Below are 57,671 nucleotides of genomic sequence, written 5' to 3' on the forward strand. Positions count from 1 at the left end.
GTTTGCCCGGGTCGAGGCCGAAAGGTATCGCAGGACTTGGAATAAGAGAATGGACGTGCAGTGGGTGTGGTGTCACCCACGATCGCGATATCAACGCGGCACGTAACATTCTCGCGGCCGGGCATGGCCGTCTAGCAGTAGGAATCCCCGTCCTTTAGGTCGGGGAGGATGTCAACAGCACTCGATAACGTCACCCTACCTTGCCAATTTTCTCAACAGCGTAAACAACAAGCAATTATGCGTCACGGCTCAATACAGAGTGCAGCACAAGCTTTGCTTGAGAGCTTAGGCTTAGCCGGCCCGCTGCACGAACAACTTGCTGGAAAGCTTTCTATTGGCCAACAGCCGCGTGTTGCTGCGGCACGCGCTTTGATTGGTCAACCTAAGCTGGTGATCGCTGATGAACCCACCTCTGCTTTAGATACTGACAGCCGTGCAGCCTTTTTACATTTACTTTTTACAGAGTGCCAAGCAGCAGGTGCCAGTCTATTATTTGTGAGCCACGATCAATCTTTATCCCATTTTTTTGATCTGAGTTTGGACCTGAACCATATCAACCGTGCCGCCTCTGCACTGGAGATCTACAGTGCATTTATTTCGTATTACTTTACGCAGTTTAGCCAATCGACGCTTTACTGCACTACTGACTGTTTTCACCATTGCCCTATCTATTACTTTATTACTAGCAGTAGAACGAGTACGCACAGAAACACGCGCTAGTTTTGCGAGCACCATCAGCTCCACTGATTTAATCGTTGGTGCCCGCTCCGGCTCAGTCAACTTATTGCTGTATTCAGTATTTCGTATTGGCAATGCCACCAACAATATTCACTGAAATAGCTTTAAGCAGTTCGCTGCACATCCACAAGTCAAATGGGCCATTCCTCTATCATTGGGCGACTCTCATCAAGGCTATAAAGTACTAGGGACCTCTGAAGATTATTTCAAACATTATCAATATGGTCGAAAACAACATTTACAATTGCGTACAGGCCGTTTTTCAATGAATCATCACCTTTTGAAGTGGTGCTCAGTGCAGAAATTGCGGAGACGCTCAATTATCAGCTCGGACAAGCAATAGTTTTAGCTCACGGCACAGCTAAAGTCAGCTTGCTGCACCATGATGACAGACCGTTCACCATTACAGGTATACTCGAGCGTACAGGCACACCAGTCGATCGCACCTTACATATCTCTTTGGTTGGCATGAAAGCCCTTCATATTGACTGGCAACAAGGCATTCCGACATACGGCAATACAACAATCAGTTCCAAACCAACACAAGAGCTGGACCTGGAACCTGAAGCCATTACCGCTATGCTGTTAGGCTTAAATAGCAAAATAGCAACCTTTGCCCTACAAAGAGAAATCAACCAATGGCGCGGCGAGCCATTATTGGCTATTTTACCCGGCGTAGCATTGCAAGAACTATGGAGCTTAATGGGTACTGCTGAGCAGGCTTTGTTTGTTATTTCATTATTTGTAGTGCTAACTGGACTCATAGGTATGCTGACAGCAATTTTAACGAGCCTTAACGAACGACGCCGTGAAATGGCTATTTTGCGTGCTGTTGGCGCACGCCCTTGGCATATTGCTGGTCTGCTCATCGTTGAGGCTTTTAGCTTAGCATGTGCTGGCCTACTGCTTGGTTTGACCTTCCTTTATTTAGGTATTGCATTAACTCAAGCACCACTACAAAGTCATTACGGCCTTTACCTGCCCTTATCAGCGCCATCTGCTTATGAATGGCAACTGTTGCTTGCTGTGTTAGGTACAGCTCTACTCATCGGCGCCATACCTGCTTGGCGCGCCTACCACCAGTCTTTAAGTGATGGACTAAGTATCCGCTTATAGTCAAATGAACTACCCACCACTTTAGAAGTGGGGGGTTCCTAGGGAATGCACGGACCTGGTGGGCTGCGCTGCACTACAGCAGAGATTATGCAAATTGCCTCGGCTAACCCCCTCGCACCGAGGGTTTCTGTAATTGATAGCCAGTAGCGTAACCCCTTTCTTAAGGATGTTGATACTGGCGTTGTAATCACGATCTAGAACACGATTGCAGCTTGAGCACTGCCATTGCCGCATGGCAATAGTGAATTCACCCTCACCAAACGCGTGATCGCAGCCTGAACAAGTTTTAGAAGATGGCAACCACCGATCTATCTTGGCTACCAGAATACTCGTACTCCTATCTCTTGTACTCAGTCACAGTGCATTATTCAACATTCAACCCTATTGATGACGAACTTAAGCCCCTGTGCATTAATCAGCACAAAACTCGTAAGCAATACATAAGCCCATCGAATAACTTGCGACCTAACACATAAACAAATATATTTAGTGCTTTACACAGTGTGCAAACCCTATAATGCACGCTCGCAGGAGAGAGAGTAGATACCCCCATACTCCGCCGAAGGCGCAAACTCCCATAAACGCTCAGGCCCATGTACTGCGAACCAACTTAGATCCGCCAACTGGAGAGCGATTGCATAAGGCAATCCACCGAAGGGGCAAGCAGCAACAACGCTGCATAAACTCTCAGGTACACAGGACAGAGGGAGAGGCGTTACTGTCAACAGGAGTCCTGTGTGCTGACCTCTATCTTTGTTATTGCTATTACCGCTGAAGCCATGTCCGGAGCCCTAGCTGCTGGCCGACGTAATATGGACTTATTTGGCGTTGCTCTGATCGCATTTATTACAGCCCTAGGCGGTGGTACTGTGCGCGACATGTTGCTGGGTAATTACCCCGTTACTTGGACACAACACCCATCCTATATCTACCTGACCATAGGTGCGGGGCTTTTAACCATCCTCATCGCCCGATTTATGCAGCGGCTCAACCGAATCTTCCTTATTTTAGACGCTATGGGGTTAGTGGCATTCACTATCATCGGCTGCAATGTCGCCTTAAAACTGGGCTATGAAACACCTGTCGTCATTATGGCAGGCATCACAACCGGTATTTTTGGAGGGATCTTACGCGATATCATGTGCAATCGTACTCCACAAGTACTGCGTCATGAGTTATACGCAAGCGTTTCATTTTTAGTAGCAATTTTATACTTGGTGTTACGCGTTTTAGGCGTGTCAGACGAGATCAACACACTAATCTGTTTCTGTTTTGGCCTCACCTTACGCTTGGCGGCTATTCACTGGAAACTCTCTTTACCTGTATTTTCCTATTCTCCAGGCCGTTGGGGTGACTAAACTGCAATAAAAAAGAGGGTTCAAAATGAACCCTCTTTTAATAAGTTCAATACGCCTATGTACTGACCTAAGTTCCTATCACCCCACCATCCGTACGTGAGATCACCATAACACTCGAGCGTGGCACAGTGTGATCACCTAGGGGAAAGCTCGAAGGTGCTCCTTTTTCACCTGGGTGTTGTACGCCAACAAATAAGGTTTTCTGATCCGGAGTAAAAGCCAAACCGGTAATTTCACAGGCCACCGGCCCTGTTAAGAAACGCCTTACTTCACCTGTTTTTGGATCCGCGCAGAGCATTTGGTTATTGCCCTGTCCAACAAAATCACCTTGGTTCGAATAATTACCATCCGTTTGAATCCAGAGACGTCCAGCTTGGTCAAAACCAATACCATCAGGGCTGTTAAACATATTATCGGCAGTAATATTGCTAGAGCCGGCATAAGGTGTTCCTCCGTAGAGATTCGGATTTCCCGCCATCAAAAAGAGATCCCACTGAAAGTCTTTCGCTGTATGCTCGCCTGCCGTTGGTACCCAACGGACAATTTGTCCATAGTGATTTTCCGCGCGTGGGTTCGGCCCACCAACCGGCTGACTGTCTGCCACACCACGGTTTTTATTATTGGTTAAAGTACAAAACACCATAGGCTCATGGGGATGCACAGCCACCCACTCAGGTCGATCCATGGTGGTTGCGCCCACAAAAGTGGCTGCTTGACGTGCATGAATTAAAATATCAGCCTGGTTGGCAAAACCATTCTCTGCAGTTAAACCATTTTGCCCATGACACAAACTGAGCCACTCACCGCTACCGTCTTCATTAAACTTAGCTACAAAAAGCTCACCCTCATCTAATAAATTACGGTTGGCATCCTGATTTGTTGGGTTGTACGTATCTCGGCTTACAAAGCGGTAAATATGTTCACCGCGTTCGTCATCACCAAGATACACCACCACGCGGCCATCTTGAGCAATAACCAGCTCTGCATTTTCATGCTTAAAACGACCTAAAGCAGTGCGCTTAACCGGCAACGCCGACGGGTCGCGTGGATCAATCTCCACCACCCAACCAAAACGATGCGGTTCATTAGGCTCTTTAGATAAATCAAAACGCTGATCAAACTTATACCAACTGTAACCTGCATCCTTGCGACCAATACCGTAGCGTGCAAACTCTGAGCTGATCTCTAAGTCTGCATCGGTACCAAAATAACCATTGAAATTTTCTTCACAGGTTAAATAAGTACCCCACGGCGTCATACCATTGGCACAGTTATTAAAAGTACCTAAAGCCACCTCCCCTTTTGGGTCTGCTTTAGTTTTTAATAGCTTGTGGCCCTGCGCTGGGCCACTGATACGCATAGGTGTATTAGCATCAATACGGCGATTAAAGCGACCATTAATATCAAAACGCCAACCTTTTTCTTGCTGCGTTAAGGTCAGAATCGATACACCATGTGCGGCTTGAGCATACTCCACATCAGCAGCGCTCATATTTTTGCCTTGATGCTCAAACATCAGTTCATAGTTGGTGTATTCGTTGTTCACAGCCAAAATAGCAGTTTGCTCATCCACCGGAAACAGGCTCATACCATCATTATTATCACCAAACTGGCGTTTTTGTTGAGCAGCTGTATTGTCACTCAGCCGATTAGAAAAGGCTGCTACATCGGCAAATAAAGGGTCACCCCAAGAAATCAAACGCTCCACTTGATAGCCTTCAGGCACCACTAGAGTATCTGCTGTGCTCGCCGGTACCGCTTTAAAACCCAACAATGGACTGCCTGATGGCGCTAAAGCGGCTGCAAGCGAACGACTCATCGGCGATAGCGTAAAGAAAGCGGCAGCACCTAAGACGGCACCTGCGCCTAAAAAACGGCGGCGAGATAAACCACCTTGCTCAATCATTTGAGTAAATTCTGGTGTTTCATGGCGCGGGTGATTTAATTCATCTTGTTGCTCAAACTGACTCATTGCCAACCCCCATCGACTGAAGTAATTAGGATGACCTCAGCTTAGGTTGGCTAGATGTAAAGCAAGTAACAAAACCATGACAGATCTGTGACACAGAGTAACGCATCAACTCAGAGCATATTCATTGGCTCACTCGTTATTAAAAAACCAATAAAAAACCCGCAACGCTTGCCGTTACGGGTTTTATGTCAAACACCCAAGCAAATTAAGCTTTGCTACGACCTTGACGTTTACGCTCGTTCTCACTTAAGAATTTCTTACGGAGACGAATCGATTTTGGTGTTACTTCAACCAGTTCATCATCTTCAATAAACTCAAGTGCCTGCTCAAGAGTAAAAATAATAGGCGGAACTAAAGCTGTAGTTTCTTCTTTACCGGAAACGCGCATATTATCCAACTTCTTAGCTTTAGTTGGGTTGATCGTTAGATCGTTATCACGGCTATGGATACCTGCCAACTGACCTTCATAAACCTCTTCACCTGGGCTTAAGAATAACTTGCCACGTTCTTGCAAGGTTTCCAGTGAGTAGCTCAATGCTTTACCTGTGGCCATAGACACTAATACACCATTCTGACGGCTGGTGACTTCACCACTCTTAATTGGACCGTAATGACTGAACATACCGGTCAAAATACCCGTACCAGATGTCATGGTCATAAACTGATTACGGAAACCAATTAAGCCACGTGAAGGGACAGTGTACTCAAGACGGATACGACCTTTACCGTCTGGCACCATATCAGTTAGCTCACCTTTACGTAGACCAAACTGTTCCATAATGGAGCCTTGATGCTGCTCCTCAATGTCTAGAATGACATTTTCGTATGGCTCTTGCTTTTCACCATCAACCTCTCTGATGACCACTTCAGGACGTGAAATAGCTAATTCAAAACCTTCACGACGCATGGTTTCAATCAGGACAGACAAGTGCAACTCACCACGACCCGATACTTTAAATTTATCAGCATCATCACCTTGCTCAACACGCAAAGCAACGTTGTGTAGCAGCTCTTTCTCCAAACGCTCTTTTAAGTTACGACTGGTAACGAACTTACCTTCTTTGCCGGCAAAAGGAGAGTCGTTAACTTGAAAAGTCATACTTACAGTAGGCTCATCAACACTCAGTGGTGGCAATGCTTCAACGTGGTTCTGATCACACAAAGTGTCAGAGATAAACAGTGGCTCAAAACCACTGACACACACGATGTCACCTGCTTGTGCTTCTTGAACTTCCACACGCTGTAAACCATGGTGACCCATGATTTTTTGCAAACGACCATTACGACGCTTACCTTCAGCATCAATCGAAGTCACTGGCATATTCGCTTTTAAACGACCGCGGGTAATACGACCAATCCCGATCACACCGAGAAAGTTATTGTAATCCAAAGCAGAAATTTGCATCTGGAACGGACCATCAAGATCAACTTTCGGCGGCTCTACATAATCAACAATGGCCTGGAACAAGACATCCATGTTGTCCGTCATTTCCGCTGGATCTAAGCCCGACACACCATTTAATGCACTGGCATAAACAATTGGAAAATCCAGTTGATCCTCAGTTGCACCTAAGTTATCGAACAGATCGAACACCTGATCTACAACCCAGTCTGGACGTGCGCCAGGGCGGTCAACTTTATTAATCACCACAATAGGATTCAAGCCAGACTGGAAAGCTTTCTGGGTTACAAAACGCGTCTGTGGCATGGGGCCATCAATGGAATCTACCACCAATAGTACACAGTCAACCATACTCATCACACGCTCAACTTCACCACCAAAATCAGCGTGACCAGGGGTGTCTACGATATTAATGTTGTAGTCATTCCACTTAATGGCGGTATTTTTCGCCAAAATAGTAATACCGCGCTCTTTTTCCTGATCATTGGAATCCATGACACGATCAGAATCCAACTCTTTGCGGTCTAGAGTTCCAGAAGCACGCAACAGGGCGTCAACCAAGGTTGTTTTACCGTGGTCAACGTGGGCGATAATGGCAATATTACGTAAATTTTCAATCACAAGCTTTTCTCAAAATAAAATATGTAGGCTGCACGCAAAACGTAGCAGTTCGAATCAGTGTAGGAAGAATTTATAGATCCGGCGGGCGCAGCTGATGCGGCATAGCCACACAACTCCACAAACAGATCGATAAAATGTGTCTAATCATGCGTGACTGCTTGCACGCGTCGGCTGCCCTAAACGTGGGCGATAAACACGCACATTTGCATAACCTTCATGCAGCAAATGATAAGCATGCAACTTACTCATTACACCCTGATCGCAATAGAGTAAATATTGTCGACTCGGGTCAAAATCTTTAAAACGAGCATTAATAGCATAAAAAGGCACCGTCATTTGCTCAATACCTTCTACAGCAAGCGGCTGCTCTTCCACCTCATCAGGGTGGCGTATATCAACCACAATATGCCCTGGCAAGGCTTCATGAACCTCTTCGACATGAATATCTTTGCCTAGCTCGTCTAGCACCTGATCCATAGTGACTCGCGTCGCGCTATCCACAGCACGCTGTAAAATACTAGGGTCTAAACGGCTTTCTTCATGTTCAACACGACCAAGTTTGGCTCGCGTGCGTGGGTTCACTGAAATAACACCACAATACTCAGGCATATTTTCAGCAAACTCTGCAGTGCCAATTTCAACCGCGGTACTGATAATATCTTGTTTATGCTCGGTAATGAGAGGACGAACCACCAACTTATCGGTTGCTTTGTCAATCACCGCTAGATTAGTCAGTGTCTGACTGGCCACTTGCGAGATTGCTTCACCTGTTACCAAAGTGTCAATTTCTAAGTCATTAGCAATTTGTTCGGCGGCTTTAAACATCATGCGCTTAAGCACAACGCCCATATGCCCGTTATCAACATTCTCTAAAATATCACCCAACACTTCTTCAAAAGGCACACTGACAAACAGCACTCGGTGTGAACTACCATATTTTTCCCATAAGTAATGGGCAACTTCCTTGACACCCAGCTCGTGCGCATGACCACCTAAATTAAAGAAACAAAAATGTGTGAGTAAGCCGCGGCGCATCATTTTATAAGCAGCTACTGTGGAGTCAAAACCACCAGACATTAAGACCAATGCTTGCTCGACACTACCTAGCGGATAACCACCAATACCTTGATGGCGCTCATATTCAAGCAAAAGACGCTTATGACGTACTTCACAGCGCACCTCAACTTCAGGGTTACGCAAGTTAATACCAGCAGCACCACATTGCTGACGCAGTTGGCTTCCCACATAACGCTCGACTTCAACTGAAGAGAAAGGATGCTTACCGGTTCGCTTACAACGCACTGAAAACGTGCGGCCTTTAAGCAAGTCACAATAGTGATCTTTACACCGCTGAGCGATGTCATCTAAATCGCCTAAAGGGTATTCCAACACTTGGAAAAAATGTGCAATACCCGGCGTGCAGCGCAGCCGCGCATACAATTCTTGCAACAGCGCAGGGTCTTGGACGTTGGTCACTAACTCGAGGTTATCCCACTCACCGGTGACCTTCACCTCGGGATCAATATCACGCAGAACTGTACGGATGTTTTTACTTAACTGACGTAAAAACTGCTTGCGCACTGGGCGGCTTTTAATGGTGATTTCAGCAAAAGATTTTAAAATTAATTTCATGGTGCAAACAGGTCGCTAAGAAGGGTTACCAAAGCAACCGCAAAAATGGGCACAAATAATAGCAGCTTTTTTCAAAAAAAGCTTAAAAAACGCACAGAGCAGCATGAGACTGATCACACCGCTCTGTCTATTTAAGTGATGCAGCACTTAACAGCTGTAGTACAGCTCATACTCAAGTGGATGTACAAAAGTACGTACGCGCAACTCTTCATCTGCTTTTAAGGCAATAAAAGCATCTATAAACTCATTGCTGAATACTCCACCGCGCAATAAGAACTCACGATCTTCATTCAGTGCATCCAAAGCTTCTTTTAAACTGCCGCTGACTTGCGGAATTTCTTTAGACTCTTCGGGTGGTAAATCGTAAAGGTTTTTATCCGCAGGATCACCTGGGTGAATACGATTTTGAATACCATCTAAACCAGCCATTAACAATGCAGCAAAAGCCAGATACGGATTGGCAGATGGATCAGGGAAACGTGCTTCAATACGTCGGGCCTTAGGACTCGATACATAAGGTATACGGATAGAGGCAGAGCGGTTACGCGCTGAGTAGGCCAGCATCACTGGCGCCTCAAAGCCAGGTACCAAACGCTTATAGGAGTTGGTAGACGGATTAGTTAAAGCATTGAGTGCTTTGCCATGCTTAATAATACCCCCAACAAAATACAAAGCATTATCAGATAAGCCAGCATATCCTTCCCCAGCAAAGGTATTCTGTCCCTCTGATGTGATCGACATATGCACATGCATACCCGACCCATTGTCACCGTATAGCGGTTTTGGCATAAAAGTCGCGGTACGGCCATAAGCGTCAGCAACGTTATGCACCACATATTTCAGCGCTTGCACTTCGTCGGCTTTGGCCACCAAAGTGTTAAATTTCACACCAATTTCGTTCTGCCCCGCAGTAGCAACTTCGTGATGATGAACCTCGACAAGTTGACCCATTTCTTCCAATGCATTACACATTGCGGTACGGATTTCATGATCATAATCATTAGGCGGAGTCGGCATATAACCACTTTGCACACCAACACGGTGACCTTTATTGCCTCCGTCAATATCAGCATCACTGTTCCAAGCGGCTTGCTCAGAATAGATTTTAAACATAGAGCCGGACATATCAGACTTAAACTTGACCTGATCAAAGATAAAAAACTCCGGTTCAGGCCCAACAAAAACTGTATCACCAATGCCTGTAGACTTTAGGTACTCCTCAGCACGAGCAGCGATGGCACGTGGATCACGGTCATACCCCTGCATGGTGGAGGGCTCAATCACATCACATACCAAAATCAAGGTTGGCTCTTGGGTGAAAGGATCCATTACTGCGGTGCTGTCATCGGGCAACAAAATCATGTCCGAAGCTTCAATGCCTTTCCAACCCGCCATGGAAGAGCCGTCAAACATCTTTCCTTGCTCGAAGAAGTCATCATCAGCATCACGTGCTGGCATAGTGATATGGTGCTGTTGCCCACCGATATCAGTAAAACGCAAGTCAATCCACTTGGCGTTATGGGTTTTAATTAATTCGAGCGACTTCGACATTATGGTCTCCAGGACTTTATAAACAAGATGCCCCCTGCAACAGGTGGTTCTGGGCAATGCACTCACCACATCATTTGTCCCGTCAAGACAAGTAGCGTGTCAAAAAACGAAGGTGAGGCACTTAAATATTATTTCAGCTGTTATTTTGACTGCTGCCCGACGGCAGCGCCAGTATTTAATGCATTCTATTGCAATAAAAATACAAAATACCTCGCTCACTACCAATAAATTCTAAAGTGGCAAAGTATAACGTACTCATAGTGTACGCGGCCCAACGCCACAATTCAGTTTTTAATAGCAGCTTGAAGTAGATCCTAACACCCTCAGTCCTAGCCTGCACTTCCCTAACATTCCCACGTAAAGCACGTCTAGACAAAAAGCCTATTTAAAGCTTTACTGCTTCATGACAAGGAGAAAACCATGCGAAGCAAATGGGTATTGATGTTATTAGGTGTACTGCCGCATGTGAGTGCACAGATTTATCACTACATTGATGAACAGGGTATAGCTGTTTTCAGCGACCAGCCCATTACATCAATAGCACACCCTATATCACAACAACCCATCAATCGTATACCGGCCTTCACCCCGCAACAAATACACGCCTCTCAACCTCTAGAACCGACAAGCACAACCTCTAGCGCATACCAAACATTACATATAGCGGGACTTCCTACGGATCACGCCCTGCGCGCCAATGCAGGGCGTTTTAGCATTACCATTGAGATCCAACCAGAATTAGCGCCAGATCACCGCCTACAATTACTGATCAATGACCAACCCTACACAACAGCCAATCGTTCATTGCTACAGAATTTGAACAACCTCCCTAGAGGCAAGCACCGCATTGCAGTACAGGTACTCAATATGAACGGAGAGGTTTTACAACGTAGCACTGAATTTGTGTTTCACCTGCAGCGCTTTCATATCAACCAACCCCACTCTAAAAACTCACTGAGCAAGCAGCACAAACCCCACCATAATTAACCTTACCACCGCCACTTATTTTAACATTCACCGTCTCTAAAACTCGCCACTCTTTACGCTTGTACCTAGATGACAACAATATCGACTAAGGCCACAGCCCTATCTTGTTATTTAAGGTTATTCTTTATACCGCTAGCCTGTTCATTCACACCCTACTGAACTACTTACCGACCCCATTCTTACTGCAGTAAAACACGAAGTTTTCGCATTTCTGGTAAAGTCCACAATATTTATTGATGAGTCTCCCATGCACGACCAACATTTTGATGATCTTGCCATCCGATTTGCCAAAAAAATCTATGGCAGCAATAAAGGCACTATACGCTTAGCCGTACTGCAAGCCGACCTTACGGAGGTACTTCCGCAGCGCCCACTACAAGTGTTAGATATCGGCGCTGGCTTAGGTCATATGTCACTTTGGCTAGCTCAACAAGGCCATCACGTCACCTTGGTTGAACCCGCCTTATCCATGCTAGAAACAGCCCAGAACAGTTTTGCTAATGCGCAGTGCCAAGCCACTTTTATCCAAGCTGACTGGCAAACCTTTACGCAACAAAACCAACAGCAATATGACTTGGTACTATGTCATGCAGTGCTAGAGTGGCTAGCAGAAACCAAAACAATTTTATCCGCTCTGCAGCAACTCACAGCAGCGGATGGATGGCTCTCTCTAGCTTTCTATAATAAAGACGGACTGATTTTACAGAATCTGATTAAAGGTAACTTACGCAAACTGAACCAGCAGCGTTTTACTGGCGACGCAGGTGGTTTAACCCCTCAACAACCCTTAGACCCTCGTGAGTTGGCAGACCAGGTTGAACCCCTCTGGTATATTCGACAACGCAGTGGGATACGCGTATTTCATGATTATATGCCACCTCAATTTCGCCAAAAAATTGCACCAGAGGAGTTGGTCAACACCGAACTCAACTACCGCCGCCACCCTGCCTTATCCGGACTCGGTCGTTATCTGCATTGGCTTTGCCAGCCTCGTACGAGCACAGTAGACTAAAACTAAATCAGTTCTTTAGGATGCATCTTAATGCTTCGTTATCTACTACTGAGTATCACACCATTTATGCTAATAAGCTGCCAAGCGAGTAACCCCTATCAAGCAGACGGCAAACCTTTGCCACCTGCACCTCCAGAAGCAGCTCAGCATTTCGATCGCAGCTCCTACCCAGCACAGCTTGGCACACAAGACTATAATTACTGGTGCTGGCAACACCTCGATGCCAACCAAAGCAATCCTGTTTATCCACCGGATAGCGCACAAGGTATAGTGGCCGAGCAACTAGAGCAATACGGCTTACGAGCGGCAACCTACCTGCAACAATGTGAGCTTAAAATTCTCTTCAGCAGTCAGCATGGGCAGCGCACCAATTATAACTATTATGACCGTCCTTACCCTTCCGTGAGCCTAGGCTATGGCTACGGCAGATTTAACACTTACCACGACCATTACAGGCATTCGGGCATAGGCATCAACTTTCCTATTACACCTCGTGCTTACACTGAGAACTACCAACAACTCACACTGTCTTTTATTGACGCTAAAACTGGCCAGCAAATCTGGCAAGGGCGCAGCACAGTAAGCCACCAGAACAACAGCACCAACTCTATTCCAAACTTACGCGAAGCAATTAGGGTAATGCTCGACAACTATCACCGTTAAGCTGTCTACAGCAGGCTCTACAAGTGCGGACGCTAAGCGTTCGCCAACAAACTATTTCACCACCAACACATCACAAGGTGGATGGCCTAAAAAGTGTTGCGCTAAACTACCTAACAAGGCGTCTGCTAAAACACCCCGCCCATGCTTCCCTATAGCCAATAATTGTGGTTGAAACTCGACAATCATTTGCGCAAGGCAATTATGCAGTTCACCCTGTCGCAACTCATGACTGATTTGTGGTCCAGTGATCGGCATTTTAGCTCGTTCATCGGCGACCAACTGATCAAATAATGATGTCTGCCACTCCAACTCAGAATCACTGTCAGCGCCATGCACTTCTGCCATTTCGAGTACATGTAAAGCATGTATTTGTGCACTGCTGGGTAATATTTTATAAGCATGATGTAATGCGTTGCAGGCACATAAAGAAAAATCCAGTGGCACTAAGGCTCGCTCATAGCTAGAGCAGTCGCTTTCCACTGCCAAAAGCACAGGCACAATACTGCGCTGCAAAACACGTTCTAAAGTGGTACCAGAAAAATATTCAGGGGAGTCTTGATGGTGATCGCCCATCACTAAGAAATCAACACTGTGAGCTTTTTGCGCAGCCACTATTACTTGCGCTGGACGCCCCATTTTAATGAGCACTTGAGCATCAGCAGCACCGTATTCCTTTAGCTGTTGATTAATCAATTTATCAGCTGCCAACATTTGCTTTTCAAGCACGTTCATAGGCAAGTGATCTTCTAAAACATTGATCACACTTAAACGTGTCTGATGTTGCTCAGCCAATTGTATACCCCGCTGCAAAGCAAGCTTGGCATTCTCGCTGAGATCGTGGGCAACCATGATATGTTGCATAGATGTGCATTCCTTTTCAAAACGAGATGATAACGAGATGATAAAGCGCGCAAACGGCACACTCGCTTGCGCGCCCCCATAATTAACGCGCAGCGTCTAACGCTTGAGTTAAGTCCGCTAAAATATCATCAATGTGCTCGATACCAATCGATAAACGTATCAAGTCTGCACTTACACCTGCCTTAACCATTTCCTCATCATTTAGCTGACGATGGGTAGTACTCGCTGGATGACACGCTAATGATTTAGCATCACCGATGTTCACTAAACGATAGAACAACTGTAGTGCGTCAATGAATTTAGCACCTGCTGCTTCGCCACCCTTAATCCCGAAACACAAAATACCAGATGCCTTACCACCCATATATTTTTGCGCTAAAGCATGATCAGGATGGCTAGGTAATCCTGCATAGCTGACCCAAGCTACCTGCTCATGCGCCTCTAAAAACTCAGCCACTTTCTGAGCATTTTCACAGTGCCGCTCCATACGTAACGCTAATGTTTCAATACCCTGCATAATTAAGAAAGCATTAAAAGGTGATAAAGCTGCTCCCATATTGCGCAGTGGCACTACTCGGCAACGTGCAATAAAAGCAGCAGGGCCAAAGTCATCGGTATATACCGCACCATGGTAAGACACATCAGGCGTACTCAGCAGTGGAAAACGCTCTTTGTGCTCAGCCCACGGGAACTTACCAGAGTCAATAATAGCACCAGCTATGGTAGTACCATGCCCGCCCATATATTTAGTCAGTGACTGAATCACAATATCAGCACCGTGCTCGATAGGACGCCATAAAGCAGGTGAAGCGACGGTATTATCCACAATCAAGGGCACACCATGGCGATGAGCCAAGTCGGCCAACGCTTGCATATCAACAATATTGCCCGCTGGATTACCAATACTTTCACAGAAAACCGCTTTAGTTTTCTCGTCAATCATAGCTTCCAACGCTGCTAGATCATCATGCGGGGCAAAACGCACTTCCAAACCTTGGCGCGGCAAAGTATGCGCAAAAAGGTTATAAGTACCTCCATACAGTTTAGCCACAGAAACGATATTATCGCCGGCTTCTGCAATGGTTTGAATGGCCGCAGTAATGGCCGCCATGCCTGACGCCATCGCCAGCGCAGCAATACCACCTTCAAGGGCTGCGACACGCTGCTCAAGAATATCGTTGGTTGGGTTAGTAATACGGGTATAAATATTACCAGGCACCTTTAGATTAAACAGATCAGCACCGTGCTGAGTGTCATCAAAGGTGTAGGAGGTTGTCTGATAAATTGGTACTGCAGCCGCTTTAGTGGTTGGGTCTGATTTATAGCCAACATGAAGCGCTATCGTTTCTGGTTTCATTATTTCTACTCAAGGATATTAAAAATGTGGTGCAAAGCATGGCCCAGCCTAATGGTTAGGGTCAAGCAGAGCCCTTGGATGTCTTCCTCTTTAAGATACGGGCACAATACCACCTATGACAATACACATTTAGGTTGTACAAATGACTTGGCGCTACATTCTCAAACAACTGGCATTTCCACCTAGTTGCTTTTTACTCCTACTCATCTTGAGCCTATTGATCCGTAAACGCTGGCCTAAACTGGCTATCACCAGCTGTCTAATGAGCATCATCGGGCTTTACATTATGAGCCTGCCCATTACTGTTGAATATGCTGCTCGGGTTTTGGAAACGGAAACAGCACTCGACCCCGTGCATTGGCCCTCTTTAAGTCAGCATGCAGATGCTATCGTTGTTCTCGGTGGTGGTCGCGAAACCAATGATCCAGCTTGGCAGAATGATCAACCTTCTTTGATGGCTATGCAGCGCATACGCTACGCCGCACGCATTGCTAAAGCCTCACAGCTTCCTCTGTTAACCAGTGGCGGTCTCCATTACGGCCAACCACCCAGTGAGGCGCAAATCATGGCCGATATTTTTACCCAAGACTTTGCGCTCACCACACGTTGGCTCGAAGGCGAGAGCCGTACCACTTGGGAAAATGCTAGGTTCAGCGCAGCTATGCTGCAAGCAGAAGGTGTTCACCGTATTGTTTTAGTCACTCAAGCATGGCATATGCCACGCTCCCGTTGGAGTTACGAACAGTTTGGCTTTGAAGTCATCAGTGCACCGGTAGGTTTTTTAAGTGGTCCAAACCGTCGCCCACTCAACGGTTGGATACCTGAAAGTAAAGCCCTTTGGCACAATACAGCCCTACTGAATGAAGCCATTGGCGCGCTGCTTTACCGGCTGCACTATAGCCCTCTCTTATAATCTGAAAACCCATCGCCTTATACGATTTAACCTACTTTCATTGATCTAGATCAACCAAATGTACTTTTTAGACAAACAACGTAGTAGTAAATAAATCTCTCCCTGCTAGCATCAAAGTAACGCGCATATTAAGATTGATGCGTCAAAAGTTAGCGATACATTTCCTGCCTTCTGTGTACTTTACAGTTGGCCAAACTTTCCAGCCGATCTGCAGTTTGAATGATCAGCCGCGCTTTCACTATAAAGCCAGCCAATACAGTCAGCTGCAGCATGAAAGGAGATGATCACGATGGATATGAACCGTCGAGAATTCTTTAAGGTTTGCGGCGTAGGATTAGCCACCTCAAGCCTTGCCGCACTCGGAATGGCACCGCAGCCAGCGTTTGCTGACTCCGTTCGCCAATTCAAACTCACTAATACCAAAGAAACACGTAACACTTGCCCTTACTGCTCAGTTGGTTGCGGTCTTGTGATGTACAGTCGCGGTAGCGGCGGACGTAACGTCAGTCAAGAAATTTTCCATATTGAAGGTGACCCAGACCACCCTGTCAACCGCGGCTCACTGTGTCCTAAAGGCGCAGGCCTCATTGACTTTATTCGCAGTCCTAACCGCTTACATTACCCGCAAGTACGAGAAGCAGGCAGCAATGAGTGGAAACGCATTAGCTGGGACGAGGCTTTAACACGTATCGCCCGCCTGATGAAAGACGACCGTGATGCCAACTTCATTGAAAAAAATGAAGCTGGACAAACGGTTAACCGCTGGCTCAGTACGGGCTTTCTTGCAGCCTCTGCGGCCTCAAGCGAAGCTGGTTATATGACCCATAAAGTCGTGCGCTCATTAGGTATTCTTGGTTTCGATAATCAGGCTCGCGTTTGACACGGTCCGACGGTGGTAGGTCTTGCCCCGACGTTTGGCCGTGGTGCCATGACAAACCATTGGAATGACATTAAGAACGCCAACCTTGTACTGGTCATGGGCGGTAATGCTGCTGAGGCTCACCCCGTTGGTTTTAAATGGGTTACCGAGGCCAAAGCACACAACCAGGCTAAGTTGGTCGTTGTTGACCCGCGATTCACCCGTACGGCTGCGGTAGCAGATTTGTACGCGCCGATTCGTACAGGTTCAGATATTGCTTTCCTTGGTGGTTTGATCAATTACTTAATCGAAACTGATCAAATTCAACATGAGTACGTACGCAACTATACGGACATGACCTTTATCGTCAAAGAAGGCTACGGCTTTGAAGATGGTCTGTTCAATGGTTATGACGCTGAATCACGTAGTTATCCAAATAAAAGCGATTGGGATTATGAGCTTGATGCTAACGGTCACGCTAAAGTTGACCCAAGCATGAGTCACCCACGCTGCGTGTATCAGTTATTGAAAAAGCATTACAGCCGCTATACCCCAGAACTGGTCAGCCAGATTTGTGGCACACCACTTAAACGTATGATGGAAGTGTGGGATACCATTGCTGAGACAGCAGCACCTGGCAAAACCATGACCATCTTGTACGCTCTAGGCTGGACACAACACTCCATTGGCTCACAAATTATTCGCGCGGGAGCCATGGTGCAATTGTTGTTAGGTAATATTGGTATGCTCGGTGGTGGTGTTAACGCCCTACGCGGTCACTCCAACATTCAAGGCTTAACAGACTTAGGTTTGCTCTCGAACCTGTTACCAGGTTATCTCACCTTACCGCGTGATAATGAGCAAGACTACGACGCATATATTGCCAAGCGTGCACAACAACCTTTACGCCCAGGACAAATGTCCTACTGGCAGCATTACGGTCGTTTCCATGTCAGCCTCATGAAAGCATGGTATGGCGACGCAGCTACTAAAGAAAACAACTGGGGTTATGACTGGCTTCCAAAGTTGGACGAGCCCATGTACGACGTGCTCAAATACTTTGACATGATGTACGAAGGCAAGGTGAACGGCTACTTCTGCCAAGGCTTTAACCCTATCGCGGCTTTCCCAAATAAAGCCAAAGTGGGTGCTGCTTTAGCTCGTCTGAAATACCTAGTAATCATGGATCCACTGGTCACTGAAACCTCAGAGTTTTGGAAACACGTAGACGACTACAACAACGTCGACACTGCTAGCATTCAAACCACAGTATTCCGCCTTCCTACTACTTGTTTTGCCGAGGAAAATGGTTCATTGGTGAACAGTAGTCGTTGGCTACAGTGGCACTGGAAAGGTGGTGACGCTCCTGCGGAAGCACGCCCTGATGTCTTTATTATGGGTAACTTATTCCATCACTTACGTGACCTGTATAAAAAAGAAGGTGGTGCCTTCCCTGATCCAATTTTAAATTTAAATTGGTCATATCAGCGTCCTGATGAGCCTTCACCGGAAGAAATCGCTCGCGAATTCAATGGTAAAGCACTGGCTGACCTAAAAGACCCAAATACAGGAGAGACCTTCCTACGTGCTGGTCAGCAACTATCTGGTTTCAACCAAATGCGTGACGATGGCAGTACCGCAAGCGGTTGCTGGCTCTTCTGTGGCTCTTGGACGGAAAACGGCAACCAAATGGCACGCCGCGACAACTCAGATCCATACGATATGGGACAAACCTTAGGCTGGGCATGGTCATGGCCTGCAAACCGCCGAATTCTATACAACCGAGCATCTGCAGACCCGTCCGGCAAGCCATGGAATGACAAGGACAAGCGTCTGGTTTGGTGGGATGGTAAAAAATGGACAGGAACAGATGTGCCTGATTTTGCAGCTGGCTCAGACCCAGCAGACAAAATGAACCCATTTATCATGAACCCTGAAGGTGTAGCGCGCTTCTTCGCTCGTGGCAACATGGCTGAAGGACCGTTCCCAGAGCACTACGAACCCTTTGAAACACCAATCGGACGTAACCCTCTGCACCCGAAGTTTCCGAACGCAACCAGTAACCCGGCGGCGCGTGTATTCCGTAATGACATGGAAATTTTCGGTACTGCCGACGAATTCCCATATGCGGCCACTACCTACCGTTTAACTGAGCACTTCCACTACTGGACTAAACATTGTCGACTCAACTCGATCATGCAACCACAGCAGTTCGTTGAACTCGGTGAGGTCATGTGTAAGGAGTTAGGTATTAAAGCTGGCGATCGGGTACGCGTGTCATCCAACCGTGGCTTTATTGAAGCAGTAGCTGTAGTCACTAAGCGGATCAGGCCTTTACAGGTGGACGGCAAGACAGTGCACCACGTAGGCATCCCGCTGCACTGGGGCTTCGTAGGCGTAGCTAAAAATGGTTATATCACCAACACACTGACCCCTTTCGTCGGTGATGGTAATACCCATACGCCTGAATACAAGTCCTTCCTTGTTAACGTGGAGAGGGTGTAATTATGGCCAGCACACAAGACATCATCGCACGTTCTGCCACTACCACAACGAGCTCTTCGATCCGCCAAGTTGACGAGGTTGCTAAGCTCATCGACACCACGCTTTGCATAGGTTGCAAAGCGTGCCAAGTGGCCTGCTCCGAATGGAACGACCTCCGTGATGAAGTAGGTAGTAACGTTGGGGTATACGATAACCCCAACGATTTAACTGCTGACTCTTGGACAGTCATGCGTTTCGAGGAGCACCAAACCACAGAAGACGATCTAGAGTGGCTGATACGTAAAGATGGCTGTATGCACTGTGAAGACCCGGGCTGTCTAAAAGCATGCCCGAGCCCGGGCGCCATCATTAAACATGCCAACGGTATTGTCGATTTTAACCAAGACAAATGCATTGGCTGCGGCTATTGCATTACAGGTTGTCCGTTCGATGTACCACGCATCTCTGAAAAGGATAAAAAAGCTTATAAATGCACACTGTGCTCTGACCGTGTGGCAGTAGGACTTGAGCCAGCGTGTGTCAAGACCTGCCCAACCGGCGCTATTGTCTTTGGTACCAAGGAAGACATGAAAGAGCATGCCAACTGGCGCATCGCGGATCTTAACCGTCGCGGCTATGAAAATGCTGGCTTATACGACCCTCTTGGAGTCGGCGGTACCCACGTCATGTACGTGCTACACCATGCTGACAAACCAGAAATGTATAGCGGTCTTCCTAAGAACCCAACAATCAGCCCCTTTGTGGGTGCTTGGAAAGGTGTCACCAAACCTTTGGCTATGCTAGCTATGGCTGCTACTGCTATGGCTGGGTTCTTCCATTATATACGTATCGGGCCTAATCGCGTCGAAGACGACACGCATACCCAAGGTACGTCAGCACAGGTCCAGCACTTCGATCCAAGCGAAAGCCGTGACCCAAGCCAGGGAGAGTGATATGAACAGTGACAAGAACCAATACCTGCAAAGGTACAATGCGAATGAGCGCACCAATCACTGGGCGGTCGCTCTATTATTCATTCTGGCGGGACTGTCAGGCCTAGCGTTGTTTCACCCAGCATTGTTCTGGTTAAGCAACCTCTTTGGCGGCGGTACCTGGACGCGCATTCTCCACCCTTTCATCGGGGTGGCGATGTTTATCCTATTTGCGGTGCTGGCATTACGCTTTGTTGGACGCAACCGCTTTAAGGCGCACGACCGTGAGTGGCTGTCTAAATGGCGCAAAGTCATCAACAATCAGGAAGATGACGTACCTGCGGTAGGCAAATATAATGGTGGGCAAAAAGTCCTATTCTGGGTTTTGATCATCAGCATGATCATGTTGTTGCTTAGCGGAATAGTGATTTGGCGCGAATACTTTAGCGGATTTTTCGCAATTGACATCATTCGTTTGGCTAGCTTGCTCCACGCATTTTTTGCCTTTGTGCTAATATCTAGCATTATCGTCCACGTCTATGCAGCGATCTGGGTTAAAGGCTCAATTGGTGCGATGACCTCTGGCAAAGTCAGTCAGAGTTGGGCACGCAAACATCACCGCTTATGGTATGACGAAATGCGTAAAAAAGAGCGCTAAATCTACTCAGTCAGCTCCACAAACATAGGGGGCTGACTGATATGATTACGTTGTATAAACACACCCAGGCAGTGCTTTTGCGCTGCCTATTTATTTATACAGTTTCCCATCACTTCAGGCTCCAAAGCCTCATACAACAAGGAATCAGCCCATGTCCTCTAACATTCTCGAACCCGGGGAAATCGAAAATGCGGCCATGACGCCGCCCTTTGTACAGCTCCCCCCTCTAGATATGTTCAGCAAACGCGCTGCACGACTCGAAACACTAGCAAAAGGTCACCCAATGGCTGCTTATTTGCAATTATTGGCTAAGATCTGCCACGCACAACAAAGTGTCCTCGATGCCCCACCAAGTCAACCTGAGCTAGATGCTCACACCTTGGCGGGCGCGTTACAACATGATATGCTGCCATTAGCAGTAGACACCCTGCTCCACAATACTGGCTGGCAAGTGCAGTTAGATGCTTTGCTCAACACATTTATTAAGCAAAATAACGATCTACCTGAAGCAGTTCAACAGGCACTGCAACGTCTACAACTCGCTGATATAAAACAACGTAACATCTGGGCCACTGCTTTATTAAGCGGACGCTTTAGCGCTGTGCCTGGGGCTCTCACCCCTTTCCTTGGTGCCGCGCTACAGTTGGCCTGGCGCTACTGGCTTAAAAGCATTAATGCCGAAGACATTCGTGAGCGCGAAGATCAAACTGAATGTCCATGTTGTGGTTCTTTACCTGTAACTGGCGTAATCCGTCACCGCCGTCCGATTGACGGTGTACGCTACTTGCTCTGTTCACTTTGCGCTACCGAATGGCATTATGTGCGTTTAAAATGCAGCCACTGCCTCAACACTCGTGCCTTAGATTACTTGCATTTCGATGACAGCCCTCATGGCGTTAAAGCTGAAGTCTGCCCTGAGTGCAATACTTACCTAAAACAACTGTACCTCGAAATCGCCCCAAGCGGCGAAGCCTTGAGCGCAGACTTAGCGAGCCTTGATTTAGATCTAGCCTTAACAGAAAAAAACCTACAACGTCGTGCCCCAAACTTGCTACTCGCACCCGGTCATGAGGGAGAAACCAACTAATGAACGCCCCGCAAGCGCAGCGACCTCCAGCAGTCGACCAACTGCTCAAACTGAACGCTATAGCTACATTACAAGAACGCTATGGCCGTTCAGTGCTACGCCAAATAGTCCGTGATTATTTGGCAGAGCTCGGAGAAAGCTATCGTCGGGGCAATCTTCAACCTGAGGCTTTGGCTGAAGACACATTAGTCGCAGCAATCACAACACGCCTTGAACAGCACCAAACTCCTTATGTGCGCCGTATGTTCAACCTTACTGGAACAGTACTGCATACCAATTTAGGCCGTGCTTTACTGCCTCCTGAAGCCATTGATGCCATGACCTTAGCAGCCCGTCACCCAATCAACTTAGAATTCGATCTAAGTACTGGCCAACGAGGTGATCGCGACAACTTAATTGAAAGTTTAATCTGCGAGCTAACCGGCGCCGAAGCGGCCACAGTGGTCAATAATAATGCTGCAGCCGTTCTCCTGAGCCTCAGCGCATTAGGTGCTGGTCACGAAGCTGTTATTTCTCGCGGCGAGTTAATTGAAATTGGTGGTTCTTTCCGGATTCCGGACATCATGGCGCAGGCCGGCGTACTTCTGCATGAAGTAGGCACCACCAATCGCACCCACCCTCAGGATTATGAAGCTGCTATTAACGAAAATACGGGGCTGATTTTGAGAGTCCACCCCAGCAATTATACGATTAAAGGCTTTACTGCTAGTGTAGACACGAAACGCTTAGCGGCTATTGCTCATACACATAATATTCCGCTATTAGAGGACCTAGGCAGCGGTAGCCTCGTTGATCTCTCGCAATGGGATCTCCCTCGCGAACCCTTGGTGCAGGAATCTCTCACAGCGGGCGCGGATATAGTGACCTTCAGCGGTGATAAGTTACTCGGTGGTCCTCAAGCAGGCATTATCGTTGGTCGCCGCGACTTGATCCAACGCATTAAAGCCCACCCTCTCAAACGCGCACTCAGAGTGGATAAAATCACTTTAGCTGCATTAGAAGCAGTGCTACGCCTTTACCAAGACCCGGATCGTTTAGCTCAACGCTTAACCAGTTTGCAATTATTAACACGCCCCGCATCTGAGATTACAGACCAAGCGCAACGTTTAGCACCTATGCTTGCCGAGCAGCTTGGTGCTCTCTGGCAGGTTGACGTCTTACCTACTCACGGCATGATTGGCAGTGGCGCCCAGCCCGTCGCTCGCTTACACAGCGCAGCTTTATGTTTACGTCCACAAGGTGCACGAAAACAACGTAGCCGTGCCCTTAATGCCCTGATGGCTGCATTACGTGCTCTGCCTATTCCAGTCGTTGGCCGGCTTGATGATGATGCTCTCTGGCTTGATTTACGCCAGCTCAATGACGAAGCTGCATTTATTGCACAGCTGTCTGCTTTGCAGGTGCAACCGATATGATCATTGCCACAGCAGGTCATATTGATCACGGCAAAACCACCTTACTAGAGGCACTCACTGGGCAAGGTGGCGATCAACGTCGTGAAGAAAAAGAACGCGGCATCACCATTGATCTGGGTTACCGCTATGCAAATTTAGGTGGCGAAGCAACACTAGGGTTTATTGACGTCCCAGGGCACGAACGTTTTATCCATAATATGCTGGCAGGTGCTGGCGGTGTTGATCTAGCCCTCTTAGTGGTAGCAGCTGATGACGGTGTCATGCCGCAAACCCGAGAACATCTGGCCATTTTAGAGCTACTTGGCATACCACAATTATGGATCGCTCTGACCAAGTGCGATCGCGTTGAACGACAAACTCAACAATCCGCTGCAGCTGAGATCGAATCTCTCCTCGCATCAGGCCCTTATGCTGGGGCTCCTATTTTTCCGCTTTCCAGCAGCACTGGCCAAGGTGTTCCTGAGCTACGTCACGCTTTATTAAACGAAGCACGCAACATCACTCACCAAGCGGACAAAAACTATTTCCGCCTATCTATCGACCGTGCCTTTAGCGTATCCGGTGCAGGTACTGTCGTCACAGGCACGGCTTTAGCCGGCCGTATCCAAACCGATGACAGCCTACTCCTTTGTCACCCCAACGGGGGGCAGCAGCAAGTTCGTGTGCGCGGCATCCATGCACAAAATAAAGCTAGTGCATCCGCTCAAACTGGCCAACGTGTAGCGCTCAACTTAGCGGGGGAACGGCTAAAAGCCGAACAAATACAACGCGGTAGTTGGATAGTAGCTTCTGAGTTACTCAACCCAAGTCGCAGACTCGATATTCAATTGAATCTGCTTGCTGATGCACCGCGTCCCCTAGAGCACTGGACGCCCGTGCATATCCACATCGGCGCCCAACGCTTAACTGGACGTATCGCTCTACTGGAAGCCTCGCACATCGCCCCTGGTGCTTGTGGCCTCGCTCAGCTTGTATTAGACGGCTACACTCATGCGGTGCACGGTGACCGCGTTATACTCCGTGATCAGTCGGCTTGGCATACCCTCGGAGGCGGTATTGTCCTTGACCCTAATGCCCCTACTCGTCAACGTCGTACCGCTGAGCGTTTAGCTCAACTCAAAGCATTAACACTGGGTAGCCTCGAAGCTGCTCTACCTTCATTGCTAGCCACTGCAAAGAATGGCTTAGCACCCGACGCCTTGGAGCGTCAATTTAATCGCCCACAACACGATTGGCAGTTACCTGACAAAACAATCATCCAACCCACCAGTAATGGTCCGCGCTTATTCACGCAGGCTATCTGGCAAGACAACCATGCTGCCCTTTTAGACACCTTAACCCGCTTCCATCAAGAGTTACCGGATGAACCCGGTCCTGATCGCGGTCGTTTGCGCCGTTTTGGCTTACCTCATATAGAGCCGGCAGTATTCGGTGCTTTAATCGATGCTGCTTTAGCTCAAGGTAATATTGCAGCTACTGGTCCATGGTTACATTTGCCAGAATTCAGTGTACGTCTAAGTACCGAAGAAGAAAGCTTGAAAGCTAAACTTTGGCCTCACTTAGAGTCAGGAGGAATAAATCCACCTTGGGTACGTGATCTGGCGCGTTTAGAAAACTGTGAAGAAACTCAAGTCCGTCACTTATTACTCAAATTGGCACGTTTAGGACAGCTGCACCAGGTGGTGCGGGATTTATTTTATCCAGAAATAGCTATCGAGCAGCTCATTACAGTGATCCTAAAAATTACAGAACAAAACGATACACTAGAAGTAATTGAATTTCGTGATGCTGTAGGACTTGGCCGTAAACGCTGTATTCAACTCTTAGAATATCTAGATCGACTCGGTGTTACCCGTCGTTTTGGTAATCACCGCCGTTTACGCACAGAAAGTAGCTTGGTATTACGCGTAAAAAACCGTTAGTATTGCGCACAGTACATGGAGGGCAATCACATCCGGTGGTGTGGCCGGACTTCAAATCCGGTTGGGGACGGCAGCCGTTCCTGGGTGGGTTCGACTCCCACTGCCCTCCGCCACTTACTTCCAAACAGCCTGTTTCTCACTCTGCTTAACTTTTCAACTTCAATGCCTGCACGCTTTCATCATTTGGATCAAAACCATCTTGCTCTGCTTGCTCAGTAAAAGCAGGCACAACGGCATCACCTTGTAAAAACAGCTGTTTTGCCGTTTCCCAATCATCAGGGCGTAAACGGATCATCCAACCTTCACCGTAACAATCTCGATTAATCAAGGCTGGGCGCTGCTCCAATGCTTCATTATGTGCTACCACTGTACCCGCAATGGGGCTCTTAGCCGATGCGGCCGCTTTCGCAAATTCGACCACGCCTAAACTACGATCTGCTTGGATTTTCAAACCTAGCCGTTTTGGTGTAAAAGCAAAAATATCCCCAAATAATGCTACACCATAAGCCGTTAACCCTAAGGTGATCTCGCCATTACTTTCCTCACGCAGCCACATACTGTGGGCTGGCGCGTAATAGCGATCATCTGGAAAGTGCATGCCTTCAAGTTTCATAATGTCAGTACCCGTTCATATTCAAGAATCATTGTCGCTAATTCACCCCCACTGCCATAGCCATCCACCTCATTTATCAGTGGCTGCTCTTCCACTACAGCTTGGCCTTGAACAGGCGGTTTACGGCAAAGCAGTATACGCACGCCCATCTGTTTGGCTTGACGCATAAAATGCAAAACCGGATTACCGTTAGCATCTGGAAAAGTCGACTCAGCCACTCCAGGACTAGCAAATTCAGTCGCTTCCCCCGTAAGGTATAAAGTGACCTCTGCATCTAAACAAGCTAGCAAAGTAGCAATATGAAAAGGTGCGGCACAACGTGCCGGGGTGCTCGGCCCACTGGTTACAAGAATCAATACACGTTGCACAGCGACAGCATTCAAGGTGATCTCCTCATAGATATAATATTATGGCTCAACCCTGACTCAAAAGTTTAACAAAGCAGTCACAATACTGCTCTGAAATCTCCACTAACACCATCCCCTCCTGAATGGAAACGGATAGCCATACTGCAGAGGTCAACAGTACTTATGCTAGTCTTAGCTTCCAATTAAATATTTTCGCCAAGCACTACCTGTAAAATAAGATGCCGTTTCCCTGAAGGCGCCCGCCTCATGTATGCTAGGCAGATATTTTTCATTGATGTGCTGCGGTGCATCTCCCTTTATGACTTTTTGACGATAACCACATAAATCATGCACGAACAGTATCAGCCTCGCGACATTGAAGCCGCCGCTCAGCGCCATTGGGCCGAGCACAAATCCTTTGAAGTGACCGAGCAAGCCGGTAAAGACACCTATTACTGCTTGTCTATGTTCCCTTACCCCAGTGGTCGCCTACACATGGGCCATGTGCGTAACTACACTATTGGTGATGTTATTGCTCGCTACCAGCGCATGCTCGGAAAAAATGTGTTGCAGCCAATGGGTTGGGATGCCTTTGGTATGCCTGCCGAAAACGCAGCGATTCAAAATAAAGTAGCGCCAGCTGCTTGGACTTACGAAAACATGGCGTATATGAAAGCTCAGTTCAATCAACTGGGTTTAGCCATTGATTGGTCGCGAGAAATCACCACATGTAAACCTGATTACTACCGTTGGGAACAGTGGTTATTCACTCAGCTATACAAAAAAGGCATTATTTATAAGAAAGTAGGTACTGTTAACTGGGACCCAGTAGACCAAACCGTTTTAGCTAATGAACAAGTCATTGATGGTCGCGGATGGCGCTCAGATGCGCTCGTTGAAAAGCGCGAAATTCCCATGTACTACTTCAAAATCACAGCCTATGCTGACGAGTTACTAAGTAGCCTAGACAACATGCCTGGTTGGCCTGAGCAAGTAAAAACTATGCAGCGTAACTGGATCGGCAAAAGCTTTGGCGCCGATATCCTCTTTGACTACGACCTTGACACTGTCGGCATTGAAGGTCAGTTGAAGGTTTATACCACACGCCCTGACACCTTAATGGGCGCTACCTACGTTGCAGTTGCTGCGGAACATCCTCTGGCACAACGTGCTGCTGTAAATAACCCTGAGTTGACCGCATTCATAGCTGAATGCAAAGCTGGCTCTGTCGCTGAAGCTGATATGGCTACTATGGAGAAAAAAGGCCTACCAACAGGTCAGTTTGTACTCCACCCACTAACCGGTGACAAACTACCAGTCTACGTTGCTAACTATGTACTGTGGGGCTACGGTGAAGGCGCTGTTATGGCTGTCCCAGCTCACGATGAACGTGACTTTGCCTTTGCAAACACCTATCAACTTCCCATCACTCAAGTCTTCGCATCTACAGATGAAAACAAAACCTTTGATGCAAAAGTCTGGCACGACTGGTACGCAAACAAAACTGACGTTACCACCATTAACAGCGGTAAATACGACGGTTTAAGCGTACAAGATGCTTTTGATAGCATCGTTGCTGACTTAGAAGCTAAAGAACGCGGCGAACGCAAAACGCAGTTCCGTTTACGCGACTGGGGTATCAGCCGTCAACGTTACTGGGGCTGCCCAATCCCAATCATCCACTGCCCAAGCTGTGGTGATGTGCCTGTACCAGAAGATCAGTTACCCGTAGTTTTACCTGAAAATGTCATTCCAGATGGCTCCGGTAATCCACTGAATAAAATGCCCGAATTTTATGAGTGTACATGCCCAACCTGTGGTGCCGATGCGCGCCGTGAAACTGACACCATGGATACCTTTGTGGAGTCATCTTGGTACTACGCTCGTTATGCTTCACCACAGTATGAAGGCGGCTTAGTTGAAAAGTCAGCAGCAGACTACTGGCTACCGGTGGACCAATACATCGGTGGTATTGAACACGCTATTTTACACCTGCTTTACGCACGTTTCTTCCATAAACTAATGCGTGACGAAGGCTTAGTTAATAGTGATGAGCCTTTTGCCAAGCTCTTAACGCAAGGCATGGTGATTGCAGAAACCTACTACCGTATGCTGCCCAACGGTGGTCGCCAATGGTACAACCCTGAAGAAGTCAAAGTTGAACACGACAACAAAGGTAAAGCTGTCTCAGCAACACTGATCAGCGATGGAGAGCCGGTCATCATTGGGGGCATTGAAAAAATGTCCAAATCCAAAAACAATGGTGTCGACCCTCAAGTCATGATCGATGAGTACGGAGCAGATACCTGCCGTCTCTTTATGATGTTTGCTTCACCACCAGATATGAGCCTTGAATGGTCTGACTCGGGTATTGAGGGTGCAAGCCGCTTCCTGAAACGTGTTTGGCGCTTAGCATACAAGCATGTACAGGCCGGTGCTTGTGAGCCCCTGGATATAGCAGGCCTCAATGACACTCAAAAAGAGGTTCGTCGTGCCATTCATGCTGCCATTCAGCATGCAAGCCAAGATGTGGGACAGCATCAAAAGTTCAATACGGCCATTGCCCAAGTCATGACCTTAATGAATGTACTGGAAAAAAACCCGACCGAACAAGCACAAGACCGAGCTCTACTTCAAGAAGGGTTAGAAACTGTAACCCTTTTATTAGCACCTATCACCCCGCATATTTGTCATGTCATTTGGCAGCAACTGGGGCATAGTGAGCCGGTAATTGATGCCCCATGGCCTCAAGCTGATGAAAGCGCTCTGATCCAAGACACCTTAAGTATGGTGGTGCAAGTGAACGGTAAGTTACGTGCACACATTGATGTGTCAGCCTCAGCCAGCCGCGAAGAAATTGAAACAATCGCTCGTGAGAACGAAAATGTCTTACGCTACACTGACGGCCTTACCGTTCGAAAAGTGATTGTTGTTCCAAATAAGTTGGTTAATATTGTAGCCAACTGATTGACTCTACCCACCCTGCCTAGTCCCAATTTAGGGCTAGGCATAGAGGATCTACTATGCTGAAACGCTCTATTACTGTACTCAGTCTGGCCTTCTTATTAACGGCTTGCGGCTTTCACTTACGCGGTACAGGCACCATGCAAATGGCTCTCACCGAATTAAACTTTGCCGCACGTGACGCCCTCAGCCCCTTAGGTAAAGATGTAAAAAGCAGTCTAGACAACAACAAAGTACAGGTGTCTAGTAGCGCGCCCTTTACGCTCTACTTAGGCCCTGAAGAAACCAGCCGCCGTACCGCTAGCTTTACCGCAGGTACACGCAGTGCAGAATATACATTAACTAGTGCATTCGATTATGAATTGCGCTCAGGCAACCTGCCTGCCCTAATCAAAGACCGTATCGAAGTTCAGCGTACTTACGCACACAACCAAGATAACATCACCAGCTCCAGCCAAGAAGCTGACCTGCTGCGCGAAGAGATGCGACGCGAACTCGTGATGCAATTGATGATGCGTCTGCAAGCCATAACACCTGCTCAACTTGAAACGTTAAAAGCACAAGCTGAACGCAAAGCGCAAGCTGAAATACAAGCACGCGAGGCTGCACTGCGCGAAATGCAGCGCACGCAACCACAACAATCCCCCATTCGTATTCATTAACTTTGCAGGGCCTTATGCAAATAAGGCCCAACACCTGCCCTTATGCGCATTTACCCTGAAAAACTCGCCAACCAGCTAAAAAAAGAGCTTCTGCCCATTTACTTGGTCAGCAGTGATGAGCCACTTTTAGCTCAAGAAGCAAGCGATAGCATCCGCAGTACTTGCCGTCAAGCCGATTTTAGCGAGCGTCAAGTTTTTCACGTAGAGCGTGGTTTTGATTGGAATATCATCCGTGAAGCCAATGCTAGTCTCTCTCTGTTCGCAGAGAAACGCTTATTGGAACTGCGCATTAGCTCGGGTAAACCCGGCGATCAAGGTAGTAAAGTGCTCTTAGAATACTTAGCACGCCCTGCACAAGACACAGTATTACTGATTAATGTGCCACGCTTGGATGGCAGCACATTAAAAACCAAATGGGCTAAAAGCCTAATGGACAGCCCTCTCTGCGGCTTTATTCAATTACCTAGTGTCAATATTGAACAACTGCCCCAATGGATTCACCAGCGTCTAACACAGCAAGGCCTCAGCGCAGATCCAGAAGCCATTGATTTAATTGTCGCACGCACTGAAGGCAACTTATTGGCTGCTGTTCAAGAAATCGAAAAGCTCAAACTGCTGAGTAACACTCCCCATCTCAGTCTCGCAACAATTCAAGCCAGCATAGCCGATAGCGCGCGTTATGATGTCTTTGGCTTAGTCGACGCTGCTCTAGAAGGTGACACTGAACGCAGCCTGCGTATTTTGGCCGGTTTACGGAGCGAAGGCGTAGAGATTCCTATTATTCTTTGGGCCATCGCTCGTGATATTCGGCAGATAGCCAACCTATCACAACAGATTAGCCAAGGCACCAGCATGGACCGCGCTTTATCCCGCATTTGGCCTGCTCCACGTAAGCCTTTATTTACTCGTGCACTCAAGCGTCTTTCAGGCACGCAATGGCAACAACTACTTAAAGATGCGCAATTAATAGATGAACAAAGTAAAGGTCAAACCATAGGTGATGCCTGGATCGGCATGGCTTCATTAATCTTAAAAATATCCGGCTCACCCCTCCCTATTTTCCAACACCAGTGACCAATAAAAGCGAAGCGTTACTGGTTTTTTGTTAAACTTGTTGGCTTGTTAATTGGAGTAGCCGAATGTCCCAGATCTATCAACACCGCGCCCGGAAGCGTTTTGGTCAAAACTTCTTACACGATACAGGCGTGATTGATCGCATTATTCGTGCTATTACTCCTCGTGAAGATGAGCACATCTTAGAAATTGGCCCAGGCCAAGGTGCGCTTACAGAAAGCCTGATTGGTAGTGGTGCTCACGTCGATGTGATCGAAATCGATCTCGACCTCATCCCTATTCTGAAACTCAAGTTTGGCCTCAAGCCCAACTTTCACCTACACCAAGGTGACGCATTAAAGTTTGATTTTGCTCACCTTGATGCTGAACCTAACAGTCTACGTGTCGTCGGTAACCTGCCTTACAATATTTCTACGCCCTTAATTTTTCACCTGCTCAATAATGCACATTTAGTAAGCGATATGCACTTTATGTTGCAAAAAGAGGTAGTGGAACGCATGGCAGCCAAACCAGGCGGCGGAGACTGGGGACGCTTGTCCATTATGGTGCAATACCACTGTCGCGTTGAACATCTATTTAATGTGGGCCCGGGCTCTTTTAGCCCGCCTCCCAAAGTAGACTCGGCCATTGTGCGCCTTGTACCGCATAGCGAGTTACCTCACCCAGCCAAAGATGCTCGCGCCCTAGACCGTATTGTGCGCGAAGCTTTTAATCAGCGCCGTAAAACCCTGCGTAACACTTTAAAGAACATCTTATCCAGTCAAGCCATTGAAGCAGCTGGAGTCGATGGAAGTTTACGTCCCGAACAATTAGATCTTGCTGCTTTTGTCCGATTGGCTGATCAACTGGCCGATCAACAAGCAGTAGAATCCCTTTGAGAACACTATGACAGATCTTAGCGATACCATTGATATTAAAGTACACACACGCTTTTTAGCCGAACATTCACAACCGGAAGAAAACCGCTATGTGTTCGCCTACGACATCACCATCCGCAACAACGGTACCGATGCTGCACAATTGCTCAGCCGACACTGGATCATCACTGATGGTGATGGTAAAACTCAAGAGGTGCGTGGCTCAGGTGTCGTTGGTGAACAACCCATCATTAATGCGGACGATGAGTACAGTTACAGCAGCGGCACCTTAATGACCACCGCCGTGGGCAGTATGCAAGGCAGTTTCACCATGCGCGCCGAAGACGGTGAAGAGTTTGAGGCCCCCATTGCCCCTTTTAGCTTAGCCATGCCCGGAGCTCTACATTAATGGCAACCTATGCTGTCGGTGATATACAAGGCTGTTTAGAACCACTCAAGTGCTTACTTGAGCGTGTTCAGTTTGACCCTAACCAAGATCAACTTTGGTTGGTCGGTGACTTAGTCAACCGTGGCCCACAATCACTCGAAACTTTACGCTTTTTATATACTATTCGGGGCTCTGTCGTCAGCGTTTTGGGTAATCACGATTTACATCTATTAGCTGTAGCCAACCAAGCTGCTCGATTAAAAAAGAAAGATACCCTGCAAGAAATTTTAGACGCCCCTGACGCCGCAGACTTGCTCTTTTGGTTGCGCCAGCTACCGCTAATGCACCATGATAGCCAACGCCAAATCAGTATGGTGCATGCAGGAATCCCTCCCCAGTGGAGCATTCAAGATGCACTCAATCGTGCTGCTGAAATACAACAAGCATTGCGCGACGATAGTCTATTCCAAGCATATTTAGATGGCATGTACGGTGACCACCCTTCTACTTGGGATGACAACCTAACTGGCATCGAACGTTTAAGGGTTATTACTAACTACTTTACTCGCATGCGCTTTTGCAGCGCTACTGGCGAGTTGAACTTAAAAGGCAAGCAAGGGATCGATTCAGCACCAGCAGGCTTTGCACCTTGGTTCAGTCATCCACACCGCTTAACTCGCAATGATACGATTGTATTTGGGCATTGGGCTGCCCTTGAAGGACAGAGCTTTGAGCCTAAAGCCATTGCCCTTGACACTGGCTGTGTCTGGGGCGGACGTATGTCATTGTATAATCTTGACACCCAACACTTTGAACGCTGCAACTGTCCACGCGAGGCATAAGTGTTCACACCCGAGAGGTCTCCATGGAAGCTTTTAAACGCATCAATGTTGAACAAGCCAAACAGCTGTGTGATGAAGGCGCAGTAATGGTCGATATTCGCGACCCAGAAAGTTTTGCCATTGCCCATCCAACAGGTGCCATTCACTTGGATAATCACTCTTTGGCCCAGTTTATTGCTCAAGCCGATTTAGATGCTCCAACCATTGTCATCTGTTACCACGGACACTCTAGCCAAAGTGCAGCCGCTTACTTACACAGCCAAGACTTTACCAAGCTGTACAGTATGGATGGTGGTTTTGAGGCGTGGCAGCAAGTCTTTCCACAACTCACCCAGCGTAGCTAATCAAACAACTTGTCACTTCTCACTACAGCCTTGCATGACTGTTGCTCTAAAGATGTTTCTCTCTATTGCGCAAGACACCTGCCCCACTTAACCTAAAACGCCCCAGTAAAATAAACCTACTGGGGCGTTTTCGTGTACAGCATCTGACTAGAGCAGCTTCTGCTCACGCGCCATCGCCATCGCTGACTGCGGCCCTGCCCACAGAGAAGGTAAAATAATCACAGATACAGGGATAGCACTGAGCACAATGAACTGCTGCAGAACGCCAATCTGACCACTCCCCATATAGAGCAACATTCCTGCCATAACAGCCATCGCAGCTCCCCAAAATGCACGGATGGAAAAATGTGGATGATCATGCCCAGCGCCTACAACAGCAATGGCATAACTCATTGAGTCACCTGTCGTGGCCACAAAGATTGTGGTTAAAAGTAAGATGGCGCCAGCCATCCAAATGCCACCGGGTAAAGTTTGTGCAACCGTTAAGGTTGCCACATCAAAAGAGAAGCTTTGCAAGGCTTCAATAAGGTCCGCCTCACCCGTAAGTTGGTAATAAATACCTGAACCGCCTAATAGGGTAAACCAGATTGTTGTTGCGATTGGTGCTAATACAGCCACAGCAATCACCATCTGACGAATCGTGCGCCCTCGCGAGATACGCGCAACAAAAATTGCCATTAAAGGTGCATATCCAATAAACCAAGCAAAAAAGAAGACCGTCCACCACTTCATCCACCAGTCTGGAGCTGTTTCAGAAGTCATCGTTGCCATAGCAAAGAATGAAGTCATGTATTCGCCCATCGCTTGCAGGTAGGTATTGGTTAAAAACAAAGTTGGTCCAAATATAAAAATCACCGCACCAATGAGCAGCGCCAAAATCACATTAAAACGACTGAGCAACTGAATACCTTTGTGTACACCACTCATTGCTGAGCCAATATAAACCGCCGCCAATAGCATCAAAATAACCAGCTGAGTAGTAAATCCATTCGTGATGCCAAACAGCACTTCCAGCCCATAACTCATTTGTGTGGCTAAAAAACCAATAGGGCCGACCGTACCGGCAACAATGGCAATAACACACAAGGCATCGACGATACCCCCCACCCAACTGGTTAAAATCCATTCACCAAACACGGGGTAGAGTAGCGTACGAGGCTGCAGTGGCTTACCTAAAGTGTAGTGCGCATAAGCTAAAACAATGGCAGTTAACGACCCCAGTACGGCCCAAGCTAAAAAGCCCCAATGCATAAAAGATTGCGCCAAAGCTGGAGCAACAGCTTCAGCTGTCCCTGTCTCAAAATCAAAGGCAGGAGGCGTAACCACAAAGTGGTAAATAGGCTCACCGGCAGCAAAAAATACGCCACCACCGGCTAACAAAGTGCACATCACCATGGAGAGCCACCGGAAAGTACTGATTTCAGGCTTATTTAAATTACCAATGCGGGCTTGCCCTGCACGGCTTATGGCAACCCCTATAGCAATAAAAAATGTAGCAATAAGAATCATCTGAAAAAACGATCCCATGTACTTAGCTGTCATAGTAAAACCAACAGCAATCATGGAAGTAACCCTATTGGCGTCGTAAAGCGACAAGCCAATAAAGAGAATAATAAACCCCATGGTCAAGCTCAGTACGACAGGATCACCAAACTTATGCGATGTTGGTGGAGCAGAAAATGTGGGTGGTGGAGTTATAGGTTGGGAATCACGAGCAGAGTACGACATATCGTCCGATTTATGTTTAAAAAATTGGCGAACAACCCTACGGACTCTTTACCAGTATTGCAAATCCGACTTGCTTAAAAAGCTCAGGCGTCAGCCATAAAAAGGCAATTCTATACGGGAATAAGGGCGTCATATTGACCACAATGATGATACTAACAAGCTCGGAAAAAAATACTCTCGCAGTCAGACATAGTCGTCTAGCAGCATAAATTTACTACATTTTTAGGATCGCAAGCTTGTTAATCGCCAAGTAGATAACTCACTAGCTAGCAACCCAGTCTTGGTACGTCATCCTTACAAACATCTTTTGCTTGCTGTATACGTTCAGCCTCCGCATGATCACCGTCACTGGCAGTTAACCCCTCTTGTTGAACACTTTCTACTGGATCAAACACCAATACAGTAAATAATGAAAAATGATCAGAACCAATCGAAGGTAAACGCTGAATATGTTTCACCGTAAAGTGCGGGCTATGAAATAAATGATCCAACGGCCAGCGTAAAAATGGGAGCCCCACATGAAAGGTATTAAACATGCCACGACCGACCCGAGGATCCAACAAACCACTGATTTTACGAAACAGTCGAGTCGTGTCCGACCATGCCACGTCATTCAAGTCCCCCGTAACAATAACAGGCTGACAGGTTTCTGCTACACGTTTAGCCACCATCACTAATTCAGCATCACGCTCCATAGACTCTGGATTTTCCGTTGGGCTTGGCGGCGCGGGGTGAAGAAAATGCATGTGCACTTTATCGCCAGTTCGCAACTCTAAATACAGATGAATAGAAGGAATATCGGCTTCAACGAGGTACGCAATCTCCTCCTGAGTAAAAGGTAAACGTGAATAGACATGCATGCCATAGAGGTTATCCAATGGACACTTCACAGTGTAAGGCATGTCCTGCTCCAGAACGGCCAACTGCCCTTCCCACCATTGATCCGATTCAAGTGTCACTAAAATATCAGGTTGATACTGCTGTACTAAAGCAATTAACGCTGCGCTATTTTTATTCGTCTGCAACACGTTCGAGGTAATAATACTTAACTGCTTTTCCGGCTCCCCCTGCTTCGCAGTTTTTACTTCTCGCGGCCAAAATCTCGTGTAAGGCATGACCCACCAACCCTGCCAACACAAACAAAGTCCTGTGACTAGAAATAAACACCAAGCCAATGGCTGTGAAAAGTCCAAATAAAACAAATGACTAAACAACAACAAAGCTGCCAAAACAGCTACTTGCAAACGTGGAAAGTCCATCCCACGAAACAACCAATGCGGATTTTTTGATAACGGTAATACAGTGGCGATTACAATTAACACAGTTGCTGCAATAGATAGAGTGGGCATGCTACATCCTGGTGCTCAGTGGGGGGCGATACTAAATAATACAGAGCACACTTTAACAACAAACATCATCGTTGGCGTCACTCAAAGAGAAAAGGGCTTAGGCTCACTAAAACCAAATACTGGGTTACAATTCATCTATACCTATTGTCCACTAAGGTTGCCATGCTGCCCATTGATGCCATCTTACCTGAGCTAAAACACACTCTTGAGCACACCAATACTGCCTTATTACAAGCCCCTCCAGGGGCGGGTAAAACCACGCGCGTGCCCCTTGCTCTGCTCGATGCTCCTTGGCGTGCAGGCAAGAAAATTTTAATGTTGGAGCCACGCCGGCTGGCGGCTCGTTCTGCAGCACGCTTTATGGCTCAACAACTGGGCGAGCAAGCGGGGCAAACCATTGGCTACCGCACCAAGTTAGATACTCGGACCTCCTCCTCCACACAGATTGAGGTAGTAACGGAAGGTATTTTAACGCGCTTAATCCAAAGCGACCCTATGCTAGAAGGTTATGCTGCGGTGCTCTTTGATGAATTCCATGAGCGCTCTCTACATGCAGACTTAGGCTTGGCTTTAGTGCGCGAATCGCAGCAGGCCCTACGTGACGACTTACGTTTACTGGTGATGTCGGCCACCCTCGACACCGCTCCCATTGCTCGCGTACTTGGCAATGTTCCGGTAATTAGCAGTGAAGGCCGTGCTTATCCCGTGGAGGTTATTTATCGCCCTGTTGCCTTGCGCCAACGCCAACATACGGATGCAGTGGTAGCGGTTATTCATGAAGCTTTAGCAGAACAAAGCGGCTCGCTATTGGTGTTTCTCCCTGGTGCGGCTGAAATTCGCCGCGTGGAACAACAACTGCGCGGCCAAGTGGGTAGCCAAGTATTGGTGGCGCCGCTGTACGGCAACCTTAAAGCCACAGAGCAAGACCAAGCCATTGCCCCCGCTGCCAAGGGCACGCGCAAAGTGGTACTGGCCACCGCCATTGCCGAAACCAGTTTAACCATTGAAGGTGTGCGCGTGGTTATCGATAGCGGCCAACAACGCCGCGCTGTGTTTGACCCTAACAGCGGTATGACACGCTTAGTAACCACACGCGTATCCAAAGCTTCTGCCGAACAACGTAAAGGCCGTGCGGGCCGTATTGAGCCGGGCGTGTGCTACCGTTTATGGAGTGCCGAAGAACAAGCGGTGCTTCCTGATTTTACCCCTGCCGAAATTCTCGAAGCAGATTTAGCCACCTTAGTTTTAGAACTGGCCCAGTGGGGAGAGCGCCAGCCTGATCAAGTAAGTTGGATTGACCCACCACCGCCTGCTCACTGGCAGCAAGCTGCAGAATTATTACAGCTGCTAGGCATGCTGAACAACGAAGGCGCCATTACGGAACACGGCAAAGCTGCGCGCCGCTTAGGCATTCACCCTCGCCTAGCCAATATGGTGCTGCGCGGGCGGGCGCTAGGGTTGGGTTCAGCCGCGGCAGAGATAGCCGCCCTGCTCGATGAACGCGATCTCTTAGGCCCTCGCTCTGGTGCCGACCTCCATGAGCGCCTACGTGTGCTGCATGGTGAATACCAACCACCGCGTTTAGACCACACGCGCTTGCGCCATATTCGCCACGTGGCACAACGTTTAATGCCTAAGGAGAGCGTCAAACGCACACTGCCTAGCGCCACCGACACTGGGCGTTTGTTAGCGCACGCTTACCCAGATCGCATTGCACAACAACGCGCTTCGCAATCAAACCATTACCAACTCAGCAACGGCAGGGGTGCAAGCCTACGCAACGATGACAGCCTCATACGCTACGAGTGGCTTGTAGCAGCAGACCTCGACGGCAAAGCTCGGGAAGCCACCATTTACCTCGCCGCTCCCGTGGAGCTGGCAACCCTTGAAGAAGATTTAGCCCACCTTATTAACACCAGTGAAGAAGCCCAATGGGATGATAAACGCGGCACGGTAGTGGCACGGCGCGTGCGTAAACTAGGCGAATTAGTGCTTGAAGAAACAGAGTTGGCCAAACCCGCACCTGAACTTATTCAACAAGGCTTACTGAATGCTGTGCGCGCCGCGGGCATAGAAAACCTGCCATGGACAGAAGAGGCAACCCAGTGGTGCGCACGCGTGCAACGGCTAGCCCACCTTCACCCTGATGCGTGGCCCGATGTGAGCGCAAAGGCTTTGCTCACGCAGTTAGAAGAGTGGTTACTGCCCTTTTTAGCCGGCATGCAGCGTTGGGCAGATCTCAAAAAGCTAAACCTCATTAACGCCTTAAATAGCCTGCTTAGTTATCCACAACAGCAACAGCTTGAACACTTGGCCCCCACAGCGCTTACCATCCCCACAGGGCAAAAGGTGCGTTTAGATTACACAGCCGAAAATGGCCCTGTGCTCGCCGCTAAGCTACAAGCATTGTTTGGTTGGACAGAAACACCCACCATCGCCGATGGCCGCATCCCCGTGCTAATCCATTTGCTTTCACCTGCACAGCGCCCCTTAGCAGTAACGGCAGATTTAGCCAACTTTTGGCGTAACGTATACCCCGAGGTGCGCAAAGATATGCGCGGGCGCTATCCCAAGCACCCGTGGCCGGAAGACCCTTTCACGGCGCCAGCACAGCAAGGGGTGAAAAGAAGGGTAGAATACTGACCCTTAGGAAGCAATAGGATGACAGCATCTACAGCTATTATGCCTCCGAAGAGAAATCACGCACCAACAAACTGAGCCCGCGCCCTATGCAGTTTTTTAAAGCTGTCCAGCAAACGCAGATGCTTATCAATACCCTCAAGCTGCATATTGGTTGGTGTTAAGCCGTAAAATCGTACACAGCCCTGCAATGAACCCAATACAGCATCCATACGCTCATCGCCAAACATTCGTCGGAAATTCAGCTCAAAGTCAGCCAATTCCAGTTCTGCATCTAGGACAACTTCCAAAGCTGCAGCCATGGCCTGATAAAACAGCTCACGCTCAACAGTATTATCATTAAATTGCAAAAATTCTTCAGTCAACTCCAAAGCTTCATCTAAGCGGTTGAGCGCTAAATAAATCAGCAATTTCAGTTCCAACATAGTCAGCTGACCCCACACGGTATTTTCATCAAACTCCACACCAATCAGAGTTCTTATATGGGTATAGTGATCTTCAGGGGCTTCTTCTAAACGCTCAACTAAATCACTCAACTGCTCATCACTTAAACGATGTAAATTAAGAATATCCTCACGGAACTGCAGTGCCTTATTGGTGTTATCCCAAATCAAATCATCAACTGGGTAGACTTCGGAGAAATCCGGCACCAACATACGGCAGGCAGTAGCACCCAAGTGTTCAAACACTGCCACATAGACCTCTTTACCCATATCTTCCAGCAAGCCAAACAGCAGCTCCGCTTCCTGAGCATTGCTGTTGCGTCCACCATCAGTGAAATCCCACTCAACAAATTCATAGTCGGCTTTACCACTGAAAAAACGCCAGGACACCACGCCACTGGAATCAATGAAGTGTTCCACCGAGTTATTCGGTTCAGTCACCGCCTCCGTAGAAAAAGTGGGACGCGCAATATCGTTGAGACCTTCAAAACTGCGCCCTTGCAGCAGCTCAGTCAAACTACGTTCCAGCGCCACTTCAAAGCTTGGATGAGCACCAAAAGAGGCAAATACTCCACCAGTACGCGGGTTCATTAAAGTGACATTCATCACTGGAAACTGCCCGCCCATAGAGGCATCTTTAACCAACACAGGAAAACCCTGATCTTCTAACGCTTTAATCCCAGCAACAATATTTGGATATTTATCCAACACTTCTTGCGGCACATCGGGCAATGCCATTTCACCCACTAGAATTTCCCGCTTAATCGCTCGCTCAAAAATCTCGGACAGGCACTGCACCTGCGCTTCTTCCAGCGTATTTCCGGCACTCATGCCATTACTTAAAAAGAGATTTTCAATCAGGTTAGTAGGGAAATACACCACCTCACCATCAGACTGGCGCACATAGGGTATCGAGCAAATGCCACGCGCGGTATTGCCGGAGTTGGTGTCATATAAGTGCGAGCCACGCAGCTCGCCGTCGGGGTTGTAAATTTTTAGACAATGCTCATCTAAAATCTCAGCAGGCAGCTCATCATTGGGACCGGGCTGAAACCAACGCTCATTGGGGTAATGCACAAAGTCAGCATTGGCAATCTCCTCACCCCAGAACTGATCGTTATAGAAGAAGTTACAGTTCAGGCGCTCTATAAACTCGCCCAGCGCCGACGCTAGAGCACTTTCTTTAGTAGCGCCCTTACCATTGGTAAAGCACAACTGTGATTGAGAGTCGCGCAAATGCAATGACCATACATTAGGTACAATATTGCGCCACGAGGCCACTTCCACTTTCATGCCTAGATCAGCCAAAATACCTGACATAGTAGCAATGGTTTTTTCCAGTGGCTGGTCTTTACCCGGAATAAAAGTCTGGCTGCTTTGATCCACTGCAGCACCCAACAAAGCTTGCGCGTCAGCATCCAGATTATCCACTGCCTCAATGACAAAATCCGGACCATTTTGCACCACACGCTTTACTGTACAGCGCTCAACTGAACGCAGAATACCCTGACGGTCTTTGTCTGAAATATCTTCAGGCAGCTCCACCTGAATTTTAAACATCTGCTTATAGCGGTTTTCTGGATCAACAATGTTGTTCTGCGATAGACGAATATTTTCCGTCGGAATATCCCGTGCCTGGCAATACAGCTTCACGAAATAAGCTGCACAGAGCGCCGATGAAGCTAAGAAATAGTCAAACGGACCTGGTGCTGAACCGTCACCTTTGTAACGAATGGGCTGATCCGCCACCACGCTAAAGTCATCAAACTTAGCTTCAAGTCGCAGGTTGTCGAGAAAATTAACCTTAATTTCCACAGGGAATCACCAGAATAAATAACAAAAAGGATGCTCGCTATTATCCAGTATTCCTGAGGGATGTCTTGTGTCTTAAGAGTATTTATGAAAATACTTTTCCAACACATACAGCGACCAATCAGGCCCTTGCTAATACACTGCGTTTAAATAGTAGTCCCCAACCCCACCCTCACTTCTTTGATCGATCAACGCGCGGTTATGCAAAATGACAATACTCAATACCCGTGTAAATTGTGCGAGGCAAAAAATGTTAACAAAGGTGCTGCCCCTCACACCTACCGGTTAACGGCCGAGCCGTGATTGCCAACTTAACCCAGTTGGCGGGTGCGTTCGCCTCGATCAGTTCAGCTACTCACTACATCGCTAGTCTACTAAGTCTGTACTCCAGTTCAATCCTTGAATTTTCGTATCCAACTCACGGTAGGCTTTGGCCAAAGCATCCACCTGTTTTTGTATCTCTTTAACACTGACGGTGCTTTCAAACTTAATTTCTGATCGGCTATAGCGGTCTTGCGGAACTGAGGCGGCTTCCACCAGGTCAGCATAGACTTTGCGTCGTGCCGCTAAAATATCACGCTCAGCTAACGCATCAGTTAAACTTCGCTCGGCATCAAATTGAGTGTTGATATTGGTTTTATTGATGCGTTTGATCAGATCAAAAGTGCCTTCCGCCACCTGCTCAAACTCCTTAAGTAGGCGTTGCGGATTCTCCGCAGGCTCTTCACCCTCTTGCACTTTGGCATTGCTAACAATGCGTTGGCGCAATTGTGCAGCACGCTTTTGATAATCTGCGCGCAAAATCAATGCTTCCGCTAACTTCATCATAAACCTCGTTTTTAATAGATCGGCAAATTACTCATCTTGTAGCCTTACCAAAGGCGGGGAGTTGATAAGCAAACGACGGCAAAGCCCCCAATGAACAATGCTTAATTGATCAAATCGAACGCTGATTAACCCGCTGCGATAACTCTTCCGCACTTTCTTTACGCTCAGAGTAACGATCCACTAGATATTCCTGACGATCGCGCAGCAATAAAGTGAACTTCACCAGTTCCTCCATCACATCCACAAGACGGTCATAGTATGGCGACGGTAGCATACGGTCGTTATCATCAAACTCAGTAAACGCCTTGGGCACCGAAGACTGATTGGGAATGGTAAACATGCGCATCCAACGCCCCAACACCCGCAGTTGATTGACCACATTAAAGGACTGCGAACCACCGCACACTTGCATGACCGCCAAAGTTTTGCCTTGAGTTGGACGCACTGCCCCTATACTCAAAGGCACCCAGTCAATCTGTGCTTTAAATACTGCAGTCATGGCACCATGGCGCTCAGGCGAGCACCAAACCTGACCTTCTGACCACTGCATGAGCTCACGCAATTCGACCACCTTAGGATGAGTAGGCTCAACATCATCCGGCAAAGGTAAGCCCGATGGGTTAAAAATACGGGTTTCTGCACCAAAAGTTTCTAGCAAACGCGCCGCTTCTTGTACCACTAAGCGACTGAAAGAACGCTCACGGTTGGAGCCATATAACAACAAAATACGTGGCTTATGCGTGGATTTCTGTGTTGGTTGTAACTGTTCTAGCGTTGGCATATTCAATGCGTCAGCACTGATATTAGGTAAATTTTCGTACATAAGAGTGTCTCATCTAATCTTTTTATTAATCACTGTCACAGTCGGCCGATACGATCCAACTCGAGGCTGAACTCAGAAACCTTTAAAGTCGTAAACGGTAAAGCAAAAAATGCTTGTACCCGTTCGGCAATCTTAGCGAGGCACTGATCAAAGGCGGTTTGTATCTCGGTCTCAGAACCGGTCAGCGCAGATGGATCAACTAACCCCCAGTGCGCTTTCAATGCCGTACCAAAATACAAGGGACACGCCTCACCCGCCGCGTTATCACAGACAGTAATCACAATATCCGGAGGGTTCTGTGCAAAAGTATCTGATGCTTTACTGCTTAAACCTTCCGTTACAATCCCTGCAGCCGCCAGAGTGTCCAAGGCTCGCTGATTCACTCGGCCACAGGGGTGACTGCCAGAACTAACAGCCGAAAAGCCTGCTGGTGCCAAGTGATTAAATAACGCCTCAGATAAAATACTGCGACAACTGTTGTGCGTACACATAAATAAAATTTTCAAAACGCACTCCTTTAATTAAAAACTTAGGCGAGCTGCTAAGGCGCTGAGAGTCACTATCAACACCGGCAGCGTCAACACCACACCGACCTTAAAATAATAGCCCCAGCTGATTTTGATGTTTTTACGAGCCAAGACATGCAGCCACAGCAAAGTGGCCAAACTACCAATTGGGGTGATTTTAGGCCCCAAGTCAGCACCAATCACATTGGCATACACCATCGCTTGCTGAATCACCCCATCGACACCTGCGGCATCAATCGACAGTGCACCGACCAACACTGTCGGCATATTATTCATGACGGAGGACAACACAGCAGTGAGCAGTCCCGTGCCCAAGGTCGCCGTCCACAAGCCCTGTGCGGCAAAGACATTTAACAATTGGGCAATATAATCGGTGAGTCCGGCATTCTTTAAGCCGTAGACCACCAAGTACATACCTAAAGAAAATATCACCACTTGCCAAGGCGCTTCCTTCAGCACTTGAGTAGTACCAATCACCTGACCACGAGCGGCAATAACATATAACAACAAGGCACACACTGCTGCTATCACACTAATAGGCACACCCAACGGCTCAATCACAAAGAAACCCAACAGTAATAGGCCCAACACCCACCAACCTGCGACAAAGGTGGCGCGATCACGGATTGCTTCTTTGGGATTTTTCAGCTCATTTAGGGCATAAGTGGCTGGTAAATCTTTACGGAACAGCCAAAACAACATCATTAAACTCGCAGCAATACTGACAAAGTTCACCGGCACCATGACTGCGGCATATTCGTTAAAGGTGATATTAAAATAGTCCGCAGAAACAATATTCACTAAGTTCGACACCACAAAAGGCAAGCTCGCAGTATCGGCAATAAAACCTGCAGCCATAACAAAAGCCAAGGTAGCTGCTGGAGAAAAACGCAATGCTAATAGCATGGTAATCACAATGGGCGTAATAATTAATGCCGCACCATCATTGGCAAATAATGCCGATACTGCCGCGCCCAGCAGCACAATAAAGGAAAACAATTTGCGCCCACTGCCACCGCCCCAACGTGCCACATGCAAAGCCGCCCATTCAAAGAAGCCGGCTTCATCTAGCAGCAAACTGATAATAATAATGGCAATAAAAGTAGCAGTGGCATTCCAAACAATTTGCCAAACTAGGGCAATATCAGTCAGTTCAACCACACCACTGAGCAACGCCAGTAACGCACCAAAAGAGGCGCTCCAACCCACCCCCAGCCCTCGTGGCTGCCAAATAACCAAAACAATAGTGACAATAAAAATCAGCAGCGCAATCAGCATGGAAAACACTCAGTGCTAGGAAATGATTGAAAAGGGTTTAGTTGCAGATAGGCTCATTCGACGGGCCACGGTTCATCGCCTGTAGGCGTTGCAAATCATCCACCAACCAATGCTGGTTGGCTGCTAGGGTAGCTTTTAGAATGCTCAGTACCCAAGCCGGCAGCTCTGGATGCAAGCGGTAATATATCCACTGCCCTTGCCGACGATCCAACAATACACCGCTGGTGCGCAGTACGGCTAAGTGCCGAGAAATTTTCGGCTGAGCTTCCTGCAAACTTTCCGTCAACTCACAGACACACAGCTCACCCTCAGCGGTAATCAATAAAACAATCCGCGCCCGAGTATCATCAGCAAGACTTTTAAAAACCTCAGTCGGTGTAAATGACATGGTTAAAACTCTCAAAAAAACAATGCAGTGTATTGCTGTGATCAACACAGAGCTTATCTGTTAATTCATATATACGAAAAATCAAATATACGAATTTTCGAATACTTTGTAAAGAAAATTACCTATAGAAACAGCCGTATATTTCAAATTGGAAGGGCGCAATCTGAATGATTGAATGGCTGATAGCAGGCTTTGGACTGAGCACTCAACTCGATAAACTCAGTATTGTATATACACAAAAAATGCCCGCTACAATTCAATGTAGCGAGCATTCTATTTTATTACAGCAGCAACCTAAACTGATGCAGGCACTTACCGGTTACGAGCGAATAAGATGATCAAAAGCGCTCAATGACGCTTTTGAACCTTCACCCATGGCAATCACAATCTGCTTGTAAGGTACAGTTGTCACATCACCTGCAGCGAAGATGCCTGGTATATTAGTTGCACAACGAGCATCAATTTCAATTTCACCGTGCTTAGACAGGGCAACCGTATCTTTCAACCACTCAGTATTAGGCAGTAAGCCAATCTGTACAAAGATGCCATCAAGGTTAATGGTGTGGCTCTCCTCGGTCGTACGATCCTGATAGATTAAACCCGTAACTTTACTGCCATCACCAATCACCTCAGTGGTCATAGCGCTCTTAATTACAGTGACGTTCGGTAAACTTTTCAGTTTTCTCTGCAGAACTTCATCTGCACGCAAGGTGTCAGCAAACTCAAGTAAAGTCACATGCTTAACCAAGCCTGCTAAGTCAATGGCCGCTTCAACTCCTGAGTTACCACCACCAATCACTGCAACATCTTTACCTTTATATAAAGGTCCATCACAGTGCGGGCAATAAGCGACGCCACGAGTACGGTACTCTTGTTCACCAGGCACATTCATTTCACGCCAACGAGCACCGGTCGAAATAATGACCGTTTTCGCTTTCAAGCTCGCGCCAGACTCAAACTCAACAGTATGTAGCCCACCTTCTTCTGCAGCCGGAATTAAACGACTGGCAGTTTGTAGGTTCATCACATCGATATCGTAGTCACGCACATGCTCTTCCATAGCGCGGACCAGCTTTGGACCTTCAGTTTCTTTTACAGAAATAAAGTTCTCAATCGACATGGTATCCAATACTTGGCCACCAAAACGCTCGGCTGCAACACCGGTACGAATACCTTTACGTGCGGAATAAATAGAAGCTGCAGCACCAGCAGGTCCGCCGCCAATCACCAAGACCTCAAAAGGATCTTTTTCATTCATTTTAGCAGCTTCACGCTCAACGCTGCCGGTGTCTACTTTAGCGAGAATCTCTTCTACATCCATGCGGCCTTGGGCAAACATCTCGCCATTTAAAAAGACCATTGGCACGGACATCACTTGACGCTCTTCTACTTCATCTTGGAAAAGCGCGCCATCAATAGCAACGTGACTAATATTAGGGTTTAACACTGCCATCAGGTTCAATGCTTGAACAACATCAGGGCAGTTCTGACAAGACAAGGAGAAATAGGTCTCAAAATGCATCTTGCCTTGCAAATTCGAAATTTGCTCAATAACTTCTTGGCCAAGCTTCGATGGGTGTCCGCCAACTTGCAGTAGCGCCAACACCAATGAAGTGAACTCATGGCCCATTGGAATACCAGCAAAACGCAGGCTGATATTGCCATCAATACGGTTTAAAGAAAACGAAGGTGTACGTGCATCATCACCATCGGTACGTAAGGTGATTTTGTCACTCATGCTGGCAATTTCTTCCAGCAAAGTTTTCAATTCGGTTGATTTGGCTCCATTATCAAGGGACGCAACGATTTCAAACGGCTGCGTCACCTTCTCTAGGTAAGCCTTTAGTTGTGCTTTTAAATTAGCGTCCAACATGATTCATGTACTCCAAAATCTATATTTAGAAAACAAAACGCCCGAGCGGTGTGCGCCCGGGCGTCGGGCTTACCGAGTTGAACTACAACTGAGCAAGCAAGGTAACAAGTAAGGGGTTAACCTTAGATTTTACCTACTAAGTCCAGTGAAGGTGTCAGAGTTGCTTCGCCTTCTTTCCACTTAGCTGGGCAAACTTCGCCTGGGTGCGCTGCAACGTACTGTGCTGCTTTCACTTTGCGCAGTAGTTCTTGTGCGTCACGACCGATACCGCCAGCGTTGATCTCAACGATCTGAATCTTACCTTCTGGGTCAATTACGAAAGTACCACGATCTGCCAGACCTGCTTCTTCGATCATCACACCGAAGTTACGGGTGATTTGACCTGTTGGGTCACCGATCATTGGGTACTGAATCTTGCCGATTTCTTCTGAAGTATCGTGCCACGCCTTGTGGGTAAAGTGCGTGTCAGTTGATACTGAGTAGATTTCTACACCAAGCTTTTTGAACTCTTCGTAGTTATCGGCTAAGTCACCCAACTCAGTAGGGCAAACAAAGGTGAAGTCAGCTGGGTAGAAGAATACGACAGACCATTTACCTTTCAGGTCTGCTTCGCTAACTTCAACGAACTCACCGTTGTGGAATGCTGTTGCGTTAAACGCTTTAACTTCGCTATTAATATATGACATTAGACAATTCCTTTAAGTGGTTAAGAACTTACGCTGTTAATACTATGACATTCTTACGCTTAGGTATAATTGATTGATAACATAGCCTTAATAGCTTTTATCTATCAACCAACTTTCCCGTCATTGTTTCATCACTTCCACAGACTCAAAGTATAACCAGCGCTGTTATAATCCTCGCCGTTTACATAGTGGACTGAGCGACTCAACACATAAATCACCAAGGCTCAGTGTCTCAAGCCCCCTTGGTGCAATGTCTAGTTAAGGTACGTTTCTGTATGCAGATTTTCAAGGTCGGCGGCGCAGTTCGCGATCAACTTTTAGGCCGCCCAGTCAAAGATATTGACTGGGTAGTCGTCGGTGCAACTCCTGAACTAATGCGTAGTAAGGGTTTCCGTCCTGTAGGCGATGATTTCCCTGTATTTCTACACCCTAAAACTCGTGAAGAATATGCTTTGGCACGTACTGAACGTAAAAATGGCCATGGTTATGGCGGTTTCTCTTTTCATGCTAGTCCTGACGTCACTTTAGAAGAAGACTTACTGCGTCGAGACCTCACAGTTAATGCAATGGCACAAGCACCTGACGGCAGTGTTATTGATCCCTACGGCGGCCGCCGAGACCTTGAAGCACGTATTCTACGCCATGTCTCCCCAGCCTTTACCGAAGACCCATTGCGAGTATTACGCGTGGCTCGTTTCGCAGCACGTTATGCCTACTTGGGCTTTCGTGTGGCTGGTGAGACCATCAATCTAATGCGCCAGCTAACAGAATCGGGCGAGCTCCAACACTTAACGGCTGAGCGTATTTGGCAAGAGTTTTCACATGCGCTCATGGAAGACAATCCCGAGGTTTTTATTGAAGTCTTGCGTGAGTGTGGCGCACTAAAATCTTTGTTGCCTGAAGTCGATATTTTATTTGGCGTCCCGCAACCTGAAATACACCACCCAGAAATTGACACCGGTGCGCACATTTTGGGGGTACTGCAACAATGTGTGCGTTTTGCTCAACCTTTAAATATACGCTGGGCCTGCTTACTGCATGACGTGGGTAAAGGTACCACCGACCCTACACAATGGCCACGACACATAGCCCATGAAACCCGAGGTTTGGCCCTAATTAAAAAAATCAATGAGCGTTTTAAAGTACCGAATGACTGTGCTCAACTGGCCCTTCTGGTGGGGGAGTTTCATACCCATGCGCATCGTGCTTTAGAGTTACGTCCTACAACCTTAGTAAAGTTATTAATGAAGTTCGACATTATGCGTCGCCCGCAACGCTTTACTGATTTTATTGCTGCCAGTGAAATGGATGCACGAGGGCGTCTTGGGCTCGAAGACCGTGATTACCCGCAAGCGGATTATCTGCGTAAAGCAGCAGAAGTCATGCGTACAGTAGATGTGCAACCTCTACTGGAGCAAGGTCTGCAAGGAGCTCAACTTGGGCAGGCACTCAACGAGGCCCGCCATCAGGCCATTCGCACATATGTAGAAAGCCATAAATAAGGTCAAGAGCAATCATCTGATGGAATACGCCACCAACAATAGACACTCTCATACTCTATCCTGCCCTGAGTACACTCAACCTTACTCCTCAGCCGCAAGTGAATTTTCACGCAGCTGTAACGGATCTACTCGGCCTGCAGCAATCGCCATTCCAACCAAGTCAGGTAAAGTTTGCGCCTGCATATGTTTCATCACTCGAGCCCGATACAGATCCACAGTTTTGATGCTAATACCCAACTGCTCAGCCACTTCTCGATTCGTATAACCTTGCACCAAGGGTAAGAACACATCGCGCTCACGTGGAGTTAAGCTATCTAATCGCTGCAGTACAGCCTGTAAGCGGCTTTCATCTTTATTACTAGAAAAACGACTTAAGGCCTGCTGCACACTGTCCAAGAGCAACTGCTCGTTGTACGGTTTCTCAATAAAATCGATCGCGCCTGCACGGAAAGCGCGTACTACTATAGGCACATCAGCATGGCCACTGACAAACACAATGGGCAAATTGATGTTTTTGGCGCGCAACATTTCTTGTACATTTAAACCGCCCACACCCGGCATGCGCACGTCTAAAATAATACAAGCATGGCTGCTTTGTAATTCAGACTCGAGAAACGCTTGACCGCTAATAAAAGGTATAGCGCGCAAGCCAATCGACTCCAGTAACCAAACTGTAGACTCTAACATTCCTGGGTCATCGTCCACGACATATACAACCTGCTCTATTGAACTCACAGATCAATCCTTATAATTATTATGTTTCAACTGTTATACGCTCATCATTACAAGCACGTATAGGTAAACGGCAACTTAAGCATAAGCCACCAAGCGCTCCTGCTTCAGCTTCCAGTGCACCACCAAAACCTTCAACTATACTGCGGCTCATAGACAACCCAAGCCCTAAGCCTTCCGCTTTACTGGTATAAAATGGAGTAAACATATGCTCCATTTGTTCTTGACTCACCCCTGCACCTTGATCATGTACTTGAATATAAACACTATCGTTGCGCTGTTCTGCGGTCATTAAAATACGTGATGCTTTTTGCCCTCTCTGATGCTGCTCTCGATTAGCTTCAATGGCGTTGCGTAAAATATTGAGCAGCACCTGCTCTAACAGCACCCGATCGGCATATATTACAGGCAAGGCTGTCAACAGTTGCTGTTCAATATAGACCTGAGCATTCCTGGCTTCCCAAGCACATAGTTGCGTAGCATCTTGTAGCACCTCAGCTAGATTCAAGCCTTCAACACGACGCGGTTCTTTGCGTAAAAAAGCCCGTAAACGCTTAATCACTTGTGCAGCATGATTGGCATGCTCAGTGATCCGCTGTAAGCCTTGTACAACGCGCTGAATCGGTAACGATGTCATATCGGCGGCTTGCAAATATCTTAAACTCGCACTGGCATAGTTGATTACAGACGCTAAAGGCTGATTCATTTCATGCGCAATTCCAGAGGTTAATTCGCCTAAGGTGACCAACCTTGCTGTATGGGCTAGCTCTTCTTGATGTTTGCGGTGCTGTGCCTCACGCAGTTCACGTTCAGCCATGTTGCGCGCAACAAATGAATAATAATACTCACCCCCAGCAGTGGTATGCGCGAGCAAAACCAAAGATACGGGAAAAGAGGCAAGCCCTGCATAAGGTTGAAAGCGCGCTTCACAGCTCCAGACACCTTGCTGATCCACCTCTTTCCACCCCTTTTCGTCCAACACCCTTAAGGTTGCTGGATCAACAATCTCGTCCAACTGAACACATGGATGCTGTATTTCAACCTGTAGTGCACGTCGCGCAGAGGGGTTCATCCAGCGCACTAACCCACTAGGGTCAACAAACAAGACCAAGTCCGTATTCACCTCAACCACCTCAGCAAGTCTGCGCCGGTTTTCCTCAGACTGTACCCGTTCGGTGATATCCCGCGAAACACTGATAATTTCAACAATGTCGCCAGTATAGGTTTCACGAATTGCACGACTTGCCGTTTCAAACCATAAAAAATGCCCATCACGATGACGCATACGTAATGTCATCGTATGATAGCCATCCTCTATCAATGCATTGATTGCGTTTTGCTCAACTAAGAGCACACCCTTCTCATGTAACAAATCTTGATAACGCATGCCTTGCAACTCTTCTGGCCAGTAACCTAACAGCTGCCAGGACGCTGGCGATGCACTGATAAATCGCCCGTCCGGCCGGTGGCGTGAAATTAAATCCGTCGTATTTTCAGTGATCAAACGATAGAGGCGCGAAGCCTGCGCAGCATCCTGTAGGCGATGCGCCTGCTCGGTTACATCGCGTCCCCGCACCAAAACATGCTGTTGCTGGACATCAGGGATATAAGTCCACATATAAACACTCTGTGCAAAGTGTGCAGGTACATCTTCAACAACACGTTGTTGCTGCAAACAACTGCGTACTAAATGAACATGATTATTGGGTAGTGCTTGCATCGCACACTCTACGATCTGATGGCCGAATAAATCGATTACTGCTTGATTCACCTCCACCAAATCACTGTGCCGATTCACCCATAACACAGGGTTTGGATCATTACTCAACAACTCAACGGGAGCCGCTGGCTGAGTACAAGCCAACTGCAAACTTAAAATATTCAGCAAGCTATCGAGAGCATATAGAGGGGCTTCTGGCTGTAACTCAACGGCAATAAGACCCTGCTGCCCAGGGTAAAGTGATAAACGCGCAACAACCCCCTTACTTAATCCTGAGCGTTGTATCCGCTTAGCTAACCAGCAATCCATTACAGCCACTTCTTTCAAACTTAGCTGCGTTTGTTGCTGCATTGCATGGAATAACTTTTGGTCAGATGCTTCCGTTAAATCATCTGGGCCCGGTGGCCATCCCTGCCCATCTCCTATCGGACTATAAATACCGGCAGAAGCTTGCCAAGTAAAATACCAAACGGCACGTACATTCGAGTCCAGTTGAAGCACCTTTTGTAGAGCAGCTGCGCAATCAACAAGCGGACGCTTTTCTCTAAGCAAGCGCTGTAATAAACGCAAATGTAATGCTTGATTGTCCCGCCGCTGCATAACACAACCTCACCATTATAGTAAAAACACTATATGACTATAGTTTATCTACCATTATAAAAGAACAAAGCCTATAACAGATACATAATTGAACCGTATAAATATTTAAACCTAACGGTCAGCAATAACAATAAGACACAGGTATTCAATATGTCGATCTACGAACAAGGCCTTACTCCAAATGCTGTTAACCATGCTGCACTGACCCCTCTGAGTTTCATTGAACGTACCGCAGCAATTTATCCAAACTATCCTGCTGTAGTACATGGCTCTACCCGTCGCACATGGGGAGAAACCTATACTCGCTGTCGCCAACTGGCATCAGCACTGAATAATCGTGGCATCGGTAAAGACGATACTGTGGCGGTATTGCTGCCTAATATTCCAGAAATGCTAGAACTACACTTTGCAGTCCCCATGTTAGGTGCTGTTATTAACACATTAAATGTGCGCTTAGATGCTGAAGCCATCAGTTTTATGTTGCAACATGGCGAAGCCAAAGTGTTGGTAGTAGATCGCGAGTTTTGTGAAGTCGCGCAAACTGCTTGCCGCATGCTCGAACACCCGCCACTGCTGATTGATGTCAACGACCCAGAGTACGGGGAAGGTCAAGCCGTCAGCGACTTAGACTACGAAGTTTTCTTAGCAGAGGGTGATCCAGAGTTTGCTTGGCAATGGCCTGATAATGAATGGCAGGCCATCTCCTTAAACTACACCTCAGGCACTACAGGCAACCCTAAAGGCGTGGTATATCACCACCGTGGAGCTTTCTTAAATTCGCTAGGTAACCAAATGACTTGGGCCATGGGCAACCATCCTGTATATCTATGGACATTGCCCATGTTTCACTGCAACGGTTGGTGCTACCCTTGGACCATTACAGCACTGGCTGGGGTGCATGTTTTTTTACGCCGTGTTGACCCTCAGAAAATCCTCAACCTCATACGTAAAGAGCAAGTTACACATTTATGTAGCGCCCCTATTGTGCTGCAAGCTTTAGTCAACATGCCTGCAGCAGCTAAAGCTGCGATTGAGCATCCTGTTAAAGCCATGGTTGCAGGTGCCGCTCCACCGGCACAAGTAATTGGTGCCGTCGAAGAAATGGGCATTGAAGTAACACATGTCTATGGTCTCACTGAAGTTTACGGTCCTGTCACCTTGTGCGCTTGGCATGCTGAATGGGATGCGTTGCCTTTAGCTGAGCGAGCAGTGATTAAAGCCCGACAAGGAGTTCGTTATCCAACTCTAGAAGGGCTCATGGTTGCTGACCCAACCACACTGGAGCCCACGCCTAAAGATGGCCGAACCATTGGTGAAGTCTTTATGCGTGGTAACACCGTAATGAAAGGCTACCTTAAAAATCCGACAGCCACCGCAGAAGCTTTTACGGGTGGCTGGTTTCACACCGGTGACCTAGCTGTATGGCACTCTGATGGCTATGTCGAAGTGAAAGATCGCTCCAAAGACATCATCATCTCGGGCGGCGAAAACATCTCCACCATTGAAATTGAAGGTGTGCTTTATCACCACCCTGCAGTATTAGAAGCCGCAGTCGTTGCACGCCCTGATAAACACTGGGGCGAAACCCCATGCGCCTTTATTACACTCAAAACAGGGCAAGATCACGTGACCGAAGTTGAAATCACTGAATTCTGTCGTGAGCATTTAGCCGCATTTAAGGTTCCCAAAACCATTGTTTTCACAAGTCTGCCCAAAACCTCTACAGGAAAGATACAAAAATTCGTTCTGCGTGAAACAGCAAAAGCACTATAAACCAGTAAAGCAAGAACTTTACTCGGACAACAAGAATAAAAATCTAATCCTGCCCGTTTGCTCATATTAAGCAAGCTGCGTTGGGCTGTTAAAGAGGTGTGTACCATGCAATTGTATCAACGTAAAAATGGCGAAGAACAACCATTTTGGCCTGCCGGGCCTTTTAAAATACGCTTACCCTTTATTCACTATCGTTGGGAAACTGCGGAGATGTTTCAAGCTCTGATCATGTTCGTGGTCAGTTTGGGCATGATCCCTTTATTAGAAAAGTACTTAGGCCTACCTTACGATGTTGCCCTTGCCTACGTTACTGTTTGTGGCATTGGTTTTCTGTTACCAGCGCTCCTGGGCGTACCCTATGTACCGGGGTGGATCACCCCCGGAATACCCGTAGTTTTATTATTTTTAGGCGATTATGAACCTGGCCCTGAAGCCATTCAGGCGCTCTTTGCATTGCAATTCTTAGTTTTTATTATTTTCTTAATCCTTGGAGTCACCCGTCTAGGCAGCACCTTGGTACGCATCATTCCCAACTCAATGAAGGGTGGCATCATCATTGGTGCAGGTATCGCTGCTTTAATTGGTGAAATCGATGCTGGCGGACGCTTAGCTAATACTCCTATTTCTTTAGTCATTGGCAGCTTAGCCTGCCTATACCTGATGTTTTCAGTGTCTTTTAAAGGTCTAACTGATCGCGTCCCCTTCGCACGAAAAATCGTTAACTACGGCATGGTACCAGGCATGTTAATAGCTATTTTTATCGGTATTACTGTAGGTGAATATGACATGCCTGATGTGCGTTTCGGTATTACTGCGCCAGCTTTTGCTGATATGTGGAATTATTTACCTATCTCGCTTGGCTTCCCTGATGCCAAAATATTTATGCTCGCAATACCAACGGCTGTCATTGCTTATATTATTGCTTTTGGTGACATCATCGTTGGTCAGTCACTGATGCAGCGTGTGGATGAGCTACGTAACGATGAAGTGATCGAAAACAATATCGATCGTGTCCACTTAATCACTGCAATACGTAACGCTCTACATGCTTTTTTCGCCCCCTACCCAGGATTAGCTGGCCCGATCTGGACTGCAGTCACTGCAACCATGGCTGAGCGTTATAAATACGGCCGCAATGCCATGGACTCCATTTATAGCGGCGCCGGCACTTTCTGGATCACTGGGTTTATTGCGCTATTCATGCTGCCACTGGTGACTTTTTTCCAGCCCGTCCTACCCATTGCTCTGTCCTTAACCTTAGTACTGACAGGCTACATTTGCTTGATGGTAGGTTTTGAACAGCTGAACAACAACACCGAGCGCGGTATTGCAGGAACCATGGGCGTGGTATTAGCGGTATATGGTGCCGGCTGGGGCTTAGCCACAGGTGTAGTCTTATACATTCTGGTCGAGCGCACCCACATACTTAAATTCACCACGGCCAAACAACCCCATAGCACACCTGAAGAATAATCAACCTTCTGTACTCCTAGCCGTCCCAATAAAACGGCTAGCGCAACTGAAATAGGATAATTCATGTCTGATTACAATGCCCCATTACGCGATTTACGTTTTGTTTTACATGAAGTTTTTAACGCTCAGAAAGTTTGGGATCAGCTGCCTAAACTGCAAGAAAATGTCGATATAGATACCGCTGACGCCATTCTTGAAGAAGCAGCTAAAGTCACAGGACAGCTGATATCTCCCCTCAGCCGTGAAGGTGATGAACAAGGTGCACGCTGGCATAATGGCCTCGTGACAACACCTGACGGATTCAAAGAAGCTTACAACACTTACATCCAGGGAGGTTGGGTAGGTTTATCCGGTAATCCCGACTACGGTGGGATGGGCATGCCAAAAATGCTGTCCGTTCAATTTGAAGAAATGCTCTATGCCGCTGACTCAAGCTTTGCTCTGTATTCAGCACTGACCTCAGGAGCCTGTCTCGCTATTGATGCACACGCCAGTGCAGCCTTGAAAAGCCTTTATTTGCCGCCGCTCTATGAAGGCCGTTGGGCGGGTGTGATGTGCTTAACTGAAGCTCATGCAGGTACTGATTTAGGTTTAATTCGTACCCGCGCCACCCCTAACAGCGATGGTAGCTACAGCATTACCGGTAGCAAAATCTTTATTACGGGGGGCGAGCAAGACCTGACCGAAAACATCATACATTTGGTTTTAGCAAAATTACCCGATGCACCTCAAGGCGCACGGGGTATTTCATTATTTTTGGTGCCTAAAATAAAAGTACATGCCGATGGCTCACTTGGAGCTGCAAACACTGTTACTTGTGGTTCCATTGAACACAAAATGGGAATCAAGGCATCCGCTACTTGTGTCATGAACTTTGATGGCGCCACCGGCTACCTCATTGGCGAACCGAATAAAGGTCTCGCCGCAATGTTTACTATGATGAACTACGAACGTTTATCCATTGGTATTCAAGGCATTGGTTGTGCAGAAACCTCCTACCAACGTGCCTCTAACTATGCTCGTGAACGCATTCAAAGTCGTGCAGCAACGGGGATGAAGCACCCTGATCAAGCGGCCGACCCCATCATTGTCCACCCTGATGTGCGCCGTATGCTACTCACAATGAAATCCTTGACCGAAGGTGGTCGCGCTTTTGCCTGCTACGTTGGTAAGCAACTGGATATTGCCAAGTTTAGTTCTGATAGCCACTTAGCCGCTAAAGCGCAAGATTTGGTTGCTTTACTAACACCTGTTGCTAAAGCATTCTTCACTGATATGGGCCTAGATAGTTGCATCCATGGTCAGCAAGTTTTTGGCGGCCATGGCTATATACGTGAATGGGGTCAGGAACAACTGGTACGCGATGTTCGCATCGCCCAAATTTACGAAGGCACCAACGGAATTCAAGCACTCGACTTACTGGGACGTAAAATTATTGCCAATCGTGGTGAGTACCTCAATGCCTTTACTCACAGTATCCGCGAACAAGTCAGTACACCAGGCACCCTTTACACTGACGAGGTTCTAACGGCAGTTGAGCGTCTAGAACATATCAGCCAGTGGCTGCTACGCGAAGCAGAGAACAATAGTAATGAAGTGGGTGCTGCTTCCGTTGAGTACCTGCACCTATTTGGCTATGTTGCTTATGCTTGGATGTGGTCACGCATGGCTAGCACCGCGCAAAAAAATCATGCTCAAGATCCAGACTTTTACGATGCTAAGTTGGCCACTGCTGCATTCTACTTCAGCCGCATTCTGCCACGCACATTGAGTCTGGAGGCCAGTATTAAAGCCGGTAGCGACTCACTGTTTGGTCTTAACGCAGAGCAGTTTTAAACGCATCGAAAGACGCCCTAGAGTTCTCA

The 57,671-nt window shown here is 47.4% G+C and carries 45 protein-coding genes, 1 tRNA gene, 2 pseudogenes and 2 riboswitches; of the genes and pseudogenes, 27 read left to right on the top strand and 21 right to left on the bottom strand.

Features of this window, described 5'->3' with window-relative positions; translation table 11 throughout:
• The first annotated feature begins 2 nt into the window (after positions 1–2).
• The 3 genes and pseudogenes from TOI97_RS06555 (at position 3) to TOI97_RS06565 (ending at position 1,854) form a co-directional block, all read left to right on the top strand.
• Positions 3–158: a zinc ribbon domain-containing protein gene (locus tag TOI97_RS06555; protein WP_321553448.1), complete on the top strand. Its 156-nt coding sequence runs from the start codon at positions 3–5 to the stop codon at positions 156–158.
• Between the two features lie 25 nt (positions 159–183).
• Positions 184–567 (top strand): annotated as a pseudogene (locus TOI97_RS06560) (ATP-binding cassette domain-containing protein); the annotation flags it as partial.
• A 19-nt stretch (positions 568–586) separates the two neighbouring features.
• A pseudogene (locus tag TOI97_RS06565) lies at positions 587–1,854 on the top strand (ABC transporter permease).
• Positions 1,855–1,875: 21 nt separating this feature from the next.
• Here the strand turns inward: TOI97_RS06565 and TOI97_RS13330 are convergent.
• Positions 1,876–2,208 carry a zinc ribbon domain-containing protein gene (locus tag TOI97_RS13330; protein WP_407651331.1) on the bottom strand — a complete coding sequence of 111 codons (333 nt, stop codon included), beginning with the start codon at positions 2,206–2,208 and terminating at the stop codon, positions 1,876–1,878.
• A 164-nt stretch (positions 2,209–2,372) separates the two neighbouring features.
• A riboswitch (glycine riboswitch) is annotated at positions 2,373–2,465 on the top strand.
• A gap of 2 nt (positions 2,466–2,467) precedes the next feature.
• Positions 2,468–2,568, top strand: a riboswitch (glycine riboswitch).
• Between the two features lie 23 nt (positions 2,569–2,591).
• Between TOI97_RS13330 and TOI97_RS06570 the strand changes: the two genes are divergently transcribed.
• Positions 2,592–3,212, top strand: a complete 621-nt coding sequence (locus tag TOI97_RS06570) for a trimeric intracellular cation channel family protein (protein WP_321553324.1) — start codon at positions 2,592–2,594, stop codon at positions 3,210–3,212.
• Positions 3,213–3,279: 67 nt separating this feature from the next.
• On the opposite strand, the gene TOI97_RS06575 is transcribed toward TOI97_RS06570, so the two are convergent.
• From TOI97_RS06575 to glnA, 4 genes are all read right to left on the bottom strand, one after another.
• Positions 3,280–5,184 (bottom strand): PhoX family protein, encoded by a 1,905-nt coding sequence (locus TOI97_RS06575; protein WP_407651329.1) that lies wholly within the window; start codon positions 5,182–5,184, stop codon positions 3,280–3,282.
• 205 nt (positions 5,185–5,389) lie between these two features.
• Complete coding sequence (gene typA, locus TOI97_RS06580) at positions 5,390–7,207, bottom strand: translational GTPase TypA (RefSeq protein ID WP_321553325.1); 1,818 nt, start codon at positions 7,205–7,207, stop codon at positions 5,390–5,392.
• A gap of 144 nt (positions 7,208–7,351) precedes the next feature.
• Positions 7,352–8,839, bottom strand: coding sequence for a tRNA uracil 4-sulfurtransferase ThiI (gene thiI, locus TOI97_RS06585; RefSeq protein ID WP_321553326.1), 1,488 nt, complete (start codon positions 8,837–8,839; stop codon positions 7,352–7,354).
• Positions 8,840–8,986: 147 nt separating this feature from the next.
• Complete coding sequence (glnA, locus tag TOI97_RS06590; protein ID WP_321553327.1) at positions 8,987–10,390, bottom strand: type I glutamate--ammonia ligase; 1,404 nt, start codon at positions 10,388–10,390, stop codon at positions 8,987–8,989.
• Positions 10,391–10,810: 420 nt separating this feature from the next.
• Here glnA and TOI97_RS06595 point away from each other — a divergent pair, with 420 nt between their 5' ends.
• The 3 genes from TOI97_RS06595 (at position 10,811) to TOI97_RS06605 (ending at position 13,052) form a co-directional block, all read left to right on the top strand.
• Complete coding sequence (locus tag TOI97_RS06595) at positions 10,811–11,377, top strand: DUF4124 domain-containing protein (RefSeq protein WP_321553328.1); 567 nt, start codon at positions 10,811–10,813, stop codon at positions 11,375–11,377.
• Positions 11,378–11,624: 247 nt separating this feature from the next.
• On the top strand, positions 11,625–12,389 hold the full coding sequence (locus TOI97_RS06600) for a methyltransferase domain-containing protein (protein ID WP_321553329.1): 765 nt from the start codon (positions 11,625–11,627) through the stop codon (positions 12,387–12,389).
• 30 nt (positions 12,390–12,419) lie between these two features.
• On the top strand, positions 12,420–13,052 hold the full coding sequence (locus tag TOI97_RS06605) for a DUF4136 domain-containing protein (protein WP_321553330.1): 633 nt from the start codon (positions 12,420–12,422) through the stop codon (positions 13,050–13,052).
• A 51-nt stretch (positions 13,053–13,103) separates the two neighbouring features.
• On the opposite strand, the gene TOI97_RS06610 is transcribed toward TOI97_RS06605, so the two are convergent.
• Both TOI97_RS06610 and TOI97_RS06615 read right to left on the bottom strand, forming a co-directional pair.
• Positions 13,104–13,913 (bottom strand): universal stress protein, encoded by an 810-nt coding sequence (locus tag TOI97_RS06610; protein WP_321553331.1) that lies wholly within the window; start codon positions 13,911–13,913, stop codon positions 13,104–13,106.
• Positions 13,914–13,995: 82 nt separating this feature from the next.
• Positions 13,996–15,270 carry a bifunctional O-acetylhomoserine aminocarboxypropyltransferase/cysteine synthase gene (locus TOI97_RS06615; RefSeq protein ID WP_321553332.1) on the bottom strand — a complete coding sequence of 425 codons (1,275 nt, stop codon included), beginning with the start codon at positions 15,268–15,270 and terminating at the stop codon, positions 13,996–13,998.
• A 142-nt stretch (positions 15,271–15,412) separates the two neighbouring features.
• On the opposite strand from TOI97_RS06615, the gene TOI97_RS06620 reads away from it, so the two are divergent.
• The 8 genes from TOI97_RS06620 to TOI97_RS06655 all read left to right on the top strand — a co-directional run bounded on the left by TOI97_RS06620 (position 15,413) and on the right by TOI97_RS06655 (position 25,653).
• Positions 15,413–16,183, top strand: coding sequence for a YdcF family protein (locus tag TOI97_RS06620; protein WP_321553333.1), 771 nt, complete (start codon positions 15,413–15,415; stop codon positions 16,181–16,183).
• Between the two features lie 289 nt (positions 16,184–16,472).
• Positions 16,473–19,547 carry a formate dehydrogenase-N subunit alpha gene (gene fdnG, locus TOI97_RS06625; RefSeq protein WP_321553334.1) on the top strand — a complete coding sequence of 1,025 codons (3,075 nt, stop codon included), beginning with the start codon at positions 16,473–16,475 and terminating at the stop codon, positions 19,545–19,547.
• 2 nt (positions 19,548–19,549) lie between these two features.
• Positions 19,550–20,479 (top strand): formate dehydrogenase subunit beta, encoded by a 930-nt coding sequence (gene fdxH / locus TOI97_RS06630; protein WP_321553335.1) that lies wholly within the window; start codon positions 19,550–19,552, stop codon positions 20,477–20,479.
• Between the two features lies 1 nt (position 20,480).
• On the top strand, positions 20,481–21,116 hold the full coding sequence (locus TOI97_RS06635; RefSeq protein ID WP_321553336.1) for a formate dehydrogenase subunit gamma: 636 nt from the start codon (positions 20,481–20,483) through the stop codon (positions 21,114–21,116).
• Positions 21,117–21,267: 151 nt separating this feature from the next.
• Positions 21,268–22,203: a formate dehydrogenase accessory protein FdhE gene (gene fdhE, locus TOI97_RS06640; protein WP_321553337.1), complete on the top strand. Its 936-nt coding sequence runs from the start codon at positions 21,268–21,270 to the stop codon at positions 22,201–22,203.
• Complete coding sequence (selA, locus tag TOI97_RS06645; protein ID WP_321553338.1) at positions 22,203–23,618, top strand: L-seryl-tRNA(Sec) selenium transferase; 1,416 nt, start codon at positions 22,203–22,205, stop codon at positions 23,616–23,618. Before fdhE ends, selA begins: the two co-directional genes overlap by 1 nt.
• On the top strand, positions 23,615–25,540 hold the full coding sequence (gene selB / locus TOI97_RS06650; RefSeq protein ID WP_321553339.1) for a selenocysteine-specific translation elongation factor: 1,926 nt from the start codon (positions 23,615–23,617) through the stop codon (positions 25,538–25,540). Before selA ends, selB begins: the two co-directional genes overlap by 4 nt.
• 17 nt (positions 25,541–25,557) lie before the next feature.
• Positions 25,558–25,653, top strand: a tRNA-Sec gene (locus TOI97_RS06655).
• Between the two features lie 32 nt (positions 25,654–25,685).
• On the opposite strand, the gene TOI97_RS06660 is transcribed toward TOI97_RS06655, so the two are convergent.
• Together TOI97_RS06660 and TOI97_RS06665 are read right to left on the bottom strand one after the other, a co-directional pair.
• Positions 25,686–26,153, bottom strand: a complete 468-nt coding sequence (locus TOI97_RS06660) for a glycine cleavage system protein H (RefSeq protein ID WP_321553340.1) — start codon at positions 26,151–26,153, stop codon at positions 25,686–25,688.
• On the bottom strand, positions 26,150–26,536 hold the full coding sequence (locus TOI97_RS06665; protein WP_321553341.1) for a DsrE family protein: 387 nt from the start codon (positions 26,534–26,536) through the stop codon (positions 26,150–26,152). The genes TOI97_RS06660 and TOI97_RS06665 overlap by 4 nt, the downstream gene beginning before the upstream one ends.
• Positions 26,537–26,848: 312 nt before the next feature.
• Between TOI97_RS06665 and leuS the strand changes: the two genes are divergently transcribed.
• From leuS to glpE, 7 genes are all read left to right on the top strand, one after another.
• A complete protein-coding gene (gene leuS / locus TOI97_RS06670) occupies positions 26,849–29,467 on the top strand; it encodes a leucine--tRNA ligase (RefSeq protein WP_321553342.1) in 2,619 nt (872 codons plus the stop codon).
• Between the two features lie 56 nt (positions 29,468–29,523).
• Entirely contained in the window at positions 29,524–30,126 is a 603-nt protein-coding gene (locus tag TOI97_RS06675; protein ID WP_321553343.1) for an LPS-assembly lipoprotein LptE, read from the top strand.
• A 42-nt stretch (positions 30,127–30,168) separates the two neighbouring features.
• On the top strand, positions 30,169–31,200 hold the full coding sequence (gene holA, locus TOI97_RS06680; protein ID WP_321553344.1) for a DNA polymerase III subunit delta: 1,032 nt from the start codon (positions 30,169–30,171) through the stop codon (positions 31,198–31,200).
• A gap of 65 nt (positions 31,201–31,265) precedes the next feature.
• Complete coding sequence (gene rsmA, locus TOI97_RS06685) at positions 31,266–32,078, top strand: 16S rRNA (adenine(1518)-N(6)/adenine(1519)-N(6))-dimethyltransferase RsmA (RefSeq protein WP_321553345.1); 813 nt, start codon at positions 31,266–31,268, stop codon at positions 32,076–32,078.
• Between the two features lie 7 nt (positions 32,079–32,085).
• A complete protein-coding gene (gene apaG / locus TOI97_RS06690; protein ID WP_321553346.1) occupies positions 32,086–32,466 on the top strand; it encodes a Co2+/Mg2+ efflux protein ApaG in 381 nt (126 codons plus the stop codon).
• Positions 32,466–33,287, top strand: coding sequence for a symmetrical bis(5'-nucleosyl)-tetraphosphatase (locus TOI97_RS06695; RefSeq protein WP_321553347.1), 822 nt, complete (start codon positions 32,466–32,468; stop codon positions 33,285–33,287). The genes apaG and TOI97_RS06695 overlap by 1 nt, the downstream gene beginning before the upstream one ends.
• Positions 33,288–33,310: 23 nt before the next feature.
• Positions 33,311–33,631, top strand: coding sequence for a thiosulfate sulfurtransferase GlpE (gene glpE / locus TOI97_RS06700; protein WP_321553348.1), 321 nt, complete (start codon positions 33,311–33,313; stop codon positions 33,629–33,631).
• A gap of 147 nt (positions 33,632–33,778) precedes the next feature.
• On the opposite strand, the gene TOI97_RS06705 is transcribed toward glpE, so the two are convergent.
• Together TOI97_RS06705 and TOI97_RS06710 are read right to left on the bottom strand one after the other, a co-directional pair.
• On the bottom strand, positions 33,779–35,359 hold the full coding sequence (locus TOI97_RS06705) for a BCCT family transporter (protein WP_321553349.1): 1,581 nt from the start codon (positions 35,357–35,359) through the stop codon (positions 33,779–33,781).
• Between the two features lie 266 nt (positions 35,360–35,625).
• Positions 35,626–36,708 carry an endonuclease/exonuclease/phosphatase family protein gene (locus tag TOI97_RS06710; protein ID WP_321553350.1) on the bottom strand — a complete coding sequence of 361 codons (1,083 nt, stop codon included), beginning with the start codon at positions 36,706–36,708 and terminating at the stop codon, positions 35,626–35,628.
• A 162-nt stretch (positions 36,709–36,870) separates the two neighbouring features.
• Here TOI97_RS06710 and hrpB point away from each other — a divergent pair, with 162 nt between their 5' ends.
• Positions 36,871–39,351, top strand: a complete 2,481-nt coding sequence (gene hrpB / locus TOI97_RS06715; protein ID WP_321553351.1) for an ATP-dependent helicase HrpB — start codon at positions 36,871–36,873, stop codon at positions 39,349–39,351.
• A gap of 56 nt (positions 39,352–39,407) precedes the next feature.
• Here hrpB and TOI97_RS06720 read toward each other — a convergent pair whose 3' ends face one another.
• From TOI97_RS06720 to ahpC, 8 genes are all read right to left on the bottom strand, one after another.
• Complete coding sequence (locus TOI97_RS06720) at positions 39,408–41,606, bottom strand: OsmC domain/YcaO domain-containing protein (protein ID WP_321553352.1); 2,199 nt, start codon at positions 41,604–41,606, stop codon at positions 39,408–39,410.
• 363 nt (positions 41,607–41,969) lie between these two features.
• Positions 41,970–42,431, bottom strand: a complete 462-nt coding sequence (locus TOI97_RS06725; protein WP_321553353.1) for a DIP1984 family protein — start codon at positions 42,429–42,431, stop codon at positions 41,970–41,972.
• Positions 42,432–42,540: 109 nt separating this feature from the next.
• Positions 42,541–43,254 (bottom strand): arsenical resistance protein ArsH, encoded by a 714-nt coding sequence (gene arsH / locus TOI97_RS06730; RefSeq protein WP_321553354.1) that lies wholly within the window; start codon positions 43,252–43,254, stop codon positions 42,541–42,543.
• Positions 43,255–43,289: 35 nt separating this feature from the next.
• Positions 43,290–43,760 (bottom strand): arsenate reductase ArsC, encoded by a 471-nt coding sequence (locus TOI97_RS06735; protein ID WP_321553355.1) that lies wholly within the window; start codon positions 43,758–43,760, stop codon positions 43,290–43,292.
• A gap of 15 nt (positions 43,761–43,775) precedes the next feature.
• Positions 43,776–45,059 (bottom strand): arsenic transporter, encoded by a 1,284-nt coding sequence (locus tag TOI97_RS06740; protein ID WP_321553356.1) that lies wholly within the window; start codon positions 45,057–45,059, stop codon positions 43,776–43,778.
• Positions 45,060–45,096: 37 nt separating this feature from the next.
• Positions 45,097–45,447: a metalloregulator ArsR/SmtB family transcription factor gene (locus TOI97_RS06745; protein WP_321553357.1), complete on the bottom strand. Its 351-nt coding sequence runs from the start codon at positions 45,445–45,447 to the stop codon at positions 45,097–45,099.
• 319 nt (positions 45,448–45,766) lie between these two features.
• Complete coding sequence (gene ahpF / locus TOI97_RS06750) at positions 45,767–47,320, bottom strand: alkyl hydroperoxide reductase subunit F (RefSeq protein ID WP_321553358.1); 1,554 nt, start codon at positions 47,318–47,320, stop codon at positions 45,767–45,769.
• Between the two features lie 122 nt (positions 47,321–47,442).
• On the bottom strand, positions 47,443–48,006 hold the full coding sequence (gene ahpC, locus TOI97_RS06755; RefSeq protein ID WP_321553359.1) for an alkyl hydroperoxide reductase subunit C: 564 nt from the start codon (positions 48,004–48,006) through the stop codon (positions 47,443–47,445).
• Positions 48,007–48,281: 275 nt separating this feature from the next.
• On the opposite strand from ahpC, the gene TOI97_RS06760 reads away from it, so the two are divergent.
• Positions 48,282–49,508 (top strand): multifunctional CCA addition/repair protein, encoded by a 1,227-nt coding sequence (locus TOI97_RS06760; protein WP_321553360.1) that lies wholly within the window; start codon positions 48,282–48,284, stop codon positions 49,506–49,508.
• 81 nt (positions 49,509–49,589) lie between these two features.
• On the opposite strand, the gene TOI97_RS06765 is transcribed toward TOI97_RS06760, so the two are convergent.
• Both TOI97_RS06765 and TOI97_RS06770 read right to left on the bottom strand, forming a co-directional pair.
• A complete protein-coding gene (locus tag TOI97_RS06765) occupies positions 49,590–50,243 on the bottom strand; it encodes a response regulator transcription factor (protein WP_321553361.1) in 654 nt (217 codons plus the stop codon).
• 19 nt (positions 50,244–50,262) lie between these two features.
• The gene (locus tag TOI97_RS06770) at positions 50,263–52,560 is read right to left on the bottom strand and encodes a PAS domain-containing sensor histidine kinase (protein WP_321553362.1); all 2,298 of its coding nucleotides are present in this window, start codon (positions 52,558–52,560) and stop codon (positions 50,263–50,265) included.
• 150 nt (positions 52,561–52,710) lie between these two features.
• Between TOI97_RS06770 and TOI97_RS06775 the strand changes: the two genes are divergently transcribed.
• From TOI97_RS06775 to TOI97_RS06785, 3 genes are all read left to right on the top strand, one after another.
• Entirely contained in the window at positions 52,711–54,333 is a 1,623-nt protein-coding gene (locus TOI97_RS06775; RefSeq protein ID WP_321553363.1) for an acyl-CoA synthetase, read from the top strand.
• Positions 54,334–54,438: 105 nt separating this feature from the next.
• The gene (locus TOI97_RS06780) at positions 54,439–55,806 is read left to right on the top strand and encodes a solute carrier family 23 protein (protein WP_321553364.1); all 1,368 of its coding nucleotides are present in this window, start codon (positions 54,439–54,441) and stop codon (positions 55,804–55,806) included.
• A gap of 63 nt (positions 55,807–55,869) precedes the next feature.
• Positions 55,870–57,642 carry an acyl-CoA dehydrogenase C-terminal domain-containing protein gene (locus TOI97_RS06785; protein ID WP_321553365.1) on the top strand — a complete coding sequence of 591 codons (1,773 nt, stop codon included), beginning with the start codon at positions 55,870–55,872 and terminating at the stop codon, positions 57,640–57,642.
• The last annotated feature ends 29 nt before the right edge of the window (positions 57,643–57,671 follow it).

This window comes from Denitrificimonas halotolerans (assembly GCF_034259425.1).
In the GTDB taxonomy this organism is placed as follows: domain Bacteria; phylum Pseudomonadota; class Gammaproteobacteria; order Pseudomonadales; family Pseudomonadaceae; genus Denitrificimonas; species Denitrificimonas halotolerans.

Bases quoted from the DNA above. Each gene is read 5' to 3' on its own strand.
- TOI97_RS06575 (WP_407651329.1), bottom strand. From the start codon at position 5,184: ATGAGTCAGTTTGAGCAACAAGATGAATTAAATCACCCGCGCCATGAA.
- thiI (WP_321553326.1), bottom strand. From the start codon at position 8,839: ATGAAATTAATTTTAAAATCTTTTGCTGAAATCACCATTAAAAGCCGC.
- glnA (WP_321553327.1), bottom strand. From the start codon at position 10,390: ATGTCGAAGTCGCTCGAATTAATTAAAACCCATAACGCCAAGTGGATT.
- TOI97_RS06595 (WP_321553328.1), top strand. From the start codon at position 10,811: ATGCGAAGCAAATGGGTATTGATGTTATTAGGTGTACTGCCGCATGTG.
- TOI97_RS06600 (WP_321553329.1), top strand. From the start codon at position 11,625: ATGCACGACCAACATTTTGATGATCTTGCCATCCGATTTGCCAAAAAA.
- TOI97_RS06605 (WP_321553330.1), top strand. From the start codon at position 12,420: ATGCTTCGTTATCTACTACTGAGTATCACACCATTTATGCTAATAAGC.
- TOI97_RS06610 (WP_321553331.1), bottom strand. From the start codon at position 13,913: ATGCAACATATCATGGTTGCCCACGATCTCAGCGAGAATGCCAAGCTT.
- TOI97_RS06615 (WP_321553332.1), bottom strand. From the start codon at position 15,270: ATGAAACCAGAAACGATAGCGCTTCATGTTGGCTATAAATCAGACCCA.
- TOI97_RS06620 (WP_321553333.1), top strand. From the start codon at position 15,413: ATGACTTGGCGCTACATTCTCAAACAACTGGCATTTCCACCTAGTTGC.
- fdxH (WP_321553335.1), top strand. From the start codon at position 19,550: ATGGCCAGCACACAAGACATCATCGCACGTTCTGCCACTACCACAACG.
- TOI97_RS06635 (WP_321553336.1), top strand. From the start codon at position 20,481: ATGAACAGTGACAAGAACCAATACCTGCAAAGGTACAATGCGAATGAG.
- fdhE (WP_321553337.1), top strand. From the start codon at position 21,268: ATGTCCTCTAACATTCTCGAACCCGGGGAAATCGAAAATGCGGCCATG.
- selA (WP_321553338.1), top strand. From the start codon at position 22,203: ATGAACGCCCCGCAAGCGCAGCGACCTCCAGCAGTCGACCAACTGCTC.
- selB (WP_321553339.1), top strand. From the start codon at position 23,615: ATGATCATTGCCACAGCAGGTCATATTGATCACGGCAAAACCACCTTA.
- TOI97_RS06660 (WP_321553340.1), bottom strand. From the start codon at position 26,153: ATGAAACTTGAAGGCATGCACTTTCCAGATGATCGCTATTACGCGCCA.
- leuS (WP_321553342.1), top strand. From the start codon at position 26,849: ATGCACGAACAGTATCAGCCTCGCGACATTGAAGCCGCCGCTCAGCGC.
- TOI97_RS06675 (WP_321553343.1), top strand. From the start codon at position 29,524: ATGCTGAAACGCTCTATTACTGTACTCAGTCTGGCCTTCTTATTAACG.
- holA (WP_321553344.1), top strand. From the start codon at position 30,169: ATGCGCATTTACCCTGAAAAACTCGCCAACCAGCTAAAAAAAGAGCTT.
- rsmA (WP_321553345.1), top strand. From the start codon at position 31,266: ATGTCCCAGATCTATCAACACCGCGCCCGGAAGCGTTTTGGTCAAAAC.
- apaG (WP_321553346.1), top strand. From the start codon at position 32,086: ATGACAGATCTTAGCGATACCATTGATATTAAAGTACACACACGCTTT.
- TOI97_RS06695 (WP_321553347.1), top strand. From the start codon at position 32,466: ATGGCAACCTATGCTGTCGGTGATATACAAGGCTGTTTAGAACCACTC.
- glpE (WP_321553348.1), top strand. From the start codon at position 33,311: ATGGAAGCTTTTAAACGCATCAATGTTGAACAAGCCAAACAGCTGTGT.
- TOI97_RS06705 (WP_321553349.1), bottom strand. From the start codon at position 35,359: ATGTCGTACTCTGCTCGTGATTCCCAACCTATAACTCCACCACCCACA.
- TOI97_RS06710 (WP_321553350.1), bottom strand. From the start codon at position 36,708: ATGCCCACTCTATCTATTGCAGCAACTGTGTTAATTGTAATCGCCACT.
- hrpB (WP_321553351.1), top strand. From the start codon at position 36,871: ATGCTGCCCATTGATGCCATCTTACCTGAGCTAAAACACACTCTTGAG.
- TOI97_RS06725 (WP_321553353.1), bottom strand. From the start codon at position 42,431: ATGATGAAGTTAGCGGAAGCATTGATTTTGCGCGCAGATTATCAAAAG.
- arsH (WP_321553354.1), bottom strand. From the start codon at position 43,254: ATGTACGAAAATTTACCTAATATCAGTGCTGACGCATTGAATATGCCA.
- TOI97_RS06740 (WP_321553356.1), bottom strand. From the start codon at position 45,059: ATGCTGATTGCGCTGCTGATTTTTATTGTCACTATTGTTTTGGTTATT.
- TOI97_RS06745 (WP_321553357.1), bottom strand. From the start codon at position 45,447: ATGTCATTTACACCGACTGAGGTTTTTAAAAGTCTTGCTGATGATACT.
- ahpF (WP_321553358.1), bottom strand. From the start codon at position 47,320: ATGTTGGACGCTAATTTAAAAGCACAACTAAAGGCTTACCTAGAGAAG.
- ahpC (WP_321553359.1), bottom strand. From the start codon at position 48,006: ATGTCATATATTAATAGCGAAGTTAAAGCGTTTAACGCAACAGCATTC.
- TOI97_RS06760 (WP_321553360.1), top strand. From the start codon at position 48,282: ATGCAGATTTTCAAGGTCGGCGGCGCAGTTCGCGATCAACTTTTAGGC.
- TOI97_RS06770 (WP_321553362.1), bottom strand. From the start codon at position 52,560: ATGCAGCGGCGGGACAATCAAGCATTACATTTGCGTTTATTACAGCGC.
- TOI97_RS06775 (WP_321553363.1), top strand. From the start codon at position 52,711: ATGTCGATCTACGAACAAGGCCTTACTCCAAATGCTGTTAACCATGCT.
- TOI97_RS06780 (WP_321553364.1), top strand. From the start codon at position 54,439: ATGCAATTGTATCAACGTAAAAATGGCGAAGAACAACCATTTTGGCCT.
- TOI97_RS06785 (WP_321553365.1), top strand. From the start codon at position 55,870: ATGTCTGATTACAATGCCCCATTACGCGATTTACGTTTTGTTTTACAT.